We start from the raw sequence: 56,394 nt of genomic DNA on the forward strand, positions 1-56,394 counted from the left end.
GGGGGAGCATGAGCGCGGAGCTGGCGTTTCGGGCGAAGGGGTCAGGCGTCCCAGTCGCCCGGCGGAGACTGGTCGAAGTCCGGCTCGGGGAGTGGCTCGGGATCGGACGGGTCGAAGGCGGACGTCTGATCGAAGTCGAGCTCGGCCTGCGGGGGAGCGCGCGCGGGAGTGAGCGGCGGGGGCCGGTGTGGAAGAGCGAGATGCAGGAGGATGGCCTGGACGGTGGGAGGGCCGGTGATGAACGAGAGAACCCGCATCTCACCCCCGCAGGCGGGACACAGGAGCGGGAGCACCTCGTAGATCCGGGCGAGAAGCCGGGCCCAGGAGATGCGGGCGGAGCCGCTCGTGCCGCACGGCTCGGGCACGGGCGTCGAGGCCGGCTTCGCGGTGGCGCCGCGGAAGCCGAGAGAAGGTATTCCAGGGGCTCCGCCCCGGGAATGGATCGAGGACCGCCTGGACGGGATGCAGGAGCTGCTGGAGCGGCGGACCGAGCAGTCAGCCCTCCTACTCCGAGAGCTCCTCGGCCAGGTCCGGCTCGAGCCCACCCTCGGCGACATCGGGCGACCCTACTACGGGGTGCGCACCACGATCGATTGCCTGGTCCTACTCAAGACGCCGCCCGGGCGAGGCCCGGACGGCGGTTCGAGTATGTTGCAACAGTGGACCCGGACGCAAAGAATTCGAACCGCGGTCGCGCTGCCGTTCGAGGTGGCGCTGGTGGACACCCTCGACCCACCAACCTACCAGCTGATCGCTGCGAAGGCTCTCCATCTCCATGAACTGGGCCTGAGCGACCGTGCGATCGCGAGGCGCCTTGGCGTGACCGACAAAACGGCAGCGAAGGGGATCGGGTGGATCCTGGACACTGAGATCACTACCGGAAGGCACCCTTGACGCGCTCCCCCTCATGATAGACGATGTCTGTCAACATGGCCGACGATTCGAAGGAATGGACCCTGACGGAGGCGGTCCGCCTCCTTGGAGAACCGCAGCACCGGCTCATCTACCTGTGCGAGAAGGGGGTGGTGCGGCCCGACTTTCAGGACGCCAAGGGACGTGGCAGCAGTCGTCGGTTCTCGGAACGGAACCTCGTCGAGTTCGCGGTCGCGCTTCGACTCCGCGACCTGGAAATTGCCGTCTCCTTTGTAGGCGCGATCCTCTATGTACTGCGGGCGTTCGAGGCGAATGTGGCCAAGCGCTTCCAGGGCTTCAGCCTTCCGGGGAGCCTTCGCGATTCACGAGCGCCAGACCTGAGGCTCGTCATCGGCGACGGAGCGCTTCTGTACTTCACTCTTGCTGCCGCTCGGTCGCTGCCGAAGGTATACGGAGGGATTGACCTCCGAGAGGTGGCCTCGACGCAGCTAGGTCCGCGCGATCTGGACCGCGCCCTCGCCCGGGCCAAGGCACCTCAGCATGGAAGGATTCCGTATGGGCTTGGCGGGCCCGAAGGGAGCCGGGCCGTACGTCTCGAGCTGAGCCTGACTGAAATCTCACGCGAGCTGAATCTGGAGGATTGACCTCTCCTTCCCTGCCTGGAACGCGGAGCGCCGCGGGGCCCCTGGGAGAGCTCGCGCCCGGGGCGGAGCACAACGGGCGGCCGTAACTCAGGCAGGGCACGGATCGTCGCTCGAGCAGGTCAGTCGGAAGGGACGCCTCCGATCTCCAGGTCGTCGAACTCCGTCACGGCGTCGGCCTTCGTCCATAACCCTACGAGCCCCTCCCTAAACCTCTCGTCACGATGGTCGATCAGTAAGCGGCCGCCCAGATAGGCCTGAATCCGCGAACCCACTGCGGTTACCCGGAGCGTGTGCCACTCCCCGAGGCGAGGCGCGTCGATCCGAGTACCCGCAATCTGCCGGCGGTCCCCGTCCACGACTGCGTACAGCCGGAAGTTGTCCTCGAGACTGTTGGCACGGACCACGTAGTAGTTCTGCCCGTCATGGGCTCGGAAGACGATCCCCGCGCTGGCGTCGGCTTCGCCGGACACGGGTCTGAAGCGCACTGTGACGTCCACGTCCGAGAAACGCCGCCCCTCGAGGAGTACGACCGGGAAGGCACGATCGGTGGAGGTCTGAGCCAGCCGGTGTTCACCGCCGAGGCTCCGCCGCTCCCAGACCCCATCCACCACGCTCCAGTCCACGAGTCCCGATGTGAAGTCGTTCCGAAGAGTCACGATGGCGGTGCCACGGACCTCGATCCGTTCCGTCGTAGCGGGTGGCGGCGGGCCGTCACATGCAGCGAGAAACGGTAGGACCACGCCCAACGGAAGCGAGACGCAGAGGTCCGTTGGTTTCACGGGTCCATGCCTCCGGCACCGGGAGCCGAGCGAGGATCGCCGTCCGCCTCCCTTTGTGCATCTCCCCCCAACGAGCCGAACGAGTGTGCGCGGCCATTTAGAGCGTTCCAGAGGACATCGAACAATGCGAAACCAAGCTCGAGGCGCCGCTCGTCGGCCACTGCCTCTCGACACACGCCGTCGAGGAGAAGCAGGCGAATCCCCTCGGTCTCGGGACGGGCGAACCGCGATTCCTTCAGGTCGATGTCGTGGACGATTTCGCCGATTGCCGCCACCGCTCGGTCCACTGAAACGAACGTACTCGCCAATACCTCGAAAGTGCAGGCATCTCCCTGATGAGAGAACTCGGCTTCGTACATGTCGAATCGTATCTCGCCGGCGCTGGGAACGTATCCCGTCTCCGAAACGAACTTGAAGGTCGCGTCCGAATCCACGAAGCGTTTGATAAGCCAGGCGCTGCCGATCCGATCGGCCTTCGCGCCCCGGCGAGTCACCCAGACACGCCCACGAAAATCCATCGGGTCGAAGGACCGGGCGCTACCTGGTTTCGGGGCCGATGCCCGCGACTCCGGCTGCGGGGCCGAGCCCGCCGCGGCCAGGAGCGCTTCCGACACCTCATCCGTCAGCCCGGCGACAAAGGTGGCCTGGCAAATCAGCGCTTCCCCGTCTGCTCCCTGGACCTCCTCCGCCAGCCACTGGAAGTCCTCGAGCGATTCGTTTGTCACGGGAAGTCCCCACACAGAGCTCTTCACCTGCACGGCACCGATGCGCTGGAGGCGCCGCCACAGCCTCACGCGCGCATAGCCCGGCTTGGCGGGAAGCTGGTGGATGAAGAGAAGCCAAGGTCCCCCGTGTCGCTCGGTCAGCACCATCTCCAGGGTCTGTTGCCCTCGCGATGATACATGTGTATCATGCAACAAGATGCCATTCTACCGGCCGTTGCGAAAGGGGGGACCGGCATCGGAAGCGCCGTCACGGGCTCCCCCAGCAGCCAACACAAGGAAGAACCGGAGATGATCATACGAGCTTCACCTCTAGTCACCGTGCTTTCGTGCATCGCGCTGGCGCTCCCCGTGGCAGCCTCGAGCCAAAACGTGGACCCTTGGATCGCCGTCGGACGAACCCTCGGGACCGAGAATGTGTCGAGCGCTCCGTACCACCGGTACAACCTGCCCCGTTCCGACCTGACGCTTACGATCGCAGGCGTGGATGCCAGCGCCATCGGACTTGGAGCCTGGGTGGGATTCAGCGGTGAGCCGAACGACGCCACGATGATGGGCGATCTGGTCGTCACCAGCGCGGAGCTGGGCCCCGTGCTCGAGGAGTTGGCACGGCAGCGCATCGCGGTGACCGCGATCCACAACCACTTCGCGGGAGAAACCCCTCAAATCGTCTACATGCATTTCCACGGTCAAGGCGTCGCGACCGACCTGGCCAGCCGCGTGGAGCGCGCGGTGGCGCTGACCGGCACGCCGCGCCCCGCGCCCGCCCCGCGTCCCCAGCCTGTCCAGATCGACACAGCTCTGGTGTTCCGGGTGCTCGGACAATCGGGCTCGGCGAGCGGTCCGGTAGCGCGCCTCTCCTTTCAGCTCGTTGACGGTGCGGTGACCATGGACGGCCGGGTCGTGAATCCCGCGCTCGGATACGGCTCTCCGATCGTGATCCAGCAGGTGAACGCGAACCGCGCCGTGGCCACCGGCGACTTCGCGGTTCGTGGACGGGCTGTCACCCCCCTCCTCCGGGCTCTGGCCGAGGGCGGCACCGTGGCCACCGCAGTGCACAGTCACCTCATCGACAGCGACCCTGACATTACTTACATCCACTTCTGGGGAGACGGGCCGCTCAATGACGTTCTCCGTGGGCTGAGGAGCGCCCTCGATGCAGGTCGCTGACCGTGTTCGGCTGGGGATCCCCGGCGTGGTGCTGGAGCATACGCCGGGGTGCCGCGAGGCACCCAACTGCGGGCCGTGGCCGGCGTGCTCGACAATGCGCACGTGCTGACCGCGGCTCTGCTTGCGATCAACTCGGCCTTGCCGGCGCAGCAGGTGCCGAGCGTGGAGGCCGTGCGCGCCGACGTCTCGCCGGTCGTGGACGGGGTCCTCGACGAGCCCGCCTGGTCCCGAGCCTCCCGACTAACCGAGTTCATCCAGTTTGAGCCCCGGCGGGGAGAGCCGGCCATGCAGCCCACCGAGGCGATGGTCCTCTACGACAGCGTGGCCGTCTACTTCGGATTCCGCCTCCGCGAATCCGGCAGCATCCAGGCGGAGCTGACCCGGCGCGACGCCGACATGATGACGGATGACGCGGTGTTCGTCGTGCTCGATACGTATTCCGACCGGCAGTCCGGCTACGTCTTTGCCGTGAACCCCCTCGGTACGAAATCGGACGGCCGGATCGCGGGCGACGGGCGGGAGGTGGACTTCACCTGGGACGGCGAATGGACGGGAGCGGCTGCGCGAACCGCGGGCGGATGGACCGCCGAGATCGCGATTCCCCTTTCGACGCTCCGATACGCCGCTGGAGAAGGAAGGGTCTGGGGACTCAACGTCGGGCGAAGCCGCCGGAGGGAACTGGAAGTGAGCTTCTGGTCGGGGCCGCTCGAGACCGCGTTCCGCGTATCCGGCGCGGGCCTCCTCGTCGGGCTCGACCTCCCTCCTCCCCTCCGCCGGCGCGAGATCATCGTGTACGGGCTCTCCCGGGCCGAGCAGGGTGTGAAGACGCGATGGGACGCCGGATTGGACGCGCGTTATCGGCTCACTCCCGCCGTGGCCTTGGACGCCACCGTGAACCCGGACTTCGCCACCATCGAGGCCGACCGTGAGCAGGTGAACCTCACCCGATTCGAGCTCTCCCTCCCAGAGAAGCGCCCGTTCTTCCTCGAAGGCGCGGAGCTCTTCCGCCAGCGGATCCGAACGTTCTACAGCCGGCGCATCGCCGACCTCCGGGGCGGAGGGAAGGTACACGGCAAGATCGGCCCATGGACGATCTACTTCCTCGGCGCTGACGAAGCACCGGGTGCTGGGGAGCCGCACTCGGTGTACGGCGTGAGCCGTCTCCAGCGGGACGTCGGGCGATCGAGCCTGGGGCTGACCTGGGCCGGACGCGAGGCCGGCGGCGCGGGCAGCGGCTCGGTCAGCCTCGACGCCACCCTGTTTTTCAGCGAGCGGCTCGGGCTCACAGCGCAGGCGATCGCGAGTTACGGATCCGGGGCTTCCGGCTCTCATGGGTTCTTCCTGCGCCCGTCGTACGACTCCCCGACGGGTCACTTCCACGTCCGCTACACGGAGTTGGGCGAGGGCTTCGGAGACGATGTAAACCCCGTCGGCTTCGTTCAGGACGACGATCGCCGGGAGCTGGACTCAGCCATCGAGAAGGCGCTCTGGCCCGCTTCCGGCCCGGCCGAGCGGATCCAGTATCTATCGAATTACAACGTGTACTGGGGACAGAGCGGTGTGCTTCGGAGCTGGCAGGTGGACCAGAGCGTGAGCGTGGATCTCCGCAACCGATGGTCCGCGTCGGTGAGCTACACCGAGGAGTTCAAGCGCTTCGAAACGGACTTTCGAAACCGCGACGTGGGCACGACCATCGGATACAACACGAGGGCCCTTCAGTCAGCGTCCGTTGGCTACCGGACGGGAAAGAGCTTCGGCTCCGACTTCGACCTCATTACCCTCGCTGCGGCGGTGAAGCCGACGGATTCTTCGGCACTGGAGTACGAGTTGGAACGCCTCGTACTCGATCCCGATCCCGCGGATCAGACGACCTGGATCCACGTGGTTCGCGGGAACGTGTATTTCACGCCGGACCTGTACTTGCAGCTCTTCTATCAGAACAGCACCCGCCTGGACCGGCACAACGTTCAGACCGTCTTCGTCTACCGCTACCGGCCGCCATTCGGCGCGATACAGATCGCGTTCCAACGGGGGACGGCTGCGTTCGGGCAGGCATCCTCGCAGGGTAACACGCTGTTCCTCAAGGTATCGGGCGTCCTGTAGGGCCGCCCCAGGGCTACGCTCGAGACCGAGTCGGGGAGCGCCGTATGACCGTGGACGACCGACGGCTCCTCTACGCCGCTGCGTTCTTCCGTGCCCTGGCAACCGGAATGGTGGGCGTCCTCATCGGAGTGTACCTGGCGAAAGTTGGACTCGACGCCCTCGCCATCGGCAATGTCGTGACCGCAGGTCTCTCCGGCGCCGCCGTAGCGGCCATGCTCGTCACGCTCGCGGGCGACCGACTCGGTCGCCGAAACTCCCTGGTCGCCCTTTCTCTCGCTGGTGCCATCGGCGGGCTCGGCTTCGCGCTCGCGTCCGGGCCCGCCGCCATTGGGGCCGCCGCCTTCCTCGGCATGGTAAACGGGATGGGACGGGACCGCGGCGCGTCCGTCATCATTGACCAGGCGATTCTCCCGGCGATGGCCTCCGAGCCGGAGCGCACGTCGGTCTACGCCTGGTACAACGTGCTTCAGGACGCCGGCCACGCGCTCGGCAGCCTCTTTGCGGCCCTGCCCACGGTGCTTTAGGGGGTCGCCGGGGTCGAGGAGCTGGCTGCGTTCCGCGCAGCGCTCGTCGTTTAAGCTTCGATCCTCCTTCTCACGGCAGTGGCGTATGCGGGACTCTCGGAGGCAGCCGAGAGAGGCCGAGTGACCGAGGCGAAGCCTGTTGTACGCGCATCGCCGGAAACCCGGCGCATTCTCTGGAAGATGTCCTCCCTTTTCGCGGTGGACGGCGTCGCGGGAGGATTTCTGACCACGGCGCTCCTATCCTTCTTCTTCTACGAACGGTTCGGCGCCGGAGAGGCTGCCGTGGGACTTCTCTTCTTCGCTACGCGAGTGTCGAACGCGCCGTCGCACCTCGGGGCAGCGTGGCTCGCAAGGCGGTTCGGGCTGCTCAACACGATGGTCTTTACGCACATTCCGTCGAGCCTCGTGCTCGTGACCGTGCCCTTCGCCCCGACCTTTCCGATGGCCGCCGTGCTCTTTTTGCTCCGAGAGAGCCTTGTGGAGATGGACGTGCCGACCAGGCAGGCTTTTTTGATGGCCGTGATCCGGCCCGAGGAACGCACCTTGGCCGCCGGCGCCACGCACCTCGTGCGGCTCGCGGCATGGGCCGTGGCGCCGGCATTCGCCGGCCTCCTCATGTGAGGGGTCGGGCTCGGAATGTTCCTTTTCGTTGGAGCGGGAATGAAGGTCGGATACGACATCCTTCTCTATACCGCCTTCCGGCGATTGAGGCCTCCCGAAGAGTGGGATGGTCTTTGACGAACCAACCTCTTGCCGAGGGGGGTTCGCCCGGAGTCTCGTTTCTGGAAGCGCTTCGAGTATGGGTGCGCTGCCGCGTCTTTTCGCTTCGGTAGAGCAAGGCTCCATCGGGAGCGCGCGCCGCGCCGCCTAGGCTTTCCCCGGGGGGCCGGCGGCGCCGCGCGCTCCAAGACTTACTGGCTCCACAACGAGGCTCAAATTCCTATGTCTAATATAATAGCCACTGTCTATCATATACCATGGCGACACCAGCCCGCCGAGCAGCTGCCTCTCAACCGCCTCCGGGCCCCGAAGTCTCCTGGACGCCGGACCTGAACCCCGCGATGACGGCCCTTCTCGACCACCTCGCGGAGGAGTTGGCGCTGGAATACGTCCGCCTCATGGCGGCCGCGGCTGAGGTCTCCCTACACGAAGGCGAGCACCAGGAGGATTAGGCATGCGTGCGGCCATCTACGCCAGGTACAGCTCCGAGAACCAACGCCCCGAGAGCATCGAGGACCAGACCGGTGCGTGCCGGCGGCTCGCAGCCCAGCGCGGCTTCTCCGTGTTGGAGGACCACATCTACGCCGACGAGGCGAAATCGGGGGCTCGCCGCGATCGGGTAGGGCTCGTGGCCCTGGTGGCCGCCGCCCAAAACGCGCAGTTCGACGTAGTGCTGGTCGACGACCTCTCTCGGCTCGCCCGCGACAACTACCTCATGCTCTCGGTGATTGCCGAGTTGCATTTCGAGCGAGTGCGGGTGGTGTCGGTGGCCGACGGGCTGGACAGCGATGACGAGGAGGCCACCCTCGGTATCCAGATCCGCGGCATCTTCAACGAGCTCCAGCTCCGGGACCTGAAGAAGAAGACGCTCCGGGGGCAGATCGGCCAGAAGGAGCGAGGCTTCTCCGTCGGCGAGCGGACGTTCGGGTACCGGTCGGTGCCGGTCGGGACGATTCGGATGGATAAGAAAGGCCGCCCACGACCGGACGGCTACAAGATGGAGATGGAGCCACGAGAGGCCGCCGTGGTGCTTCGGGTCTTCCAGACGTACGCCGACGGGCTGCCGGTCTCCCGTATCGTGCGCATGTTGAACGAGGAGGGAGTTCCTGGGCGAATCCACTCCGCCAAGGGGTGGTCACCGGCCACGGTGAGCCGGATCCTGGACAACGAGAAGTACGTGGGCTGGTGGACCTGGAACAAGACGGAGAGCCGCCGGGACCCGCGGACCGGGAAGCGCCGCCGCTTCACCAAACTCGCGAGCGAGTGGATCGTTCAGGATGACGATACGCTCCGGATCGTGCCCCAGGAGATGTGGGAGGCAGTTCGAGCCCGACGGAAGGAGGTTCGGCGGAGCTGGCCCGGCGGGAAGGGCCGGCGAGGGTTCTCGAAGAGCCAGGGAGGCCGGCAGGGCCACTTCCCTACCCACCTGTTGTCGGGAGCCATGGTGTGTGGTACCTGCGGCGCCGCGATCGCCCAGGTGAGCGGGAAAGCCGGAGGGTACTACGGCTGCCTCGGCGCGGCCAAGGGCGCCTGCAACAACCGCGTGCTGGTTCGGCGAACCCTTGCTGAGAACGTGATCGTCGGCGCCGTCCGGGAGCAGCTCTCTCGAACCAGGCAGATCCAGTATCTCATCAGCCGCGTGGAGGAGGAAGTTGGCAAGCTCTCCGTCCACCTTCCCGAAACCGTCCGGGTCAAGGAGGCCGAGCTCGGGGCCGAGGAGCGCCGGCTCGGCAACTTCGTGGACTTCATCGGCGAGGGGCGAGGGAGCCAGGCCCTCGCCAAGGCCCTCCTGGAGACCGAGCGGCGCGTGGAGGCTCTCCGCGACGAGTTGGACGGCCTGCGCCGTAGCCGGGAGAAGGTATTCCACGCTCCGCCCCGGGAATGGATCGAGGACCGCCTGGACGGGATGCAGGAGCTGCTGGAGCGGCGGACCGAGCAGTCAGCCCTCCTACTCCGAGAGCTCCTCGGCCAGGTCCGGCTCGAGCCCACCCTCGGCGACATCGGGCGACCCTACTACGGGGTGCGCACCACGATCGATTGCCTGGTCCTACTCAAGACGCCGCCCGGGCGAGGCCCGGACGGCGGTTCGAGTATGTTGCAACAGTGGAGGCGGCGGGAGTCGAACCCGCGTCCGCGAACAGATCCATCAAAGCATCTACGTGCGTATCGCCCTATTGGGTTCGCGATCGGCCTCGGCCAGGGCGCAGCCGGTCCGCGCTAGCTACCGAGAAATCTCGTCCCCGACGCGGCAGCGCCGCCGAAGGACCAGCCCGAATTTTCGACGTCCACGAGAGTCGCCTCAGGCGGGCTCCTCAAGGAACGGACTGCGGCTAAGGTAGAACCTTACGCAGCCATTGCCAGGTTATCGTTGGCAGTTGTGAAATTTCCCGGAGGATTTTCGAGGTCCCGGGACCTCGGCACGCAGCTCCGACTTCACCGAACACGTCGAAACCGGGACGCCCCCAAACGTGGGTGTCACCCTGAAGGTACGCCGAAACGCGGATTCGGTTCCACGGGAACCTCGACGAGCTCAACCAGGACCCCCCCTGCCGCCGAAGGATGCAGGAAGGCGATGGGGTGGCCCGCCGCGCCGATCCGCGGTTCGCGATCCACGAGCCGGACCCCGGCCGCTTCCAAGCGCGTGAGCTCCGCTGCAATGTCGGGGACCCGAAAGGCCATGTGATGAAGCCCCGGCCCCCGCGAGTCGAAAAATCTGGCCAGGGAAGACTCTGGACCTCGGGGCTCCAGGAGTTCGATCCCACCGAAGAAGGCGACGTTCACCCCCTGCTCCGGTAGCTCCAGCGTGGGTCCACCCGGCGCGCCGGTGACGCGCTCGTAAAGGGGGCGCGCCTCCTCGATCGAAGTCACCGCGATCCCGATGTGGTCGAGAGGCCACTCGGTCACCATTTCCTCGCGATCCTTTCGAGCCCCAACGAGAACCCGATCACGGTCGTCGTAAGCCCTCCGAGCAAGAGAACGATCATGGCGATGTCCCAGGCCGGCCGGGTCCGGTACCAGAAATTGAAGTCCAGGCTGTGGAATCCGCTATAAATCCAACGTTCGATCCGGTCGAGCCGGTGAAGGGCGGCGGCGACGGTGCCGGCCTCGGGATCGAGGTACATCCAGGTCCGGTCCGCGTCGTCGAATCGGACGCGCAAGACAGGGAGCGGCGCACTGCGGTCACGGGAGTAATAATAGGAATCGTAGTCGTGGAGCACCGCCGCATCCGCAATCGGAATTTCCGGGTAAGTCGCTCGAACAATTCCGAGGAGAGTGTCCATGGGAATGGATGTGATCGGACGCAGGCTCAGGGCATCCAAGATGTGTCTCCCGGCACTTCGGGGGGACCCTCGGTCCAGGATGGACACGCCTTGTATGCCTTGGTCTGCCGAGGTTCTCAGGATCAATGTCGGGTGGCCGCGGACCCGGCCAAATGACACCTCCTTCAAACGCTCTTCTCCAAGGAACGCGGCGAGCGCTGCCGGCTGAAGGGAAGGAATCGCCTCCAGCGCCACGGCCTCCCCCGCAAGGGCCCTCCGAATTGGAACGCTCGACAACCCCTCTCCCGACGCCCATCCCCACGGTTCCATGGATAGGAAGCCACTGAATATCCAGGTGAATGTCAGGACGCCGAAGACGGCACCGGTGAGGTAGTGCCATCTCATCCATCCCGCGTACGGAATGTATGAGCGAACATGGGACAGTCGAACAGGACGGGGCACTCGAAATTGAACGACGGCCAGCGTGAGCCCGAGCACGGCGAGGACACTTCCGATCCCGGCGGTCCAGAGGATGAGCTGTCGCCAAAGGCCTTCCCTGAGGCGAAGCGGCGTCAGATAAAGCCAGTGGGGGATTGCGGCAATCCAGGCCAGAGCCCGGCTTCGGCGCGTCGTGATCTGAACGACTTCCGCGTTCCCGGGAGAGACGTAAAGCACCGTACCCCTTCCGTCGTCCACGCGCAGCCGGTGGAGCGGCAACTGGCGGCGCTGGGCGATGGTCCACTGGTCCGCGTGCGAGATGAGCTGGTCGTAGGTGACGGCCTCCACGGGTACGCCGGCGAACAAGCTTGCCACCCACACCGCTTCCCGGGTTCCCGCGGTCTCGACCAGCGTGGTGTCGTCGGCGAAGACGGAGGGACCCTGGCTTCCATTGAATCGGTAGGCAGGTCTACCGAGGACGGAGAGGAGGGTCACGCTCGAGGGCGCGCCATTGAGTCCTGTCCGCGTGTAGGCTTCGGCCGGTCCTTGGCGAACCGCGGTGAGTTCCAGAGAGGGCAATCTCTCGAGGCGAAGGTCGGGTGTGAGGCTCGGCATCCCGCCGGTGTACATCATGCCGATCCCCGAAACGAACCAGAGGGCGACGAGGGGGCCGAGGACGAGTCCGAGGGTTCGATGCAGGACCGCGATGCGTCTCCGAATCCCGCGGGAGGGAATTGGGTTGGGGCCCATTTTTTCCGAAGTCATCGGCTTTCCGACTCCTTGCGCGGGGGCGAGTCCCGGTTCGACCCTGGTAGGTGGAGGGGAAGAGAAGTGCGTCACCGGATCTCAACAAGGGATGCGGCCTTCGACCGCGGCATTCCTGCCCCCCCCTGGGAGGGATTTCCCCGACGAACTCTCGCGCCCCGGTCCGCGTCCCGGGGGCTTCCGGGACCACCTTCGCCATTTTGAGCGGTTGGGCGAGCGAATCGAGGACGGCTTGATTCTTGCGAAACGTCTGGAAACATGTGATATGTGTAAGGAACATGTGTTTGGCTTCGGGACCATGCCCTTCGGCGGTTCCGGGCCCAAGCCGGAGAGGGAGAGATGAAATTTCGAGCGCGCACGGACGACGTGGCCTGGAAAGTTGTGGAAGGGGAAGCGGTCCTCGTACACGCGGAGTCTTCGGCATATTATGGGCTGAACCGTACCGGGACCGCACTTTGGGAGGCCCTTACGTCGGGCCCCTGCTCGCCCGACGAGTTGGTGAGCGGATTGTCACAGCAGCTCGATGCGCCGCCGCAGCAGGCGGGACAAGACGTTGACACTTTTCTCAGGAGCCTGGTCGGGGCCGGGTTGGCCACCGAAGTCCCGGATGCGTCGGAAACCTCGTCAGGGAGTGGGGTACGGCTCGGTCGGGCGGCATCGGGGCCTTACGAACCGCCGCAGGTGTCTCCCTTCGGTGAGCTCGAGCAGCTCATTCTGAGCGGGGAGTGACGACACTTCACTATGATCCCGCCAAAGACGACTGATCGCGCATGGGTGTGAATCTCCTGGCCGCCAAGGAGCTCCAGCTGGAGCTCTCCTCGAAGGGGCGCCGGCTCTACTTTCACGGTGAGAGCATGCGCCCGTTTCTCGTGGAAGGGGACGAGGTCGTCGTCGAGCCAATCGCTTTCGACGACATCCACGTTGGAGATGTCGTCACCTATCGGTTCAGCGACAAGTTCCCGACGAGGCGCGTCGTGCGAAAACACCAACGGGGACTGGACCTCTGGTGCGAGAACTGGCCGGCCCGGCGGTACGTCTGTGCCGCCGAGGACCTGCTCGGAGTCGCGGTGGCACGCGGGCGGGACGGGGAGTGGATCGGCGATCGGAGCCCGGAATGGCGAGCCGCGCGGAGGAAGGCTCTCCGTGCATGGCGGCGCATCGCGGCGCGTGAGTACGTCGTGACCTTCCCCGGCCGCGTCGTCAGAAAGCTCGCGAAGGTCGCTCGCCGCGTTCCCGCCTGATTCTGTCCCGTCGGCGACCAAGGGCGTGAGCGGATGCACGAACGTCACATCCGTTTGGGTAGCCTGACCGCCCGCCTCCTTCTCCCGGATGAGCGTTACGGGCACGATGTCGCCCAAATTTTCGGCACTTCGCTCCAGGCTCCGGATTGGGCACCCGTCGCGGGCATTGGCGCCGAAATCGCATTCGAGGAAAGGCCGGGCGGGCGCGCCGATTCAGGTCCGCAGGTCCCGATGGACGGTATGGTGCTCATGCACGACCCTCTCCGGCCCGAGATCCACACCGAGGCGCTTTCGCTCTATCTGAATCTCGACATTCACCCGGCCCGAATCCGGCTGGATGTCGTGCGCCTCGACCTTCCCCATTTCGACCTGTGCGTTCACCTCGCGGTCGCCTTTCACAAGCTCCTCTTCCTCATGGACCGCGTCGTGCTTCACGGCGCGGCGATCAGCGTGGACGACAAGGTATGTCTCTTCCTGGGGGACAAGGGGGCGGGAAAAAGCACGATCGCGCTCAAGCTGGCGCGCGCGGGAGGGACGGTCCTCGGCGAAGACCACCTCATCCTCCGACGCACCGGAGACGGATTCGTCGTGAGTGGGTGTGACGAACGCTCCCGGCTCACCGCCAAAACTGAGGAATTCTTCTTTGACGACCCGCTCGACATCGTGCCGAAGGACTTTGCCGGAACGATGAAGAAGGAAGTCCCCGCGGGGGAGCTCTTCACGTCGGTCCCCTACACCGACGGCCCGGTGACACACCTCTTTTTCCCGAAGGTGGGGAATCGGCTGCTCCCGGCGCGGCTCTCAAGGAAGGAGTTGCTTCTGGAGCTGATGCGGGCGACGGGCAAGCTCCAGCGATTCGTGGATCTGGCGGATCGGACCCGCTTCCTCGAACTCCTTGCGGCCTTCACGCCTTCGGTCGAGGGGTACCGCCTCGAGCTGAGTGAGGACCTCGCCGATCTGGACGATCTCGTGACCTTTGTCCGCGCGCTTCCGGCGCGGGGCAGCTGAACGGGAGTCCCGATTGTCCTCGCACGAGGGCGAGCGTCCCACCCGCAAGACCGTCGCGTTCCAGGGGCGGCGCATCGGCAAATCCGCCTTCGCTCTGGTGAATTCCCACTGGAGCGCGGGGCTGGAGGGGGACGACCGGTATCGGGTGACCGACTACGACCCGCGCGGGGCGGCTCCGGACTTCGTCATCCATCATGACTTCGAGACACATTTTTCGGCCTTTCGGCCGCCCCGCGGGAGTCAATCCATCGCCGTGCGAACCTGGGACTTCGGGCCACTCCCTACGGCGTGGGTCGAAAAGATCAATCGCGAGTTCGATCAATTCTGGGCCTACAGTCATTGGATCGCCAAGCAGGCGGAGATAGCGGGCGTGGAGCCGGCGCGGATTCGGGTCGTTCCGCTCGGCGTAGATCCCCAAGTCTTTCGCCCGGATGGGGTAAGGTTTCCGCTGATGGACGATCGTTCCTTCCGCTTCCTCTTCGTCGGAGGGGTGAGCGCCCGGAAGGGGACCGACATCCTCCTCGACGCGTACACCCAGGCGTTCACGGCAACGGACGATGTCTCTCTCGTCATCAAAGACCACTCGGGCGACCTCTTCTACAAGGGAGACGCAGTCCGGAGCCGCATCTCCGCTCTCGCGGCAGACCCCACGGCGCCGCGTATCGTGCACCTCGACGAGTTTCTGGGGCTCGAGGAACTCGCCGCGCTTTATCGGGCGTGCGACGTGGGTGTCTTCCCTTACCGGGCCGAGGGCTTCTGCCTTCCGATTCTCGAGGCGATCGCCTGCGGGACGCCGCCCATCGTGCCGAATTTCGGAGCGTGCCTCGACTTCTGCTCCGGGGAGGTGGCCTTCCTGACGCCGGTGCGGCGCATCAACCTTCCCGTGAACAACCGCTTCAAGGTCGCGCTGGGTTTCGAGGAGGACGTGACGGAAGTGGACTTCTGCGAGGTGGAGAGGGCGACGCTCGCGCAACGGATGAGGGGAGTTGCCGGGGGGCTTCGTGGCGAACGAGACCGCATGGCGGCGGCGGGAGTGAAACGGGCGCGGGAGCGCTTTACCTGGAAGGAATCGGTCGCGCGGGTGATCGAGTGCCTGGAGGAGCTGGGCGCCGCGTCATGACGACGCGAGCATCGCCCGGTAGGCCGCGACCGTCCCCTGGGCGGTTCGGGCCCAGGAAAATTCCTTCGCGCGCTCCAGACCCTTCACGGACATCTCTGTCGCCAGGCGGTCGTCCGCGAGGACCTTCCTCAGCGCGGCCGCGAGACCCGCCTCGTCTCGGGGTTCCACCAAGATCGCCGCGGATCCCACGACTTCGGGAATCGAACCGGCCGTGGAGGTCACCACCGCGGTTCCGCAACACATCGCTTCCAATGGGGGGAGTCCGAACCCTTCATAGAGAGAAGGATAAGCGAAGGCGCGAGCACCGGAATAAATCGCGCTGAGCTCTGCGTCAGGGACGTAACCCGTGAGCACGATCCGCTCACGAAGGTCGGGCCGCTCGCCGATCAGCTCGAAAAGCGGTTGTGACTTCCATCCCGTCGGACCCACCAGGGCGAGCAGAAGCCCGTCGTTTCCCGGTTCGCCGGCGATCGCAAAAAAGGCGCGGAGGAGCGCCGGGAGGTTCTTCCGTGGCTCGAGGGTGCAGAGACTGAGGAGGTAGTCCCGCCCGGCGAGCCCGTAACGGGCGAGAATGGCCGTGCGCTCCGGGCCGTCGGAAGAGGGTCGGAAGACGCGGGGGTCGGCGGCGAAGGGGGTCACGAACGCGCGATCATTGGGGAAGCCGAGAATTCGGCAGGCGTCGGCTTTAGTGCATTCGGAGTTACAGATGATCCAATCCGACCCGGGTTCGAGGCTCCGCGTCATCGCCTGGTGTTCGACCACGAATCGCTCTTCAGCGAGCTCCGGAAAGAGGACCGGGACCATGTCATGAATCGTGACGATGCGGAGCGCCCCTGGGACCCGATCCCTCGATCGAAGCGGGTGTTTGAGGGAATGGACGATTTCGAACGCGCCGGGAAGTGCTCGCGGACGCGCGAGTCGGTTAGTGAGGGCTAACTCCGCAACGATCCGCTTTCCTTCCGGGGCGTCGCGGTTGACGGATTCGAGCGAGTCCACCAAACGCACCGACGCGCCCAGGTCCGTTCCCGGTGCGTCCCACGCGGAAACCATGCGGGCGCCGAGCTGGCCGGCTACGGAGCGGTCGTAGCGCGCGAGCTGGACTTCGGCGACGTAGGATTCGAGTGCGGCGAAGCCCAGGTCGAGGTCATTCCGGCGAAGGAGCTCATCCACGAGAAACTCGGTGGCCCGAAAGATGCCTGTGCGGGTTTCCGCAGACCCGTGCGCGAGCCCCAGGTTCGAGACGTCGAGGAGAACTTTCAACCCGTCCCACCCGGGGTGTGGTCCTCGGGGTCTTGGCCCCAAAAGTGTCGGGTACCCGAACCGGCCACGGAAGCTCTCCCGAAGCGCCCGGCGGTCTCGGTCCAGAGCTGGTACGCGGCCATCTTGAGCAGACGTCCCAGCCCCCCGTTAGAGATCTCCTCCCCCTCCTCGGGTGACTCCTTTCCTTCCCAGACCCACTCCAGTGGATCGGCCCTTCTCGCGGCGAGCTCACGCAGTCTGGCGCCCCGCAATGTCCATGACGGAAGGAGCCAGAACCGAAACAAGTCTTGGGCTGCGACCACACCCTGGGACTTCGCAAATAGGAGGTGTTCCACGGGACGCGCGAGCTCGGTGCCGCGGCGGGAGGCCGGTGGGAGGCCGCGGCCGTTCGCGGCCCAGTCGGGAACCGGGGTCGAAAGGAGGAGGTTCGCGAGGCGGAGAGAGACCGCGAGCGCGACGCCCAGGTTTCCCGCTTCGCCCCGGTTTCGGAGGTAGTCCCAGTCCAGCTCTGTGAACGCCGCGATGACCCGGTCCAGATCCACGATTCGGCTGAGTCGCCTGCACCCCTCCTGTTCGATCTGGCTCACGAGGTGGAGGACCATGTCCTCGGGGGAGGGGACAAGCATCGGGGCGCCACCCGACGGGTGGATCTCCGTCGCCCGTTGGAAGAAGCGGACGGGGTCCAACGCGCAGGGCGCCCCGGGGCGGGTCAGCCCCTGATGCGCCTCGACGATGAAGCCGTTGGGGTGGGTGACGACGTGGTGGTAATGATGCTCCTCGATCCCCTCCCTGGCTGCCGCCGAATACTCGCTCGAGTAACCCAGCGTGGAGAGCGTCGAAAGGAGGGGCGTCATGTCCTCCGCGTGGACCAGGAGGTCCAGGTCTCCCATCCATCGCTCCAGCGGGTGGTCGTAGGCCATATGCCGTAGCGCCCCGCCCTTCAGGACGATGGGGTGAGTCCCCGCCGATCGGAGGGCCGTGAGGATCCGGTCCTGCTCCAGCTCCCAGAGCGTGGCCTGCTTCCGGAGGAGTGGGAGCGGCTCGAAGAGGGCGGCCCAACCCGATTCCGCCGCCGGCTCCGTCGAGCGGGCGTCCAGGAGCCTCTTGAGGACGAGACCCCGGACGCCGTGCCGGGCGCACTCCGCGAGAAAGGCCTGGGCGGTCGAGGTCTCGGTCAGGCCTTCAATGTCGAGGAGGGCCAAGTGATCCGGCGCGTCACGGCGACAGAGCCGGGCGATCAATAGCTGAATCGGCCCCGGCGAAGTGGGTTCTGAGCGCAGAATTTCCTCGGGATCAGGGATGAGGAGGGCCAGCGCGGCGGGGGCCACGCGCGTACAATTGAATCGTGGCGTCCTCAGGTAACGAGATAAAAGCTAATCCGGGGACGTTGGACGCCACAACGGCGGCCGAAGCGCCGCGACGCCGGCCCGGGCCTGTCCCTGTAGGAGATTTCCCCACATCCGAATCCGGCGATTCCCGACTGCCGGAGCCCCTCCGCCGGACGCACTTTCAATCTACCGGCCGAGAGCAGTGTGGAGGTCTGTTCCAGGCGGGCCACGCGAACGGAGGGCAATCTGATGAGAATTGCGAGACCGATCACTGGAGGGGCCCTGCTCGCGCTCTTCCTCAGCGCGGGAATCGCCGCTGAAGCGCAGCAGAACCCGCTCGCTCGCCAGCAGCCGAAGGGTCTGGGCGTCAGCCCGACCTTCGAGGGCTGGTTCCCGAATCCTGACGGGACCTTCACCCTCTCCTTCGGCTACCTCAATCGCAACACCGAGGAAATCGTCGAGATCCCAGTGGGGCCGGGCAACTTTGTCGAACCGGGCGAGGTGGATCAGGGGCAGCCCACCTACTTCACCCCCCGCCGCCACTATGGCGTGTTCGCGGTGAAGGTGCCGGCGGACTTCGGGCCCGATGACCGGGTGACCTGGACGCTCGAGGTCCACGGCGAACGGTATTCGATCCCCGGAGGCCTCCTGGGCAGCTATCAGACCGACAACCTTCACGCCTCCGGGACGAATAAGCGCCCACCCGTCGTGGTGCTCGAGGACGAGGGCGTGGAGTCCCGCGGTCCGGCCGGGGCTTGGGTCGGTCCACTTCGGGCCCGGGCCGGGGAGCCTCTTCCCCTCGACGTGACCTCCTGGGATGAAGACGGCAAGGCCGTCACCCTCCGCTGGTTCAAGTACCGGGGACCAGGCGAGGTCACCTTCGCGAACCCGGAGCTGCCGATCGAGGAAGGGAACGAGCAGGCGGCCACGACCGCCGTCTTCAGCGTGGAAGGCGAATATGTCCTCTACGTGCGCGCCGACCACAGCGAGACGCCGGTCTCCGCCGCCGGACTGGAGCAGTGCTGCTGGACCAACGGATATGTCAGAGTCAACGTCACCCGCTAACCGAACCACGCCGTCCAACGAGGAGGAAACGCAACATGGACCGGATGAACCAGAGCGAAGCGGCGAGGCGGTGGGCGCGGTGGCTCGGAGCGGCTGTCGTTGTCGCGATTGCCCTTCCCGCACACGTGCATGCCCTAACGAGCAACGGCCCGGGGGACGATGAAGTTCCGACCTTCAGTCGGGACATCGCGCCGATCCTCCAGGCGAATTGCCAGGAGTGCCACCAGCCCGGCTCGATCGCGCCGATGTCGCTTCTCACCTACGATGAGGTGCGCCCCTGGGCGCCCCTGATTCGGGTGCGGGTTTCCGAGCGAATCATGCCGCCCTGGCATGTGAATCCGTATCTCGGGATCCAGGAATTCAAGAACGATGTGTCGCTCTCGGAGGAGGAGATCGCGACGATCGTGGCATGGGTGGACGGGGGAGCTCCAGAGGGCGACCCGGCCGATCTCCCGGCTCCGGCGACCTTCGACACGGGCGAGGAGTATCGGATGCTCGATGTCTTCGGCCCCCCGGACCTCGTCGTGAAGACGACCCCATTCACGGTCCCCGCGAACGGAAATGACCAGTGGTGGAGGCCGGTGGTGTCCACCGGGCTCACGGAGGACCGGTGGGTTCGGGCCGTCGAGGTCCTCCCCGCGTTCCCTGCGGGCCGCACGGTGACGCACCACGTCCTCGCCACCGCGGTACAGCAGCACAACCTGGGCGGCCTCCTGACCGAGTGGGCAATCGGCAAGGTGGGCGAAGTCTACGCCGAAGGGACCGGGAAGCTGCTCCAGGCCGGCTCCGAGGTCGAGTTCGAGATCCACTATTACCCGTCGGGGACCGAGGTCGTGGACGATCAGGTCTCGCTCGGCATCTGGCTCTATCCCGAAGGCTACGTGCCGGAATACGAGACGACGCTGAGGATCTTCAATGTGGCTCCGCAGAACACGCTCGAGATCCCGCCCCACTCGACGGTGATGTTTCAGAACGAGTTCGTGATGCGGAACCCGGTTCGGATCCAGAGCTTCCAGCCGCACATGCACCTGCGGGGGAAGGGGATGTCCATGGAAGCGATCTATCCGAATGGACGGAAGGAGTTGCTGAGCATCGTGGACAACTTCCAGTTCAACTGGCACAACAACTACATCTACGCGGACGATGCGGCGCCGCTGCTCCCCACGGGGACGGTGCTCAAGTTCACGACCTGGTTCGACAACACCGAGAATCACCCTTCGAACCCGCATCCGGGAGACTTCGTGACCTGGGGTGACCGGGCCGCGGACGAGATGGGACATGCCTGGGTCGGTGTGACGAATCTCACGGAGGAAGAGTTCGAACGGCTGGTGAGGGAGAGAGAGGCAATCCAGAGCGTGGCTGGGTTCTAAGCGGTACGCCCACTCATCCCTCACCTAGTCCTGCCGGAAGGTGCGGGGGGGGCCCCGGCCCCCCCGGGCACCTTTCTTCTTGCAGAACCCCGCCCCGCGTCCGTAGATTTCCCGCAAGTGTGTAAGTAGGCCCCCTCAGTATGGACCCCCAGGTCCACGCCCTTCGGGAGGGTGCGACATGCCAGCGACGAATTTCGCGGAAACCCCAGTTCTCCGGCGCACGATGGCGGCCCTCCTCCTTGCCGTGGCGGCGAGCCCCAGCGTCGGAGCTCAACAGCAGGTGGCTTCGGCCACGCGCGCCGCGGGAGAATCCAGGGCGGCCCCGACCTTCTACGCCGACGTCCTTCCGATCCTCCAGGAGAACTGCCAGGCGTGCCATCAGCCCGAGGGGCTCAACATGGGTGGGATGGTCGCGCCGATGTCGCTGGTCACCTATGAAGAGGCGCGGCCCTGGGCTCCCATGATCGCGCGTGCCGTGGCCGAGGGGCGCATGCCACCCTGGTCCGCGGCGGAGATGCATCGTGGGACCTTCACCGAGGAGCGGATTCTCACGGACGAGGAAAAGGCGACGATCCTCGCCTGGGCGGAAAGTGGCGCCCCGGCCGGGAATGCCGCGGATGCGCCTCCTCCGCCCGAGTTTCTGACGCGCGCGCAAGCGGGGGCGGGCGGATGGTTCCTCGGGGAGCCCGACCTGATCCTCGAGTTCGCCGAGCCGTATTGCCTGAGCGACGAGGATCAGGACATCTACGTGAACCTCCCGGTGCAGATCACGGCGGAGATGCTTCCGGAGGACCGCTGGCTCCATTCCGTGGAGTACAGGAATGGCCCGGCCGTGCACCACATCATCTCGTCGGTCGGCGGCCTGGTTCCCGGGATGTCGCCGCATATCTGGGAGAACGGGCGAGGACGGCTCTTCAGGGCGGGGCCCCGCCAGGTCATGTTCAACATGCATTTCAACAAGACGCCGGGACCCGGGACCGCCCTCTGCACGAACATCCAGGCAGGGATCACCTTCAAGGAGCCCGGCGAGGTCATCACCTACGTCACCTCGGGTGCGGACCTGATGATGCGGGGAATCAACATTCCGGCCGGTGCGGAGAGCTACTCCTCCTCGATGGTCCACGAGTTCGAAGAGGATGTCGAGATTCTGAGCTTTATGCCGCACATGCACCTGCGCGGGAAAGCGGCTCTTTATGAGCTCGTCTACCCGGATGGGAGGATGGAGACGCTCCTGCACGTCCCGAAGTACGACTTCAACTGGCAGCACACCTACGAGTTCCGGGAACCGGTGCTCGCACCTGCGGGCTCGCGGCTGCGCTTCACCCTCTGGTGGGACAATTCGGAGACCAATCCCTACAACCCCGATCCCACGGCCAACGTGAGATGGGGACTGCCGACCTCGGCGGAAATGTCACAGGGGTACATGAGCTACCGGAACCTCGACGAGCTGCACATCGTCGTCGGCGAGCCGATCCCGAACAACTTCCGCGAGGAGCCGGATCCCGCGGACGGAGCGGATACGAACGGCGCCGCGAACGATTAGTCGGCGCACCTACTGGTGAGAGGGGCTCGCCGGACGATCTTGCCCGGCGGCCCCACTGCGCGGAACGGGCCTCGGGCTTCCCAGGTTGAGTGGATGCCCGGGGCCCGTACGTGTTTCGCCGTGACCCGTTCGTGTCAGGCTCCCCGCGTGCATCGGGGGTAACCGGTGGTCCCGCTACGTTCGCTCCAGGGCGACCAGTCCGTCCAAGATTTTTCCTTTCTCTCGTAGTCACCCGCCCATCTTGTGCAGGTCTTCGGGTCCGAGCCCCGAGACTGCAGCTCCTCGAGTCGCGTGGCGGACCACCGGTGTTCGGGTGGCGAGGGTCCCTTCCCGCGATGTTGGCGCCATGACCCGAGGTGTTTGTCGTTCCTGTAAGCGGGAAAGGCGGCAAGGTAGGGCCGGTCAGACGCATTCGCAGCAGCGTAGTCGGTGGACCCGAAGTCCGATACGGAAGCAGAGGGAGCGGGGGCGAGTGCGGGATCGGGGAAAAAACGGTCGAGGGCCTCCAGGAATGGGAGGGTCCTCGGCGGCCGTCCCAGGCGCGAGCAATTCCCCCTTGGAACGAGCATCGGGCCCGCCACGTCGGAGTTCTCGGCGCGATCGGTTTCCTCGAGCACCCCAGCGGCACGGGGGTTGCCTCTTTTCGATGTCGCAAGCCGGATATCATGGGTAGCGGATCACTTCATTTCGCAACAAGGAGGAATCCATGCCCGGCTGGGCATTGACATTTTTTATTCTCGCGATCGTGGCTGCGATCTTGGGTTTTTCCGGCATCGCCGGGGCCGCCGCGGGAATAGCGCAGCTCCTGTTCTACATATTTCTCATTCTCCTCGTCGTTTCCTTCGTCGCTCGGGCCTTGAAGGGACGGTCGCCAGTGTAACCGGGAAGATCGGACTTCCCGCGAAAAGGCGAGAGGGCGGGGGATGACCTGACTTGGGCCCAGCGCTGCCGTGTTCGGCCAGGGCAGGTCCCTGCATCGCGCGCGCCCCAATCAAAGGAGCACGAGGGCCATGCGAAAGGTCACGACGGACGAATTGGCGGACATGCTCCAGAAGTCCGAAACCTGGGTGTTCAACGTACTCGCGCCGAAAGAGTTCGAGCGGGGGCACATTCCGGGAACCGAGAACATCCCGATCGGCGGATCAGACTTCCTGGCGCAGGCGAGAGCTGTCGTTCCCGATGAGGATACGCCGGTCGTCGTTTATTGCGCTGGGCCGGAGTGCAAGGCATCCGCGCGCGCGGCCAACGCACTGGCCGAGGCGGGATACATGGAGGTGTACGCATACGAAGGTGGCATGAAGGAGTGGATCGCCGCCGGAAACGAAGTCGAGACGGGAGAACGCACTGTCGCTCGACGATCGCACCGCGAGGGAGCTCCGTAACATCGCCGGCGATCTGGTGAGCGGCGGTCGAAGTCGGATGAAGAAGGGCGAGCTCGAGGGGGCTCTCCACTACCTCCGGTACCAGGACTCCCGAAGGAATCGGCCGTGAATAAGCCCTGCGATCTTGGCTCGGCCCGGTCCAGACGGATGCACGCCGTCCTCGATGTAGTCCTCTTCGTCGTAGCAGAGCCCGGATGCATTAGATCCACCCGAAACGCACGAAGGAGCCCAGAGATAGGGTCCCCAGCCGTACCACACCCCTTCCACCTGAGGATTGCCGGCCAGCCAGCGGTTCAGGGCGTGGCCCTCTTCGTAGCTCAGAGGCTCGCCCCGCCCCGGATTCCCCGCGAATCCTCCAAAGCTTCGGGAGGCCGTATACACTGCGACGACGCTGGGAAACCAGTCTGGCACGCGCTCGGAGAAGTCGCTCAGATGCTCGTGAAAGGCGTTGAAGTCGCTTCCGGCATCGGGATAGGTCGGGAGGGGCACCCCGCCCGGTCCGGTCGTAAACTGGTTCGCCGCTTTGTGATAGAGGACCCTCACCTGGTCGGGTCGCACGCCCGCCGCGGGAAGCCGCACCTCGAGGCACGCTTCCCAAAGGACTTCGTCGAAGTCCGGATCTATCCAGCGCTCGATCGCGTGCCCCCCGCGCGCGCAGTCCACGACCCGCACGGCGGGGTTCACCTCGTCGGCCCAGTCCGTATCGAGAAGGGCCTTGTACGCCTGACACTCCTGGGTCGCGTTGCTCATGCCGATGCATACCACGCCGATGATGCCGTCCACGGGGGTGACAGAGGGCTCATCACGTGTGACGAGCCGAAGGGGAAGGCCCTTGTAACTTCCGGGAGTGTGTGCGCCGTCGTCGCCTCGATCGAGGGGGAAGGGTTCGGAGACGTCAGGTCCGGGAGGGAATGGGGAGCTATTTTCGGCCGAGGTGGACGATTCGCAGCCGATCAGCAATACGCCGACCGCGAAGATAAGCCCGAGCGATACGAATCCCGGGGCATCGCCGAATCTGTGGTGCTCCTTGGGCCCGGCGTCCATCGGCGTCCTCCCAGTGGCTGCCTTCATAACCGGTTAGACCGATCCGGGTCCGGAGCCGTTGCCCGAGCATGACAGAGGAGGCCGACGTTTTCCGCGCGCGCCGATGTCCCCGCCGCGCGTCTCAGAGCGTCCGCGCGTGCGCCACCAACTGGTCGAGCGCAGTCCCCCATCCTTCGTGGAAGCCTATCTCCTCGTGTTTCTTGCGGCTTTCGGCGTTCCCGTGAATGGCTCGTGCGGCATAGCGGGTGCCGGAGCCCTCGGGTTCGAAAGTCACGATCGCCGTGAAGAAGGGATTGGCCGCGGGGCGGAATCCGGACTCCAGGGCGTCGGTGAAAGCGAGGCGGCGATTCTCCACGACGTCGAGGAAACAACCGACGTTCGGGAAGGCCTCTCCCTCCGGGGAGCGCGTCACCGTATTGAAGTCATCTGAATCATGGGTCGAGCTCCTGCTCCTTGAGGTGGTGGAGGTATTCGTCGAGTTGGTCGAGTCGTCCTTCCCACTTCGCGCGTTGTTTGCCGATCCAACCTTCGGCGGTGCGGAGAGGGGAGGGCGTGAGGCGGTACGTACGAATTCGCCCCGCCTTTTCACTTCCCACGAGCCCGCACGCCTCGAGTACCTCCAGGTGCTGGAGAAAGGAGGGGAGGGCCATGTCGAAGGGGCGGGCGAGTTCGCTGACTGCGGCCGGTCCGGCGCTCAGGCGCTGGACGACGGCGCGGCGCGTGGGATTCGAGAGCGCCTGAAAGACGCGGTCGAGGGAGGCGGAGTGTTTAGGCATACACCTAAGTATGCCGCCGCCCGATACATAGGTCAAGGACTAAGTATCAGGGCGTCGGCGGTCACGACTCATCGTGCGGCTTCGTCGGCGCAACCGGTGTTCCGACGCGTGTCGGTGATGCCGAGCACCAGCCAGCCCTCCTCGGAGCGGAGGAGCTCGAAGGCGTTCACTCCGCAGTGACCGAAGGTCTCATCGGCGTAAAACGAATAGTCCATCCAGGCGGTGGCGAGCGGCCCATCCACGCGCATCTCCAGATTGGAGATTCGCTCGTCCCAAAGCTGGGTGCGCGGGGCGCCCACCTGGTCCGTAAATCGCGCCACTTCTGCGTGATTCACGCGGGCCTGGCCTTCCACCACGGATACCGACTTCATCGTCGCGTCGGGGTGGAAGAGAGATGCCAGGCCATCGCCGTCGCCCGCACGCATTGCGTCGAAGAAACGAGTCACCGTCTCACGGACTTGCCCGGCCTCCGGCATCTGCGCGCGGGCCTGGCCCACGGACATAGGAAGGGCAAAAAACAGGACGGCGAAGGAAGGAAAGCCGTTGGCGCATGGGTTGATCCTGGGAAGTGGGAGAGCTGGAGCACGGAAGTGCCCGCCCGCTTACTCGTTCGCCGCCGCCCCAACACCGCGAGACTAAAGACCGATGGTCGAATCCACGGCGGCCCGCCGCGCCGCCTCCGCCTCGGGTGGGAGGAGGTAGCCGTCCCGCTCGAGGGCGTCGACGGCCGCGATGTACGGAGTGAGAAAGGCTTCGCGGTTCGGGTACATCTCCCGAAGCGTGTCGGCACTGAATGCCTCTGTCGCCCCAAAGAGAAAGCAGAAGTTCTGGCCCGGGGGGGCGGGAGGCGCCACCGAGTTCCGGCGACCGTCGAGGGTCGCCGTCGGCGCTTCGAGGTGGGGAAGACGGATGCCGCCGAGAGCATTGCCGTATTCGTCGCGGACGATCGGATCTTCGGCGTTCGGATCCCCGAGCTCGATTTCCGGCGACTGGGCCGGGACCTGGCCCGCGGTTACCCACCGCGAGAAGGCGCGAAGGCCGGCTTTCACGATCGCGTCGTGTGGAGCGGCGTTGACCGGAAGCGCGCACCCCGGACCGGTCGAAAGTGGAGGCGGCTCCTCGATGATCCATCGGGGGACTTCGGCGTGCGCCGCTCCCGCGATCTCCCAGCGGCGGTATTGGTCTCCGGGCGGCTGGCGAGTGAGGTGCGACCGGAGGGCGACCATATCCCCCTCGGTCTGAAGGTCGAAGACGGGAACGTCGAGGTCGGTCCGGATGCGTGCGCCCGGAGGAATCGGCCTCTCCGCGTCAGCGCCCATTCCCTCTGCGGTCAGCCCCGAGGCGTTCGCCCCTCGGCTGTGAATGAAGTACCCGTCGAAGAGGCCCTCCCGCGGATGGATCGCGTTCACGTAGGTGACCAGCCGAAAAGCCGATTGCGACCGGCCCGTGGCGACGAGATGGCCCACCCTGAGTCCGGCGAGGGGATGACCGCTTTCCGGCGTGACGCGGAGTGCGCGGGCCGCCAGCGAAAAGATGTCGTATGAAAAGCGGTCTCCGGGGTGGGAGAGCGCCCCATACCGCTCGGGATCCCACGCCTTCAGTCCGGTTCCCGCGGCGTTCACGCCGACCGACTGCGCGCCCACACCGACCCAGGCATACCCCTCGCGAACCAGCTCTTCGGCCATCTGCGAGTAGTCGGCCGCACCCTCGGACTGGGCCGTGACGTTCAACCACTCGACGACGACCACGCCGTTGAAGGCCGACGCTTCGATGGGGCGCCGAATCAGAAGTCGAATCGCGAAGGGCTCGGTCCCGGCGGGAACGGCGTCCCAGCGGCCGTCGAGTCCCCAGGTCCCGACTTTTTCATAAGACGATGCGATTCCGGAGAGGAACCACTCGGACTCGGCGTATCCTGCCGGGAGCGCCGCGCCGCCAAGCGCGCCGAAGGCCGTGCCTCGCTGGCCCCCAGTGATGGGTCCGCTGAGCTCGGCGCGGCCGGGCTCTTGCCCTTCGACACAGGTCGCGAAGACGCTCAGGGCGACAAGAGTCGAGGCGGCAAGGGGAATTCGGCGTTCGGGTCGGTGGCGGGGCATGGGGCGACTCTACTTCACCGCGAGTGCCATCGCAACTACTTGCTGGAGGTTCCGCAGCTACTTCAGTCTTGCTTCTTGGAGAGTGGGCGATCTACAGTCCCTCGATCGCATTCCCTCGCTCCGCCGCTTTTTGCCCGCACCCGAAGGAGCTCGAGCATGAAAAGCCACCGTGGACTCGCCCTTGTTTTGGCTCTGATTGGTCTCGCGATTCTCCCTTCCAAGGGTGCCGCGCGTCAGGCCACGCCGCTCCCGACGATCGCGGAAAAGACGGAGGGGATGGAGCGGATGGACGGCTTCCTTCCTCTTTACTGGGATCCGACCCTCGGACAGCTCTGGATGGAGATCGACCGGTTCGACACGGAGCTCCTCCACATCAATGGAATCGGCGCCGGGCTCGGCTCCAACGACATCGGCCTCGACCGTGGAGCGCTGGAGGGCTCCCGCATCGTCGAGTTCGAGCGCCAGGGGCGTAGGATCCTCATGGTTCAGCCGAATTATGCCTTTCGCGCGAGCTCGACGAACCCCTCGGAGGTGGCCGCGGTGCGGGACGCCTTCGCGCGCTCGGTGCTCTGGAGCTTCACCGCTGCCGCCGAAAGCGACGGGCGAGTCCTCGTGGACCTCACGGACTTCCTTCTTCGCGACGCCGTGGACTTCGGTTCGTCCCTCACCCCCGGCACCTACCGGCTCGATGTCGGCCGGAGCTCCGTCTATCGCCCCATGACCATGAATTTTCCGGAGAACACCGAGCTCGAAGTCGAGCTGACTTTCGTCCGGCAGCCGGGTGGTGGAGGCGGGGGAGGGGGAGGAATCGAAGGCGTCGGAAGTGTGTCCGCGTCCGCGGAGGCGGCGAGCCTCAGGCTTCATCACTCGTTCGTGCAGCTCCCCGGCGAAGGTTATGAGCCGCGCGCCTTCGATCCCCGTTCGGGTTACGGGGCGATGAGCTACCGGGACTATTCGACGCCGATCGAGGAGCCGATCGTGCAGCGCTTCATTCGTAGGCATCGCCTTGAAAAGCGAAATCCCAACGAGGCGATGGGGGAGGCCGTCGAGCCGATCGTGTATTACCTGGATCCGGGCGTGCCGGAGCCGATCCGGTCCGCCCTTCTGGACGGCGCCAGATGGTGGAATCAGGCCTTCGAAGCGGCCGGGTACGAAAACGCATTCCAGGTGGAGCTTCGTCCTGACAGCATCAGCTCGCACGACATTCGGTACAACGTCATTAACTGGGTTCACCGCTCGACGCGTGGCTGGAGCACCGGGGCGTCGGTTTCCGATCCTCGCACGGGAGAGATCCTGAAGGGGGTCGTGACCCTCGGATCGCTCCGGGTCCGTCAGGACTACATGATCGCGGAGGGGCTGCTGGCGCCCTACGAAAACGGGGACGAGACACCGACGGAGCTCTCGGAGTGGGCGCTCGCCCGGATTCGGCAACTCTCCGCCCACGAGATCGGCCACACCCTGGGCCTGGGGCACAACTATTACGACAGCGAAGCGGGACGGATCTCGGTGTTGGATTACCCGCACCCCTGGGTCACCCTCGATGAGGGGGGTGAGCTCGACTATTCGGAAGTCTACGACGACGGCATTGGCGAGTGGGACCGTGTGGCGATCGAATACGGATACCGGGACTTCCCCGAAGGGGCCGACGAGGCGCGAGAGCTTCAGCGCATTCTCGATGAAGCCTGGGAGGAAGACGTCCGGTATATGACGAACCAGGACATCGCCACACACCCGCGGGCGGATCAGTGGTCGAACGGCACGGATGCGGCAGCCGAGCTGGATCGGATGATGGAGGTCCGGCGGGTCGCGCTGTCCCGCTTTGGTGAGACGGCGATCCGGGTAGGGATGCCGATGGCGACGATGGAAGAAGTTCTCGTTCCCCTCTACCTGCATCACCGCTACCAGGTCGAAGCGACCGCTTCCGTCCTGGGCGGGGTGGACTACATCTACGCCATCCGAGGCGACGGGCGGGAGCCGTTCCGACGTCCGACGGGCGACGCCCAGCGAAGGGCGCTTCGATCGCTGGCCGCGGCGCTCGCGCCTTCGGCCCTGGCGCTGCCGGACGCCGTCGTCCGATCCCTTCCTCCTCGCCCCGCCGGATACGGATCGACCCGCGAGCTCTTCCCCCGGTATACCGGTGGAATGTTCGACCTCGTGACGCCGGCGGTCGTGGCGGCCGATCACGTCGTGGCGAACGTCCTCGATGCGAGCCGCGCGGCTCGCCTGGTCCAACAGCACGCGGTGGACCCCTCCCTCCCGAACCTTCTCGAGGTGATCGACGAGTTGATCGAGGCCACCTTCGGGGCGAGGCCCGCGAATCCCTATGAAGCGGAGATCAAGCGCGCTGTCGAGCGGGTTGTGATGGGGCGGCTGATGCGCCTCGCGGACGGGGCCTCGATGCCGCAGGTCCGTGCCGAGGCGCTCCTCCGCCTCGAGGAACGGTCGGAGGCACTCGTCCTCATGGCGGACGCGGCCGCGGACGCCGATCGGGCACACTATGGGCTTCTCGTCCATGACATCGGTCGGTTCCTTTCCGGCGAGGCTCCGGTGAGCGACCTCGTCGCAGTTCCCGCGGCGCCGCCCGGAGCACCGATCGGCGAGCCGGCGATGGATTGGCTCGGGCTCCTGGAGCCGTGGTGCATCCAGGAGGAGGTCTGGTGACCGTGTGGCGCGGGCCGGTCCCGTCGCTTGCGCGCGCCCTCGCGGTGTCAGCGGCGCTCGTGCTGGCAGGGTTCGGCCCGGCCCCGCTTTCCGCCCAGGAGGTTCCGGTGTCGCTTCTCACGGCTCCCGAGCGGACCGACCACCGGGAGACCACGCGGTACGAGGAGGTGGTCGCCTTCATGCGAGCGGTCACCGACGCGTCTCCTCTCATCCACCTGACCTCCTTCGGTTACTCCCTCGAGGGGCGGTCCCTCCCGCTGGCCGTGGTCGGCCGCGTCGCGGACGCCTCCCCGGAGTCCGTGCGTTCAGCCGGGAAAACGGTCGTCTACCTCCAGGGGAACATCCATGCGGGCGAAGTCGAGGGGAAGGAGATCCTCCTGATCCTTCTGCGCGAGATCTCCGAAGGGCGACACGGCGCCCTCCTCGATTCACTCGTGCTCCTCGTGGCGCCGATCCTGAACGCCGACGGGAACGAACGGATCAATCTGACGAATCGCGGTGCCCAACACGGTCCGATCGGAGGGACGGGGACCCGTGCGAACGCGCAGGGGCTCAACATCAACCGCGATCACATGAAGCTGGATTCCCCCGAGGGTCGGTCGTTCGCCCGGCTCCTGACGGAATACGACCCGCATGTCGCAGCCGATCTCCACACGACGAACGGGACCGAGCACGGCTACCATCTCACATTCTCGCCACCTCTCCATCCGAACACCCATCCGGAGATCGTGGCGATCGCGCGGGAACGAATCTTTCCCGAGATGACGGCCCGGGTGAGGGAGGAAACCGGGTGGCACTTCTACTATTACGGCAACCTTCAGGGCCAGGGTGAGGATCGCGGATGGGCGACCTTCGATCACCGGCCGCGCTTCAACAACAACTACCTCGGGCTTCGCAACCGGATCGGGCTTCTCAGCGAAGCGTACTCGTACGCGACCTTCGAGGACAGAATGACGGCGACCCGCCACTTCGTCGCCGAGACCCTCCGCTTCGCCTCCGAACATGCCACGGAGATCCGTGAGCTCACGGCACGGATGGATGCGCAGTCCGTCGTGGGGGAACGCCTCGCGGTCCGGGCCGCAGTGGAGCGATCGGAAGCGCCTGTGGAGATTCTACTCGGGAGTGTGACCGAGGAAGTGAATCCCTATTCGGGCGCGAGGATGCTCCGACGGACCGACGAGGTCCGTTCCGAACGCATGTGGGAATTCGGGACCTTTCAGGCGACCGCGACGGAGGTGGTTCCGGGAGCATATTACATTCCCGCGGAAATGACCGAGGTCCTTCGCACGTTGGAGGCCCATGGGGTACGCATGAGTCCCGTCGCATCCGGTGCTCTCGGTATGCCGGGCTCCCTCGAGCGATTCCGGCTCGAAGCCGTGGCCTCTGCTGCGGGCACCTTCGAGGGGCGGGTCGAGCAGACGCTGAGCGGTGCCTGGGAGCCTGCCGGGGCAGAGGTTACGATGGAGGTCGTCGAGGTCCTCGTCGCACAACCGCTGGGGCGGCTGATCTTTTCCCTCCTCGAACCCCGCTCCGACGATGGACTCGCGAACTGGGGCTTTTTCGCGTCCGCGCTAGAGGGCGCGTCATTTTATCCAGTCTTGCGGGGGCCATAGGGGCCCTCACTACGGACGCACTCCCAATCCCATCACCAGCACGCTGTGTGTGGGACGGATGCGCAGCATCGTGGATGGCGAGGACCCGTGAGCCGCTTCGATGGCCGGGACTGCGTAGCCTCGCACCGCAAGATCGAAGAACCATGTACCTTCCAGGGGCCACTCGAGGCCGATCTCCCCCACGATCCCGACCCCGGTGGCGCTGGCCGTTTCGGCGGAGCGCGCCGACGTGTTCGCCAGCCGCATGAGAGCGGGGCCGCCCCCCACGCGAAAAGAGCGCAGCGGTTTCCAGAATGCCGAGACCCATCCCGTTCTGGCGATCCAGTAACCGCTGGTATGTTCTGGAGACTCGCCTCCCCGGTAGCCGTGAGCACCCCCAAGCGAGGTCCGCCCATAACCCGCGCCCAACGCAAACGGCCTTGCGACGGAGAACCGACCCGAAATTTCAAGAGTTGGCCCGCCACTCTCCTCCCACGGGTGAAGCGTCGGACCAGGGCACCCCAAGACGAAGCCGAGGAATTCGATGCAACCTCCTGGTGTCGAGTCACCAAATCCAGCGCGATCCATCTCCTCGGCCAGTCCGGCCGCCAGGCCGCTAGAGGCCCAACCCAGACTCGCGCTCAGCGAGAATCGCTTCGGGGATTGTCCGGTTTCCTCCAGCGGAGTCTGTCCGACAAGGAGACCGGGCATGAGAAGCGTTAGTAACAGAATGCGTGCATCGGACGGGTTTGGACGTCGCGTGTTGGAGACCCTCACTTCTTGGACGCACCAGCCAACTGCTCTCTCGGGTCCAATTCTGGGGCTTGTCATCTTTCTCCCTCGCTGTATCACGGGGCGTCCGACTTCTTCGCGGTAGCTCTCGTCAGGGATTCGGCGAGTCTGAAACTCCTCCGCGTTGTGGTCCCATCAAGATGGCTCTCCGTCGAGCGCGGGAGCGTACGCCACTTGACTTAGCGGTGACCCCACAGTGACGTAGTCGCACGCCGGATTCCGGGCGGGAGTGGGCGCAGGCGATCCGGCGATGTCCGTTACCTTGAGAAAACTCGGGTGACTGGAAGAGCGGCTGGGGACACCCCAGCGGGGAGATCCGAATGACCGGAATGCGGGGTGTCGCGGGGGTGACGGTAGCGATCGCGTCATTCGGGCTCCACCCTTCGCCGGGTGATGCCTAGGGCGCACCATCGGCATTCTCAGAATGCGCGTCGCCCGGCCAATGGGTCCAGGAAGAGGGGCTCGTGGCCGTGGGCGGGATCGCGCAGTGGGTCACCATCCACGGGGACGACGGCACGGTTGCGGCGCTCGAGGCCATCGGACCCCCACCCTGGGAGGCGCCCCCCAACTTCGGCATCCTTCGTGGTCTTCCAAGGGCTTGCGAGGCGGGCGTGGCGAACTGTCGGGCTGTGTACGACGATCTCGTGTGACCGGAGCTTCGATCCACATTGGACGACCGTCCGCTCAGTTCTTAGAATTTGGACATCAGCTCCAGAGTCATCGCCGCGCCCCATGGAGGAGCCCCGGCGACGGGCCTGACGGCCAGCCCTGAGAACCGGTCCCGGCGGACACCCAACGAATCCTATCCCGGAAGGGAGGCACCCTTGAATCGAATCGAAGTCCAGACCGAAAAGATCCGGACCGAACGCGGGTTCATCGCGGCGTTGGATCAGAGCGGGGGGAGCACGCCGAAGGCCCTCCGGAGTTATGGGATCGAGGAGGGTGCCTGGTCGAACGACAAGGAAATGTTCGACCTGGTACATGCAATGCGGGCTCGGATCATTACGAGCCCGGCCTTCTCGGGAGAACGCCTGATCGGCGCGATTCTCTTCGAGGACACGATGGATCGGGACATCGAAGGCCGGCCGACCGGGGACTACCTCTGGGAAGTGAAGGGAGTCGTCCCTTTTCTCAAAGTAGACAAGGGACTCGCCGAGGAAAAAGATGGAGTGCAGCTCATGAAGGACATCCCAGGCCTCGACGCGCTACTCGGGCGGGCGAAGTCGAAGAATGTGTTCGGCACGAAGATGCGCTCTGTGATCAAGCTGGCAAATCCGACGGGGATTGCGGCCATCGTCCGCCAGCAGCTTGAAGTTGGCGCGCAAATTCTCGCCGCCGGTCTCGTTCCGATCCTGGAGCCCGAGGTGGAGATCAAGAGCCCTGAAAAAGCCAAGGCCGAAGCCCTGCTGAAGGCGGAGATTTTGAAGGGGCTTGAATCGCTTGGCGGGAGCGAGCACGTGATGCTGAAGCTCACGCTCCCCGAGGAGGACAACCTCTACCGCGAGTGCATCGAGCACTCGAACGTGTTGAAGGTCGTGGCGCTGTCTGGGGGTTACTCGCGCGCGGAGGCCAACGAACGGCTGAGCCGGAACCGAGGAATGGTGGCGAGTTTTTCCCGGGCGCTCGTCGAGGGCCTCTCCGCCGGTCAGAGCGACGACGAGTTCAACGCGACCCTCGACGCCGCTATCGAGAGCATCTACCAGGCATCGCGCAGCTGATCCCGGGATCTGCGGGCTTGAATGGCGATTCCAGGGAAATGCCCAACCCTCGCCTCAGCCCTGCGGGAGCGCGTCCACAAGCTCCACCATGCGGCGCAGGTGTTCCTGGGTAGGAAGCCGCCCTCTGCCTCCACCCAAATTGTCCACCATGTGCTCGGGGTCCCCGGTTCCGGGCACCGCCACGGTGACGGCCGGGTGGGCCACCACGAACTTCAACATGAACTGCGCCCAGGTCGTGGCATCGAACTCGGCGGCCCACTCCGGGAGCGGTCTGTCACCGATTCGCGCCCACATCCGACTTCTCCCGAAAGGGAGGTACACCATGACCGCGATCCCTTCGTCCTGCGCCAGAGGGAAGATCGTCTCCTCTGCGACTCGGTTGTCGATCGCGTAGTCGATGCCGATACAATCAATCGGGTAGTCTCGCATGACCTGAGCGAGCGCCGGGTATTGATTCTCGCTGGTGGTTGTCATGCCGATATGGCTGATCCGGCCGGCCGCCTTGTATTCCTGCAGGATGCCGAGCTGCGTGGGCGGATCGCCCATGTTGTGGACCTGGTTGAGGTCGATCACAGGCACCCGCAGGCGAGCGAATGACCGCTCGATCTGATCCCGGACCGCGGCGGGATCGGCCGATCCCCCCTGGTCGACGTTGACCTTCGTCGCCCAGAAGATATTGTCCGCGAATCCGTCTTGGCTTGCCCACTCTCCCGCGTATTCTTCGGACCCGCCCCCTCCATATCCCGCCGCCGTATCGAATACCCTGCCGGCCCCCTCGGCCCCGTTTGCCAGGGCGTGCAGAACCGCGCGGTGGCCGGCCAGCTCCTCCGAGCTCGCGTTGGCCGAGATCCACCGGCCTCCGAGGCCGATCACGGGGATCTGCACGCCGCTGGAGGGGATCGGCTTCAGGATCATCCCCTGTGACCCGATCTGTGCGGCCAGCGCTTCGCGCAGGCCGGAACCGTATCGTCCAAGGGTGAGCGCCGCACCGGCCCCGGCCGTGATTCGGAGCCATTCGCGTCTAGAGATCATGGATTCCTCGCGGATTCAGTCGTCGTCGGATTTGATCGTCGGGTGTCCCGATGTGGCGCCCGACGATGCCTCTCACCCTCAGTTCCCGGACGTTTCGGGAAGTCGGCTCTGCCTCACTTTTTCGGAGTATTTCTCGTATAGCTGCCGGTGGATATCGTTCAGGTCGATCCGCCCTCCCCGAATGTAGGCGTCCTCCACGCGGGATCGCGTGTCGAGCGGGTGTCCGGTCGTGACGATCAGCGTTGCGTCCTTCCCGATTTCGATGGATCCCACCAGATCGTCGATCCCGAAGATCTGAGCCGGGTACAGCGTGACCGCGCGGACCGCTTCCTCCTCAGGAAGTCCGAACGCGACGGCGACCCCCGCCTCGTACGGCAGGCGGTTTGCGTAGGGGGCACTCGGTCCTCCGGTGATCGCGAATCGCACTCCCAGATCCGCCAGTCGGCCGGCGAGCGCGTATGCGTGGTCGTACGGCTCCCACGCGCGGCCCGGTGCGGCCATAGTTGACGTGAGGAGCACTGGAATTCCCTTCGCCACCAAATGGTCGGCGACATAGGGGGCGTCCGTTCCGCCGCGGAGAACGAGGCGGATCCCCTCCTCCTCGGCCCAGGTGATCGCGTCCTGAATCTGACGGAGCTCGCTCGCCGATACGACCACGGGGACGTCCCCCGCCAGCGCCGGAAGCATGGCCTCCCACCGCAGATCGAGCGGGAGGGAGCCGCCGCCACTCCGCACGTCCCGATACTCGCGCGCGGTCTGGAAGAGGCGCCGGAGCTCCCGAATCTGGGCGGCGTATGCGTCCGCGTCGTTCGGATTCGGCCAGTTGACGTTCAGCGCCAGCCGGCTCCGCATCGTCATCGCCTCCCAGCTCCAACCGTCCAGGGCGAGCGCGGCCGAAAGTCCGGAGACGAGTCCCCCGCCCGGAGTCGTGATGGAGACGAGGACGCCGTTCGAGCGCGTGGTTCCGATATGCCGGCTCTCCGGGTTCACGGCCACTTCGACGCGGGCATTGGGATTGAAGGCGCCGAACTCGTTCGTGTCGATCGTGAGGTCTATGGATCCGATCTCGTAGAGGCCGACCTGGCTAAATCCGTCTATCAACCCCGGATAGACGTGCCTGCCGGTGACGTCCACCCGCTCCGCGTCGGGCGGGATCGAAACGTTCGTCCCGACGGCGGTGATGACGCCGTCCACGAAGAGGACGGTTCCGTTCGAGATATCGGGGCCGCTCACCGGGTGCACCGTTCCGCCCGTGAGCGCGACGGCGCGGCTCTGCGGTGCGGCGGGGACCTGGGCGTCCGCCTGAGGAACCATTAGGAACGAGGCCACGGCCATAACGGGGAGGACCGATCGAACGAGCGTGCCCCCGACCCATGCGAATGCGTATCTCATCGAAAATCTCCTGGCGGTCGGTGGCTCAGTCGTTGTCGAGGGCAAGCTGGATGAGCTGCGCGCGCTCCCACTCGACCTGACGGCGAAGCTCCCGGTCCTCGGTGAGATCGAAGTAGCGCCGCCCATCCACCCACGTTTGTTCGGCCCGTGTGAACTGAGAGAGCGGATTCCCGCTCCAGATCACGAAGTCCGCGTCCTTCCCGACTTCGAGTGAGCCTACCCGGTCGTCAATGCGGAGGATGCGCGCAGGGTTGATCGTGACCAGCGCGAGGGCATCCTCCTCGGTCATCCCGGCTCGGACCATCTTTCCGGCTTCCCAGTTCATACGGCTCGAGACCTGGGAGTCGTCCGAATGCAGGGAAGTGAGCACCCCGGCCTCGGTCAGCAGGCGAGCGTTGTAGGTCATCCCGTCGTACGCCTCGATCTTGAACGACGACCAGTCGCTCCACACGATGGCCGCCACCCCCGCCTCAGCCAGCTCGGGCGCGATCTTGTAGGCCTCCACGCCATGTTGGAGCGTCAGGACGTTGAAGTCGAACTCCTGGGCCAGGCGCACGAGCATCAGGAATTCGTCTTGGCGGTAACCGTGCGCGGAGATGAGCAGCCGCTCCTCGAGAATGTCCACCAGCGCATCCATCCGGAGGTCCCGGCGCGGGGGAATGCCCTCGCCGTTTCCGGCCTCCCACTCCCGCCAGATTTCGCGATACTCGCGGGCGGCATTGAAGTTGTCTCGGATGATCTCTTCCACGCCCATTCGGGTGCCGGGATACCGCGTTTCAGATACGGGGTTTTCGCCCAACGCGAACTTCACCGTGCGGGGCGCGCCGACGAACCGCAGCTCATCGGGAAGGGCGCCCCACCGCATCTTCACGATGACGTTCTCTCCGCCGATGGGATTGGCCGAGCCGTGTTTCAGGTGCGCCAGTGTGAGTCCACCCGCGAGTTGCCGGTACATCCAGATGTTGTTGTGGGTGAGCACGTCTCCGACGCGGACCTCCGGAACGATGTTCGACCCGGACTCATTCACCGACGAGATCCCGGAATGGAGGTGGGGATCGATGAGCCCGGGGGTGACGTGCCGCCCCGCGGCGTCAATGACCACCGCACCGGTCGGGGCCTGGAGGCCCTGACCTACCTGCGAGATGCGTCCGCTCGTAACGAGGAGATCCGCGTTCTCCATGAGTCCGCTCGGGCCCATGGTCCAGATCGTCGCGTTCCGGACGAGCACGCTCTGGGGCTGCTCGGGAAGGGTCTCCCGCCCGAACTCCATTGCTGGACGGATGTCGGCGAGGCGGAGAAGGGCCTGCGCCGGGGGCGCCGCGCTCCCGTCATCGGCTTCATCGTCACTCGCCGCCTCGTCCGCCGCTCCTCCACCGGGCCCGGAGGGACTGGAGGCCGTCGCAACGGACGGTGCCCCGGCGTCCGGACCGGGCCCCGCGACCCGCTCGGCGCGCCAGCCCGGCGCCGTGCCATCGGGAAACTCGCTCCAGCCATAAACGACGTCGCCTTCGATGGATCCGGAGAAGCGAACGAGCCCGTCCACCGCGAGGATCTCGCCCGGTACGCTGAAGCGGAGCCGCCCTTCCTCGTCCTGTATGCTGGCCGACTCAAGGTCTTCTTCCTCCCCGTTCACGGTGAAACTCCCCGTGAGTCGCTCGAGGGACCCCTCGAGGCTCAAACGTCCATTAGGAACGCCGCCGCCGTTCCAGGCGACCAGCCACTCTCCCCGAGGATCCACACGCGGGGGCGTGGAGATCTCGTATCGGCGGCCGTCAACCCACACGTCCCGGATCTCGGCTTCGTCGTCGAACAGGTCGCCGTCCACGGCCACGATGTTCGCCACTTTTCCCACGTCGAGGGTCCCGTGTGTCCGTTCGATGCCGAGCATGCGGGCCGGGTTTACCGTGAGCGCCGCGACGGCGATATCCGTCGGGAGTCCGCGTTCGACGGCTCGGCGGAGGTTCGGCAAGAAGTCGGCCGCATCGTCCAGGCCGGCCAACGTGAGTGCGAACTCGATCCCCGCCGCGGCCAGGCGTCCTGGATTCTCGGGGGCGAGGTGCCAGTGGCGAAGGGTCGAGAGCGTCACATCGAGCGCGTCCTCCGGGCTCTCGACCTCGGGCGTGTCCGGAAAGTTCAGCGGGAGGATCAGCGGGAGACCGGCATCGAGGACATCCAGGATTCGATATTCCTGTCCGCTTCCGCGGATCCAGGGTCGGATCTGAGGGAACTCGCGAAAGAGGGCCTGGGTCCGCAGGTATTCCTCCTCGGACCGGACTTCGAAGAGGAGCGGTTGCTCGCCCCGGACGGCGGTGCCCAGTGATGCCAGGGCCGGATTCGTCTCCGGGCGGCGGAGCCCCACCGGATTCCGCTCGTAGATCGTCTGGGCCTCGCCGTACCAGGCAGCGTCCAGGAGTGTCTGTCGAATCAGGGCGATGGCGCCCATGGAGGAATTGGGATAGCTGGCGGCGATGTCGGTGTCCCGCGCGAAGGAGACCGACTGACTGATGCCCGACCGGAGGATCCGGTCCCGGTACGGGTCCTCCCCGAGGCTCACGAGCGCTGACTGCCCGCGGAAGATGCCGAGCGGAGGCACCGCGTGAACCACGGTGACGCCCTGGCCCCGGAATTCCGCCGTCCGATCCTCGCTGACGAGGAACTCCTCGGCCGCGTCAATGAAGGGGCGCACCTGCGGATTCCAGTGCACCGGACCCCGAGCCGTATCCACCCGGATTTCCTCGAGTCCCAGGTCTGAGTGCGCGTCAATGAACCCCGGATAGAGAGTGAGCCCCGCCTGGTCGCGCACGTGAGCGTCCGGCGGGAGCGTCACGTCGGCCCCGATGGCTTCGAGCACGCCGTCTCGGATCACGAGGGTGGCATCCTCCAAGATCCGCCCTGGGCCCATGACCACTCGGGCATTGGTGAGCGCGTAAACACCGGGAAGTTGCTCGCGTATGCCTTCGAGCCGTTCGGTCTGGCGAGGCTCCTGGGCCAGAAGGGTCATCGGAGCGATCGCGAGGAGCAGGAGGAGTGCGGGGCGGTTCATGACGACTTCTCCTTTGGACGTGGAAAAGCGTGTGGGGGGGCCTTCGAGAATCCGGCACGTTTGTCCGGCCCCCACCAGAGGCATTCTACGGTCGTCGGAGCGATTGCGCCTCGATTTCGGGTCCGGCCCACGAAATGCAACGGTTGCGATCACGGAGCGGGCGCCCCGGTCGAACCTCTCGCGGTGGCCCGGACGCTGGGAGGCTCAGCCCCTCGGGATCGAGAGGACGCGTTCGGCCTCGTTCGCCTGGGGGTCGAAGGGGGCCCACCGATCCGGTTGCCCGAAGGCCGTAATGTCTCGGGTCACGATCTCTCCCCGGCGGTACCGGCGCGTCTTGTACCCGGCCTCACTGGAGAAGGGGGTCGCGAGGAAGCTTTTCACATAGTTGTGAAGCTTCCGCACCCCCCGGGCCCTCAACTCGAACGGATTCTTGCGGTGGACTGGAGCTACGGTGTCCGCCGAGCTGCGGGGAAAGAAGCAGAGATGGACGCACCGCATGTCGCACGCCTCCCACGGGGCCTCCGCGAAGAGGTCGAAGACGTCCTTCTTCGAGTGGCCCGGCCGGAACTTCATCGAGTGTCCGTGGAGCCGCTCCCGGTCCGGCTGCACCCAGGACTCGAGGAGGCCGAAGTTGTAGAGCTTCGTTCCCCGGGGCGTGTGGGGACTGATGTATCCGGAGGCCTGGCCGGCCTCGAGGTCCATGCGCACCGCATGGAGCATATATCCGGCCAGGCACCAGTGGGCATCGAACTCACCGGACAGGATGCGAAGACGCAGCCGGGCCAGCCCTTCGGGATCGTAAATCTCGTCTCCGTCGACCCCGAAGATCCAGACGTCCTCCCCCGCGTAGTCTTGGATGTACCGGTGACTCGTATTCGGGTCCTCGGACTTGTGGATCGTGATCCGGGGGTGGAGGGCTCGGAGCGCCTCCAGCTTCTCTCCCGTCCGGTCGTCCGACTGATTGTCCACCACCAGGAACTCGTCGCAGAAGTCCACCGCGTTCGCAATGGACCAGAACGCGAAGTACTCCTCATTTCTCAGAAGCGAGATCCCGACGATTTTTCGCTCTGTGCTCAACTCCTCCTCCTGATCATTCATCCTGTTTCGGCATGCGGTCGGCCGGATTCGTGCGACGATCGCGAGTGATTTGAGCGAGCGCCCCCGGTGGGCCACCGGAGCTCCTCCAGGATGGCCGGGATCATGAAGGAGGGCTAGGGATTTCAAAGGCCCTCGGAGCGCGAACAGCAAGGTAGGGGGCGGGTTTTGAGGGAGCAAGGAATTCTTGAATGGAGGCCCTGATGGCCGGCCGAGCGAGGGGAGAGCGGCGCACGGAGCCGGGAGAAGGGCTCCGGAATCCCTATGTGGGGATGGGCCGGGAGGATGGCGGGAGGGGCGGGGGAGGAGGAGCGCGGAGCGGACGTTGCGGGCGAAGGAATCAGGCGTCCCAGTGGCCCGGCGGGGACTGCTCGAGGTCCGGCTCGGGGAGGGGCTCTCCCTGGCCGAGGTACGGCCGAAGTGTGACGTGTACGCTACGACGCCTGGTAGATCCCGAACGCGATCAGCCCGGCGAAGCCGAGCCCGACGATCCACAATAGGGCGCGCCCCCATCTGAACTGCCGCAGGTAACCGCCGAGAAACCCGCCCACGAGGAACCCGAGGGTGCCCCCGAAGAACCAGTCCCAATTCAGGGGTGGGTTCAAGCCGCCGAACAGCGCGCCGATCGCACCGAAGTACCACACGACGAGGGGCGCACCTCCGCGCTGCTGCGAATCCCCCTTCTTGTCCTCTCTCTGCCGTCGATCATAGTGATCGTCCTGCTGCTTCATGTAGTCTTCGTGCTGCCGCTGCTGCTGATCGCGCGGGCTCTTTTCGCGCTGCTGCCGTTCCTGATCGCGGCGCTGGCGCTGCTCGTTCTGGTGATACTCGTCCCAGCTCATCGTTTTGCTCCCCCGGGGCTGGTGATGAACTGCAGCGCCCGGCGCTGTGGCAAAGCGCGTACTCATGGCCCGCGCCGCGCCGGGATGGGGGCGGGAGCGGAGGCGTCACCGAAAATGGGGAGGGCCAGGCATCATAGGGGCCCTACGACAGCGCCAGGAAAGAGGCGTCCTCCTCGGCCTCGAACTCCAGAATCTCTGCTCTTCGCGACCACAGCGGTGCCTCGATCGCCTTGGTGGAGCAATTTCCCCTGCGAATCCAAACGACCTTGGGCGGCGGGCCGCGCAGGAAGCTCACCTGGTGGAAGTCCGAGTCCTTGGAGACGATGGTGAGGTCGTGATCCCGGGCGTAATCCCAGAGCGCGGCGTCGGCTGCTCGCGCGAGTCCGACGTCCCGTACGTGGACCGATCCTGGAAACATGTCCGATAGGCTTCCGACGAGACGCGGAGAGAGGTTCTCATCGAAGAGAAGCTTCACTCGGGGGGGATCGAAACGAGCCATCGCTCACGCTAGGCGGCGAAGGCGAGGGCCGCCCGAATGTCTTCGGGCTCCAGATCCGGGAAATCGGCCAGGATCTGATCCTCGGTCATCCCGGAAGCGAGGTACTCCAGGATATCGTACAGGCGCGACGGCCGAGGAGACCCAACGGCGGGCGGTCGGCGAAGGAGGTGGGGCGCGGACGGCCATCCCCAACCCACCGGGAGTGCCCTGTGCCCTGCCATGGCTGGAGGGGCCCTGCGCACCTCTTCCGGCTGGAGCGTGTCGAAAGATCGTCTCCCGGAGGGGGCCTCCTGAGGCGGCGATGGCGGCTTCGGTCAGATGGAGGTGGCCGCCAACTCTTCCGCCATTTCACGCAAACCGATCGTCTCGACTCCTCCACCTTTCGGATACCGCTCGTCACCGGAGTGGACCAAGAACGCGCGATCGGGCTTCAGATCGTCGAGGGCGTTGCGGAACCCCCGTTCCACCCGCGGCGCCGAGCCACGCTTGATCTCCACGGCCCACCGGCGATGGCCGGGCAGGTCCAACACCAGGTCGATCTCGGCGCCGGCCGAGGTACGATAGAAGCTCGGGAGGGTCCGTTGAGGCGCCAGGCGAAGGAGCGTTTCGACGACATGGCCCTCCCAGCTTCCCCCCACGATCGGATGACCGAGGAGATCGTCGAGGGAATCGAGCCTGAGAAGGGCATGCACCATGCCGCTGTCACGGACGTACGTCTTCGGAGACTTGACGAGCCGCTTTCCAACGTTGGCATGTAGCGGCTCCAGCCGCCGCACGAGCAGGAGGTCCACCAGGAGATCGAGGTAACGCGCTACGGTTTTCCCGTCGACCGCCAAGCCCCGCGCGAGCTCGGCCGCGTTCAGCGGCGCTCCCTGACGATGAGCGAGCATGGTCCAGAAGCGGCGAAGCGTCTCCGCCGGTATCCGCGGACCGAGCTGCGGGATATCGCGCTCCAGATAGGTCGCGATGAAGCTCCCCCTCCACGCCACGCTGGCCTCGTCCGAGCTCGCCAGAAAGCTGGGGGGGAAGCCACCCCTGACCCAGAGCTCAGCCTCCCGGCCAGGGTCGACCTCCAGGACGTCGAACGGTCCGAGCTCAAGGTACGCGATGCGTCCGGCGAGGCTCTCGCCGGATTGTTTGAGCAGATCGATCGACGCCGAACCCAGCAGTAGAAAGTGCCCGCTGGATCTCCCGGAGAGTCTCCGCTCGTCGATGACCCCCCGGAGCGTGCGAAACAGCCCCGGCGCCCGTTGAACCTCATCGAGGATGACCAGCCGGTCCGCGCGAGACTCCAGATACCCGGCGGCGTCCTCCAGCTTGGCGAGATCCGCAGGCCTCTCGAGGTCGAGGTAATCCGGCACCGCCGCGTCACCGAGCTCGAGGCTCAGCGAGCGGGCGAGGGTGGTCTTCCCCACCTGGCGGGGACCGAGGATCGCCACGGCGGGGAACTCCGAGAGACGGCGTCGCACCGGGGCAGAGAGTCGGCGGCTGATCATCCTAGCAAATATGGTATGACATACCATTAATGCAAGGGTGCGAGCCCTGCCGGACGCTCCCGATGTCCCCGGAATATCGACGGGGCCCGGAATTCGGGGTTCTGGAGCCGCACCCTGTTCGGGGCGCCTGTGCAGGAATGGGCGCAGCCGCTTGGGGAGCGAGAGCACCCACTGCCGGACCGGAAGGTGCGGAAGCAGTTGGTCCGTCAGGTGGGCCGCGACCTCGGCCATCCGCCGGCCGTTGCACGACGGGCACACCCCACGCCCTTGCAGGAGAACGCAAGAAGCCGTTCCTGGCCGCAGTCGCCGCACCGCACGCGGGCGAACCCGTGGGCCAGAACCCCGCACGTGAGGTAGCGACGGAAATCCTCCTCGACCCAGGCGGGCACGCCCCACCCCATCGGATCCGCCTCCGCGGCGAACGCGAGGAATGTTTCCAGGTGATACTGGACCACGGGGTAGAGCGGCGTAGCGGTCGGGCGTCTCGGGCGGTAGACGCCTCCGACGGGTTGATACTCCGGCGTGACGGAGGAGGGAGCCCACCGGCGGGTGGTCGGCGAAGGAGGTGGGACGTGGGCGACCATCTCCCAACCCACTGGGACAGCCGTGTGCCCTGCCATGGCTGGAACGGCCGTCACACGGGCAACACGGTCACCCCCCTCCCGGGGGGCAGTGAAACACCAGGACTCCAGACTACTTGTCAGATTTCATCGCAACTAGTGCAGCTCAGGATGACACGGCTATAGATTCCCGTTCTCCGTTCACCGATTTCAGTGTCGGCGTCACAGGCATGCTCACCTCCTCCCCTACCCCCCCAATCCCATCGCTTTGACCACTGCCGTAAAGCGCGGCTGGCCACGCAGCGGGGCGTAGATGAACGACCCGCGGATCGCGTAGGCCGGGCCGCAACGCTCGGCCACCGCCCGCTCGAGCAGGTCGAGTGCCGCATCCGCCTCACCAAGCCCTTGGTACGGGTGTACGAGATGGCAAGGTGAGACACCCGGCGTCGCTTCGAGGTCAGCAATCAACGCACGCGCGTCGGTCCACCGCCCCATCATGCCGAGCATCTGGCCCAGTTCGCCGCGCCAGCGGAGGTGACCATCCGATCGCGCGAACGCCTCTGCCATGGTCCGTGCGCCCGCATCGTACTGCCGACAGAGGAAGAGGGCCCAGGCAAGCGCAGCGTGGGTGCGTGGAGCATACGGATCCACCTCACTCGCGAGCCGCGCTTCCGCCAACGCGTCGCCGTAGCGGTTCGCACTGAGCAACAGCGTGACGAGATCCACCCCATGCGGCGTCGCGCCAAGTGTCTGCGCGCGGCGCGCCACGGGGAACGCCTCGTCGTAGCGTCCCATCGCCCAGAGCAGGCGGGCGAGGATGTCATGCACCAATGGGTGGTCCGGCGCGCGCTCGAGGGCCCGACGCAAGCCGGCCTCCGCACCAGACCAATCGAAGTCCGCCATCATCCGCACCGCCGCATCGACGGCGAGTGCCTCAGGGTGTCGTGCGTCGAGTGCCAACGCATGATCGGCCGCCTCGCGCGCTTCCGCGAAGCGCGTGACGAAATCCGGGTCGCCCTCGGTCGCGAGTTCAAGGCAGGCAAACGCCCGCTGCACCTGCGCCTCGAGATACCTTGGTGCGTGCGACACCGCACGGGTAAAGGCCTCGCGCGCGCGTGACAAGGCAGCGACGGTGTTGCCGGCGAGGTGTTGCCTTCCCTGCAGCACCAGACGATGCGCCAGCGAGTCCGGTGCTGGAACGTCTCCCGATGCGTGGGCCCCCGTCACCACCTCGGCGTGCACCGCCTCCGCGAGCCGGAGCGCCACGTCGGACTGGAGTGCGAGGACGTCTGCATGCACTCGCTCGTACGTTTCTGCCCAGACTGGTCGCTCCGTCTCGGCATCGATCAGCGTCGCGACCACACGCACCCGTCCGGACGCGATGCGCAAGGAGCCATCCAGGACGTAGCGCACCGACAACACGCGACCCACCTCGCGCGGCGCCGCCTCGCGCGCGCGGAGTGCTGCCACCGTGCCGCGCGCGATGACACGGAGATCACGTCGCTTGGCGAGCAACGCGATGACCTCTTCGGTGATGCCGTCGCCGAGCGCATGCGCATCAGGCTCGGCGCCGACGGTGCGCAGGGGCAGCACCGCGATGGACGGGGGCTCGACCGCGGCGGCGACGCCCTCGCGGAGTTCGTCGGCGAGTGCCGCCACGGCGGGGTCGGGGCCGATTTCGAGATCCGCGCGGCGACGCTGCGTGTGCTCGACCGCCTGACGGATCGCGGAGGTTCGGTCGCCGGCCTGCTCGAGCGCGCGCATCAACCGGCGCGCGTCGTCACCCGAGTAGGGATCAAGCGCCACGAGCTGCCGACACGCGGCCACGGCGCCGTGAAGATCGCCCGCGCGCTCAGAACGTTCGAGTTGTGCCAGGACTGCACGCCGATGCAGCCGTTGTAGGTCGCGGCGCGTGTCGTCAAGCCAGTGGCCGAAGTCCACCGCGTCCGGCAGCGAAAAGCCGTCGAGCAACGGGGCCGCGTGCAACCGGGCGACGCGATCGAGGTCGTCGCCTGCGACGGCGGCGCGGAGATCGAGCACGTCGCAGGAGAGCTCCTCGGTACCCAGGAGGAGGCCATCGCCGAGAGAGACGATGGCCTGCTTGCCGAGAGCGCGGCGGAGGACGTGGATGCTGAGGTTGAGGAGGCGGCGGGCGGCGGTCTCGTCCTTCTCGGGCCAGAGGAGGGCCAGCACTCGCGCGCGCGCGAGGGGCAGCGGCCAGGCCCCGGCGAGGAGGGCGAGGAGAGCGATGCGGTGCCGTTGGGCAGGCGGGCCGGTCAGGACAGTGGTGCCGTCGCGCAGGCAGGCGCCGCCGAGGAGCTGGATGCGAACCATACGCTCAAGTTAACGAACAGTTAATTCTCGGGGAGGTGAGGCGCTAACCGTTCCGCGTCATCTTGCGGGCGTTGGTTCTCGCACTTCCTTCGGTTCCCATTTCCAAGGAGTTTCCGATGCGTCTCCCCATCCTGCTGTCTGCCCTGCTCACCCTCGCAGCGTGCGCCGCCGACCCCATCGCTCCCGAGCCGCTCCATCTGCAGGCCGCCAAGGTCGGCCCTGACCTGCAGGCGGTGCGCGCCGCGACCGCTCGCTTCAGCAGCTTCGAACAGGCGGAGAAGGGTGCGTATACCTTCCTCTTCGGCGGTAGTTGCTTCTCGGACCCGACCGAGGGGGCGATGGGTTACCACTACGTCAACACCTCGCTGCTCGACGCCGTGGTTGACCCGCTCCAGCCCGAGGCGGTGATGTACGAGCCGCAGGCGAACGGGAGCCTCAAGTTGGTCGGTCTGGAATACGTGGTGCCGGGTACCGCGTGGACCAACAGCGAGCCGCCGCGCCTCTTCGGGCAGGATTACAGCTTTGGTAATGGGCTGTACACGTTGCATGTCTGGCTCTGGCAGACCAACCCGAACGGGATGTTCACGCCCTGGAACCCTACCGTGAGCTGCGCCAACGCCGCAGCCGCCCTTTCTGCGGAGCACGACCACTGATGCCACGCTACCTGATCGAGCGGGAAATTCCGAACGCCGGCGCCCTGAGCCGGGAGGAACTACAGGCGATTGCCCAGAAGTCGAAGAGCGTGCTCGAGGAACTCGGGCCAACCATCCAGTGGGTGCAGAGCTACGTGACGGACGACAAGATCACCTGCGTCTACATCGCGCCCAATGCGGACCTGATTCGCGAGCACGCCCGCCGCGGGTGCTTCCCGGCAGATCGGGTCCTGGAAGTGGCGGCGATCATCGATCCGACGACCGCCGAGTAGTAGGCGAACGGCGAACGGCGACAACAAGAATGTCATCCCGACCGAGCGCCGCAGGCGCTCGGTCGGGATGACATGGCTATACATTTCGGTTAGCCAATCGCCAATCGCCCTCTCAGGCCTCCTCATGCTCTCATCGCTCCTGCTCTTCGCCGCCCTTCAGCTCCCCACCCCCGACTACCCGTCGCGCGTGGAGATCCGTCGCACCGCCCACGGGGTGCCGCACATCCTCGCCGAAGACATGGCGGCGATGGGCTACGGCCTCGCGTGGGCCCAGCTCGAGGATCACGGGGCGATGGTGGTGCTCAATCTGGTCCGCGGGCGAGGTGAACTTTCCAAGATTTTCGGGGCCGACTCACTCGAAAGCGACTTCACCCACAAGGAGACCCACGCACTCGCGGTGGCTCGGGCGGTGTCATTCGCCAGGAGCACATCGCGATTGGTGCGCCGCACGCGCCGGATGCTCCGACGATCATCCCACTGAGCGCGGTGGAGAAGGAGCACGTGAGACGTGCGCTCGAGGCCACGCGTGGCCATAAGGCGCGCGCGGCGGAGTTGCTCGGCGTGTCCCGTCCGCGGCTCAATCGCCTCATCGACAAGTACGGGCTCGAATGAGCGAGCGCCCCCGCCGCAGGGGACTTCCGTCCTCCTTTCGTGCCCGCTTCCTGCTGGTGGTGTTCCTCGCGGCGGTCGCGCCGCTGGCCCTGCTCGGGTTATGGCTCACTCGCTCGGTGATGGGGGCGGGCGAAGAGCTCTTGCGTTCGGAGCTCGCGCGATCGCTCGAGGCGCTGTCCGAGGGCGTCCAGGAGCGCTGGAGCTACCGGCTGGGCGACCTCATGCTTCTCGCGCGCAACGAGCCGATCACGCGGGTACTGTCGAAGGGTTAGGGTGCGGAGCTCGCGCCGCAGGATGCCGACTACTTCGGGCAGCTGGCGGCCGGACTTTCGCGCACCATTCCGTCCTTCACTTATCTCGACGCGGAAGGTCGGGCGCTTTGGTCCTCCCCGGTACCTGGCGGAGACACCGTGGATGCTCGAGGGCAAGACCCTCCTCCCAGAGCAACCGAGGCCACGGGACCGACCTTGAACGTTCGAATACCGATCCATTCCGCATCGGGTCCGGTCCCCATCGGTGAAGTCTTGGCGGAGGTGAGCGTGCCATCCCTGGTTCAGGTCGACACGACGCTGAGGCGGCCGGATGGCGCCGACCTGCAGATCGTCCAGCGCGAAACGGATCGATCGATCCTCCCCTCCGGCGTCCCCGGGTCGGTCGGCCCCGGTCGATTCACTTTGGGCGGCGCGGACTGGCTCGCCGTCCGGCGCGACCTCGCCGATCCCGAGATCGCGCTCATCCTCGCGGCGCCGCTGGCCGGGTACGTGCAGCCCTTCGAGCGAACCGCCCGCGTGGGTCTCGTCGCCCTCCTCCTCGTCGCGCTGTTCGCGCTCACGCTGAGCGCGGTTCTGACCACGCGATTGACGGCCTCCCTCGAGCGACTCGCGGTGGCCGCGGACGCGGTGGCGCGGGGTGAGCTCGATCATCGAGTCGACGACCGCGGGTCCACGGAAGTCGCGCGCGTCGCGGGTGCCTTCAACACCATGACGGAGAGCCTTCGGAAGACTCTCGGCGAACTGTCCCAGCGTCAGGCGCTGGCGGCTGTCGGAGAATACGCCGCCGCGCTCTCCCACGAAGTCCGGAACGGCCTCACCGCCATTCGCGTCGATCTCCAGCGCGCGGAAGAAGCCGTGCCCGATGGACCGAAGGGCGGGACCCTCGTGGCCCGCGCGCTAGCAAATGTACGACGCCTGGACGGAATCATTTCGCGGTCGCTGCGCAGATCACCGGGCGGGGATGACCCACCACGGCGGGTGGATCTACGGCAAGTGGTGAGGAGCGCTGGACGAGCGGCGGAGAGCGTATTCAGTGAACGGGACGCCGTCCTCGACATCGGGGAGGAGTCCCGAGACCCCATCTGGACACGGGGAGATCCCCTCGCTCTCGAGCAGCTCTTCCTCAATCTGGTCGTGAACGCGGGGCAGACGCTTTCTCCCGGTGGCCGGGCGATCGTCTCGGTCGGGACCGAAGGACGGGAGGCGCAAGTCATCGTGACCAACGCGGGCACGATCCCGCCCGAACAGCTCGCCCATGTACTCGACCCGTTCTTTTCGACCAAGGCAGAGGGGACCGGTATGGGACTCCCGATTGCCCGTTCCATTGCGGCTTCCCACGGCGGCTCTCTCCGCATCGAGAGCACGCCGGCCAAAGGAACACGGGTCGAGGTGCGATTGCCGCTGTCCGCGAGCGACTGATGCCGTGTGCTTTCACGTGGATCTTTACCGAGACCGCGCTCCGCGGTTCTTGCCATGAGTGATTGTCGCGTAAACCATGCGACTTCGTCAGATGGTCTCCACACTGCCGCGTGGAGAGTTTGCTCTCCGCACGCCCTCCGAGCCCGTCGCGGGTTGACGCACTCCCAGGACGTTCGTCCGACGTCGTCGCTGTTCGTGCCGATTCATCATCGCGGGTGCACAGCCACAATGTTCTGGAGGTGTTCATGTCACGCATCGCCCTTGCGGGTGTCGCGGCTCTGCTCTGTGTGAGCTGTCACGAAGCTTTAATTCCCACGAATCCCGGGGAACCGATCTCCTCCGTCGGTCCGTTGCTCGGCCCACCAGGACCACCGGACGATCCAGGACCGCCCGACAATCCGGGTCCACCGGACAATCCGGGTCCACCCGACGACCCGGGTCCACCGGATGATCCCGGTCCACCGGACGTCCAGGACTCGGACGACGACGGGGTGCCGAACCCCGCGGACAACTGTCCGAGCGCTTACAATCCCGGCCAGGAGGACGTGGATGGAAACGGTGTCGGTGACGCATGTGTGTGCGGCCCGATACCTCCCCAGTTCGTGAGTTGGTGGCCTGGCGACGGGAATGCAGTGGACTTGGGCAGTGACAATGACGGGCACCTGGTGGGCGACCTGACATTCGGCCCGGGCTTCGTCGCGTCGGGGAACGGCGAAGCGTTTCACTTCGATGGCGACAACGACCTCGTATACGTCGGCGATGCAGCGGACTTGGCTCTTTCGCACTTCACGATCGACGCTTGGATCCAGACCGCCAGCAGTTCGGTCCAAACCGTTGTTCACCGGGGGCCCGCTGGCGTTCCTACTCAGACCAACTACCACCTGTTCATCGAGCAAGGCGTCGGATTCTTCCAGATCAGCGACGGAAAAATCGTTGACCAGATCAGAGGTGTTTCCGTCATCGGAGACGATCTCTTTCACCACATCGCCGGAACCTTCGATCAGAGCACCAGAGAGCTTCGCCTGTACGTAGACGGAGTCCTGGAGTTCTCCAAGACCAGCACGGTTGTGGCAGCGTTCTCGGGCGGACTGACCTCACAACTCACGATAGGCGCCATGGATGGGAGCGACCCGCCTGGCATAGATCCAGTGAATGACTATGCGGGCATCATTGACGAGGTCAGAGTCTTCAGTCGGCCGTTGTCTGCGGACGAAATCCGACAAGTCTTTGGCGACGGCAGCGGGGGCCAATGCAAGATCTAAAGTACAGGTGAAGTGGTCCACGCGAATTCGGGGGTGCGATCGGTACACCACCGCGAGTCAGCAGTCATGAGTAAACGGCATTTCTCCCGAAGGAGGCACTCCATGCACGGATTACCGGTCGTTATCGCGATGCTCGTCGTCGGAACGCTCGCAAACACCCACAACGAAGCGGCGGCGTCAAGATCATCTCTCGAAGTCACGGCTGCGCCAGTGCTCGCGAGCGCACCGACTTCGACCGACGGTGGAGTGCCGGGAACATGGCTGTGCCATTGGGGCGGAGACGGAATCCCCCAGCTCATATTCGTGCCTACTCCGACGATCGAACGTGAGGGTGGAGTCACCTTGATCCTGCTGTTTGCGGTCAGGAGCCACCTCGCCCATGGCGACTATTCCGCGTACCTGACTTCGACCGGTCCGAGTTGCGAGTAATGGAGCATGCAGCGTCGGTGGCAGTCCCTCGCTGCCGACTTGAACCTCTCTGTAGAGGAGGACTACCATGAGCGTGGAGAAGAGGTGTCTTTCGCTGAGCCTGGGCCTGTTGACTGCGGCCTGCCTTTCCTTTCTGGCGCCAAGCGCCGTTTCGGCGCGGCCTCCGCTAACTGCCGGCGATCTCGAACTCTTTCAAAGTGACGATGGGATGTGGCTCGTCGGCTGCGTTCGGGACGATCTGGCTGAGCGGCTCGTGGCGCACGCCGGGTTCGTGGTGGGTCCTCAGCCTGAGGTCCCGGCCCGCCTCTGCATTCAGGGCGAGACATACATCACTCGGCGGTTGCGGTAAGCGGCTGCGATTCCCAAGGTGAGACCGCGGAGCTTTATCCGTCTCGCACTGACGCCGGACGGTTAGCCAGTGACTCGCTGATACACGAACCGGGAATTCAACCACGCTCCTGGGTGTCGAGCCGACATTCATGTCGGCGCAGCGGGGGCGCATGATGGGGTGATGGAGATGCGCCGCGCGATGATGGGCGCCATGGAGCGATGAACCAGGGATGGCGGGAGCGAGTGTGCGGGCGTTCGCATGCAGCTCGTCGTGAAGGCGGCCCCCGCTCTCGTCGCCGTCTCTCGACTGGCTTCGCACCCGCCCGAACGCTCACCGGGAGCGCCGCGAGCCGAACGTCGTACCCTTCCGCAGGCGCATGGAAGAGAGGTAGAATGACCAGAGACGACATCTCCGCCGGGGTGGCGAAACTGGTAACCGCAGGGGACTCAAAAAACCAGCGGAGAGGGTCGCTTGAGGGGTGCTGGGCGAACCAAGCAAGGGTTCTCGGGATCCTGACGTCCCTCGGGAGTCCCCGGTGACCGCCGAGTTTGTCACCAGGTTGTCACCCAGATCGTGGGTCCTTGCCCCGAGACGGAACGACCTGCGCGGAGAGGCTTCCCGGGGGCCTCTCCCGCGCAGGTCGTCGCGCTCGAGCCCTACGCCGCGATTCCCTCGAGCGTGAGGTGGCGGACGTCCGTACGCTTGCTGGCGTGCTCGAGCGTGATCGCCAGCACGTTGCCCTCAGCGTCCACATCGAGGGTCGTGTTCTCGTCGACATCTCTCGTCTCGTCGATCTCGCGGTCCCGAAGCTCGATGTAGAGAGTGTCCGTGTCTTTGAAGTATCGAATCTTCATGGCTTGAACCTACGGTCGAGGAGTGCGCTGTGCTCGGCTCTCGACGGGAGGAAGAACTACCCTAGTCCCCGAGGCGGAAGGCCGCAGCAGGGCGTGGGGGTAGAGGTCAGAGTTCCACGACGTACCGGGGGTTAAACGGTCGGTTCGTAAGGGTGGCCGTACCGATCTCTGCGACTTTGAAAGCCTTCAGGCCTCCGCCGGGTCCGCCGCCTCGCTGCACCTCGAAGACGTATAGGAGTAGGTTGCCCGTGCCCGGGATGCGTATCGAGTACGGCTCGACCAACCGAGACACACCGTGATAGGCGACCTGAACCAATAGGCGGTTGCGCGCAGCATAACGCACTCGATCCATCGTGCCCCCGAAGACGCCTTCGGGCCACCGCTGTGGCGACCGCGCCCGAAGCGCTGCTCGGGCAGGCTGCGGGATCGCGAAGCGGATCGGCGGAACTGCCACCTCCCCAGCTCGCTCCGGGACCGCGGCGAGTCCGGGAGCGCGCTTTCCTGTGAGGAGCCAACGCAGCACATCGCCCAATGCCGAAAGGAACTCGGCAACAGGAGGAAGGATGGGCAGCTGGTGACGAAGAGCGTTGTCCCAATCCACCGCGAGGATTTCGGGATCGACGCGCGAGAGGATCAGCTCCGGCGAGGGTTCCTCGATCTCCTTGAACTCGAACTTCGTCTTGGCTAGCGCCGCTATCTGGGCCGGCGAAAGTTCCTCTCGAAGGTTTCGCCCAACGTTGACGACATCGTAGACGTCCCGTGCCCGCCCCGAACGCTCGTACAGCGCTCTGACCTTCTCGGCCAAAATCTCACTGAGGCTGTAGCAGCGAACCCTTGGGCGGGGTTCGATGGCGTCCGTGTATCCGTGGAAGAGTTCGCGGTCTTCGGGTTCAGCCGCGAGGACTTCGTCACGGGTGAGATCGAAGCGAATCCGCTGGCGGGAAGCGCGGGGGAGTTGAAGGGGCCCTCGAAAGGTCATGCGCGCTTCGAACGTCCGGTGTCCTCGCTTGTTGATCGACTCCTTCACATCGAGGTCGTCGGCCGGGAACTCGAGTCCGGTGCGATCTCGAACCCAGTCCGCGACCGCCAGCAGGCCTGTGCGGATCTCATCGTCCCCGTACGGCGCCCCGTCGGGGACAGTGAAGTCGAGGTCCTCGGAAAACCGGTAGGTGTCGAAGAAGCACTTCTTCAGGCACGTGCCGCCCTTGAAGTACCAGCGACTCAGCTCTGGATGGCTGGCGATGCCGAACAAGACCCACCCGAGGGCGTAGTCCTTCTCGACCGTCGTGGGGAGGAGGCCCGCCTCCTCGGCAACCGCAAGGATCTCGGCCTTGGGGATCACGTTAGGTCGTCCGAGGGAACGTTCACGCGGAGGCGCCACGCCGACACGATCGGTCCGCGCTTGGGCCCTTGGGGATCCCAAAGCGTGAGGCCGGCAGACATTCTACTTCGGCACGCGTCGAGCCAGGAGCGCTTGGGGTTGCCGAACTGCTCGGCCGTGAATGCCAGCCGCTTGAAGACGCTGCCGCGTCCGAGGCGGGTCGCGAGGGCTAGGAGCACGTCGGCGTCAGCATCGTCGCGGCCCCAGTAGCTCCGAGCGATGTCGAGGGTCTGCCGTCCGCCACCCCCCATCTCGGGAACGTCAAGCACATCGATCAAGGTGCGATGGAGGTCTGCCACCTCGACCGGGGTGGTTCCGGACCAGATCCTGGTCGTTCCGAAGATGGCCGCTTCCGGGATGCGTCGAACGCGGTAGTGCACCCCTCCCAGAGTCTGCTCCGACTTTCGTTGAGGCTTCGCGCTGTAGACGACGACCGTGTTGGAGATCTGCTCCGTGAGGTCCCAGTGCTCGGCCGCCGTCCACCCCGAGATGTAGCATGGTGCAAAGAGCTCCATGGCCGCCGCGAGCGGTTGTTCGATGACGTGGCTGCCGGAGCGGGAGGAGAGTGGAATTACCGCATAGGCCCCACGTCGCAGTCGCCGCAGCCACCCCTTTGCGGCCAGGCGAGACAGGATGAGGTTGACCGCCTTTCTCCCCATCTGCGTTCGCGCGAGCACGTCGTCAGCGCCGACCACGGGCCGCTCAAGAGAGGCGAGGAGGGCAAGGACCGACCGCTCCTGCTCCCCAAGGCCCCTGGGACTGGTTGGTGAATGGTCTTGGGGCATTGGCGGGCGTTGGATCGAGGGCAAGCGGGCACTCTACGTATTTAGTGTAGTAAATATCCCAAGATGATGTCAACAACACTAATGATGTATGATGCGGCCCCGGGGAAGAAACGACTTGCGGGCGTTAGGGAATCACGCGACGCCCTTGACCGATTGCCATTTGTTCTACAAGATAAAACTTATGACCAAGATCAGGTTGGGCAGCCTCGAGCTGACGGTGTTGAAGTCCGTGGCCCGACTGGGGAAGGAGGCCTACGGCCTCGGCGTGCGCCGCGACGTGAGCGAGCTGCGCGGGCATGACTACTCCGTCGGAGCCATCTACACGACGCTCGCTCGACTCGAGGAACAGGGCCTCTTGAACTCCTCGACCACGGCGCCGCTGCCTGTGCGCGGGGGCCGGTCGCGTCGGCAGTACCAGGTGAGTCCGGCGGGGCGCGATGCGTTGCGCGACGCCGAGCGAATCGCCCTCCGGATGTGGGACCTCGACACGGCGAGGGATAGGAATTTCAAAGGCCCTCGGAGCGCGAACAGCAAGGTAGGGCAGGGGTTTTGAGGGAGCAAGGAATTCCGGGATGGGGTCCTCATGGCCGGACGGGCGAGGGAGAGCGGCGCACGGAGCCGGGAGAAGGACTCCGCAGTCCCCATGTCCGGAGGGGCCGGGAGAATGGCGGGAGGGGCGGGGGAGTACGAGCGCGGAGCGGACGTTGCGGGAGAAGGGATCAGGCATCCCAGTGGCCCGGCGGAGACTGGTTGAAGTCCGGGTCGGGGAGGGGCTCGGGATCGGACGGGTCGAACCCGTGCGGGCCGAGGTCTTCTTGGCAGGCGATCTCGTGTCCCGCCGGCTCACCGGAGCGAAGCGAAGGTAACGCGGACGTCTGATCGAAGTCGAGCTCGGCCTGCGGGGGAGCGCGCGCGGGGGTGAGGGGCGGGGGTCGGTGGGGAAGGGCGAGATGGTGGAGGATGGTCTGGACGGTGGGAGGGTCGGTGATGAACGAGAGGATCCGCATCTCCCCCCCGCAGGCGGGGCACAGGAGCGGGAGCACCTCGTAGATCCGGGCGAGAAGCCGGGCCCAGGAGATGCGGGCGGAGCCGCTCGTGCCGCACGGCTCGGGCACGGGCGTCGAGGCCGCGTTCACGGTGGTGCCTCCGGGGCCGTTGGCGGACCGGGTGAGCCCGGGCTCTTCCAGCATGGGCCTTCCGAGCGCGATGACAACGGATCTCAGCCTCGCATGGGGCGCGAGAACGCCGTGGTAACGGTGGCGGTGGATGCGAGGAGGAGGGACGAGGCGGGCGAGGCGTTCGAGAAGCTCGATCGGCGTGAGCCAGAGCTCGGTGCGGCCGCTCGGGTCCGGGCCAGGGAGACGGTAGACGAGCCGGGCGTCTGGTGAGGCGAGAGCGGCGATTCCCCCGGGTGCATACAGGCGCTCGAGAGCGAGAGGCCCCCTTGCGCAGTAGCGCACGAGGCGCTCGAGGCCGGCCCGATCGTCTGCCTCGATTCGCACCGAGGCGTCCACGCTGAACCCGCCGGTCCCCTGCCAGGCGAGCATGTCGGCCGCGGCGTCGTCGGCTAGAAGCCCTCGACTTCGGAACGCGCGAAGCACCCGGTGCTGCACGAGCCGCGCCAGCTCCTCCGAGTGCTCCGGCCCGAACCAAGCGGCCTCATAAAACTGGACGTCGGCGGGACCGTCGGTCGCGGCGTTCGCCGCGGTCGGTGGAGCTTCGCTGAGCACCCCATCCACGGCGAGGACGTGGAAGTGGTAGTGCGGGTTCAGCGAGTTCCCGAATCGCTGCGGGAAGGAGACGGCCCCGATCTCCGAGTCCACGGGCGCCGTCGGGCTGG

General features: G+C 65.8%; 57 protein-coding genes, 1 other RNA gene and 1 pseudogene (1 of these 59 only partly in view). 29 read left to right on the forward strand and 30 right to left on the reverse strand.

What is annotated here, in order from left to right:
• Positions 1 to 41: 41 nt before the first annotated feature.
• Positions 42 to 365, reverse strand: coding sequence for a hypothetical protein (locus tag WEG36_14210; GenBank protein MEX1258765.1), 324 nt, complete (start codon positions 363 to 365; stop codon positions 42 to 44).
• Between WEG36_14210 and WEG36_14215 the strand changes: the two genes are divergently transcribed.
• Both WEG36_14215 and WEG36_14220 read left to right on the forward strand, forming a co-directional pair.
• Positions 346 to 894 carry a hypothetical protein gene (locus tag WEG36_14215; GenBank protein ID MEX1258766.1) on the forward strand — a complete coding sequence of 183 codons (549 nt, stop codon included), beginning with the start codon at positions 346 to 348 and terminating at the stop codon, positions 892 to 894. The two genes, WEG36_14210 and WEG36_14215, sit on opposite strands and share 20 nt — an antisense overlap.
• A 35-nt stretch (positions 895 to 929) precedes the next feature.
• Complete coding sequence (locus WEG36_14220) at positions 930 to 1,517, forward strand: hypothetical protein (protein MEX1258767.1); 588 nt, start codon at positions 930 to 932, stop codon at positions 1,515 to 1,517.
• Positions 1,518 to 1,636: 119 nt separating this feature from the next.
• Here WEG36_14220 and WEG36_14225 read toward each other — a convergent pair whose 3' ends face one another.
• Complete coding sequence (locus WEG36_14225) at positions 1,637 to 2,296, reverse strand: family 16 glycoside hydrolase (protein ID MEX1258768.1); 660 nt, start codon at positions 2,294 to 2,296, stop codon at positions 1,637 to 1,639.
• Positions 2,293 to 3,168 (reverse strand): chromate resistance protein ChrB domain-containing protein, encoded by an 876-nt coding sequence (locus tag WEG36_14230; protein ID MEX1258769.1) that lies wholly within the window; start codon positions 3,166 to 3,168, stop codon positions 2,293 to 2,295. Before WEG36_14230 ends, WEG36_14225 begins: the two co-directional genes overlap by 4 nt.
• A 39-nt stretch (positions 3,169 to 3,207) precedes the next feature.
• Between WEG36_14230 and WEG36_14235 the strand changes: the two genes are divergently transcribed.
• The 4 genes from WEG36_14235 (at position 3,208) to WEG36_14250 (ending at position 7,436) form a co-directional block, all read left to right on the forward strand.
• Positions 3,208 to 4,188 carry a DUF1259 domain-containing protein gene (locus WEG36_14235; GenBank protein MEX1258770.1) on the forward strand — a complete coding sequence of 327 codons (981 nt, stop codon included), beginning with the start codon at positions 3,208 to 3,210 and terminating at the stop codon, positions 4,186 to 4,188.
• A 48-nt stretch (positions 4,189 to 4,236) separates the two neighbouring features.
• Positions 4,237 to 6,291: a DUF5916 domain-containing protein gene (locus tag WEG36_14240; protein ID MEX1258771.1), complete on the forward strand. Its 2,055-nt coding sequence runs from the start codon at positions 4,237 to 4,239 to the stop codon at positions 6,289 to 6,291.
• 44 nt (positions 6,292 to 6,335) lie between these two features.
• Entirely contained in the window at positions 6,336 to 6,815 is a 480-nt protein-coding gene (locus WEG36_14245; GenBank protein MEX1258772.1) for an MFS transporter, read from the forward strand.
• Positions 6,816 to 6,935: 120 nt separating this feature from the next.
• Positions 6,936 to 7,436, forward strand: coding sequence for a hypothetical protein (locus tag WEG36_14250; protein ID MEX1258773.1), 501 nt, complete (start codon positions 6,936 to 6,938; stop codon positions 7,434 to 7,436).
• Between the two features lie 547 nt (positions 7,437 to 7,983).
• Here WEG36_14250 and WEG36_14255 read toward each other — a convergent pair.
• The 5 genes from WEG36_14255 to WEG36_14275 form a co-directional block, all read right to left on the reverse strand.
• Positions 7,984 to 8,655 carry a hypothetical protein gene (locus tag WEG36_14255; GenBank protein MEX1258774.1) on the reverse strand — a complete coding sequence of 224 codons (672 nt, stop codon included), beginning with the start codon at positions 8,653 to 8,655 and terminating at the stop codon, positions 7,984 to 7,986.
• Positions 8,656 to 8,670: 15 nt separating this feature from the next.
• Positions 8,671 to 9,402 (reverse strand): hypothetical protein, encoded by a 732-nt coding sequence (locus WEG36_14260; GenBank protein ID MEX1258775.1) that lies wholly within the window; start codon positions 9,400 to 9,402, stop codon positions 8,671 to 8,673.
• A gap of 234 nt (positions 9,403 to 9,636) precedes the next feature.
• Positions 9,637 to 9,999, reverse strand: a transfer-messenger RNA (tmRNA) gene (gene ssrA, locus WEG36_14265).
• Between the two features lie 11 nt (positions 10,000 to 10,010).
• Positions 10,011 to 10,442 carry a methylmalonyl-CoA epimerase gene (gene mce / locus WEG36_14270; protein ID MEX1258776.1) on the reverse strand — a complete coding sequence of 144 codons (432 nt, stop codon included), beginning with the start codon at positions 10,440 to 10,442 and terminating at the stop codon, positions 10,011 to 10,013.
• Positions 10,436 to 11,998, reverse strand: coding sequence for a PepSY domain-containing protein (locus WEG36_14275; GenBank protein ID MEX1258777.1), 1,563 nt, complete (start codon positions 11,996 to 11,998; stop codon positions 10,436 to 10,438). Before WEG36_14275 ends, mce begins: the two co-directional genes overlap by 7 nt.
• A gap of 339 nt (positions 11,999 to 12,337) precedes the next feature.
• Between WEG36_14275 and WEG36_14280 the strand changes: the two genes are divergently transcribed.
• From WEG36_14280 to WEG36_14295, 4 genes are read left to right on the forward strand one after another with little or no spacing between them, the layout of a single operon-like run.
• Positions 12,338 to 12,727, forward strand: coding sequence for a PqqD family protein (locus WEG36_14280; GenBank protein ID MEX1258778.1), 390 nt, complete (start codon positions 12,338 to 12,340; stop codon positions 12,725 to 12,727).
• A 41-nt stretch (positions 12,728 to 12,768) separates the two neighbouring features.
• Positions 12,769 to 13,239 carry a S24/S26 family peptidase gene (locus tag WEG36_14285; GenBank protein ID MEX1258779.1) on the forward strand — a complete coding sequence of 157 codons (471 nt, stop codon included), beginning with the start codon at positions 12,769 to 12,771 and terminating at the stop codon, positions 13,237 to 13,239.
• A 33-nt stretch (positions 13,240 to 13,272) separates the two neighbouring features.
• On the forward strand, positions 13,273 to 14,247 hold the full coding sequence (locus WEG36_14290) for a hypothetical protein (protein MEX1258780.1): 975 nt from the start codon (positions 13,273 to 13,275) through the stop codon (positions 14,245 to 14,247).
• Between the two features lie 13 nt (positions 14,248 to 14,260).
• On the forward strand, positions 14,261 to 15,367 hold the full coding sequence (locus WEG36_14295) for a glycosyltransferase family 4 protein (protein ID MEX1258781.1): 1,107 nt from the start codon (positions 14,261 to 14,263) through the stop codon (positions 15,365 to 15,367).
• Here the strand turns inward: WEG36_14295 and WEG36_14300 are convergent.
• Both WEG36_14300 and WEG36_14305 read right to left on the reverse strand, forming a co-directional pair.
• Positions 15,362 to 16,627 (reverse strand): glycosyltransferase family 1 protein, encoded by a 1,266-nt coding sequence (locus WEG36_14300; GenBank protein ID MEX1258782.1) that lies wholly within the window; start codon positions 16,625 to 16,627, stop codon positions 15,362 to 15,364. The genes WEG36_14295 and WEG36_14300 overlap by 6 nt on opposite strands.
• A complete protein-coding gene (locus WEG36_14305; GenBank protein ID MEX1258783.1) occupies positions 16,624 to 17,955 on the reverse strand; it encodes a nucleotidyltransferase family protein in 1,332 nt (443 codons plus the stop codon). Before WEG36_14305 ends, WEG36_14300 begins: the two co-directional genes overlap by 4 nt.
• 249 nt (positions 17,956 to 18,204) lie before the next feature.
• On the opposite strand from WEG36_14305, the gene WEG36_14310 reads away from it, so the two are divergent.
• From WEG36_14310 to WEG36_14330, 5 genes are all read left to right on the forward strand, one after another.
• Positions 18,205 to 19,020 (forward strand): hypothetical protein, encoded by an 816-nt coding sequence (locus WEG36_14310; protein ID MEX1258784.1) that lies wholly within the window; start codon positions 18,205 to 18,207, stop codon positions 19,018 to 19,020.
• Positions 19,021 to 19,055: 35 nt separating this feature from the next.
• Positions 19,056 to 20,390, forward strand: a complete 1,335-nt coding sequence (locus WEG36_14315; protein ID MEX1258785.1) for a cytochrome c — start codon at positions 19,056 to 19,058, stop codon at positions 20,388 to 20,390.
• 178 nt (positions 20,391 to 20,568) lie between these two features.
• Positions 20,569 to 21,933 carry a hypothetical protein gene (locus WEG36_14320; protein MEX1258786.1) on the forward strand — a complete coding sequence of 455 codons (1,365 nt, stop codon included), beginning with the start codon at positions 20,569 to 20,571 and terminating at the stop codon, positions 21,931 to 21,933.
• Between the two features lie 706 nt (positions 21,934 to 22,639).
• A complete protein-coding gene (locus tag WEG36_14325) occupies positions 22,640 to 22,813 on the forward strand; it encodes a DUF1328 family protein (GenBank protein MEX1258787.1) in 174 nt (57 codons plus the stop codon).
• Between the two features lie 130 nt (positions 22,814 to 22,943).
• Entirely contained in the window at positions 22,944 to 23,315 is a 372-nt protein-coding gene (locus WEG36_14330; protein ID MEX1258788.1) for a rhodanese-like domain-containing protein, read from the forward strand.
• Between the two features lie 69 nt (positions 23,316 to 23,384).
• Here the strand turns inward: WEG36_14330 and WEG36_14335 are convergent, their stop codons facing one another.
• The 5 genes and pseudogenes from WEG36_14335 to WEG36_14355 all read right to left on the reverse strand — a co-directional run bounded on the left by WEG36_14335 (position 23,385) and on the right by WEG36_14355 (position 27,228).
• Complete coding sequence (locus WEG36_14335) at positions 23,385 to 24,359, reverse strand: hypothetical protein (protein ID MEX1258789.1); 975 nt, start codon at positions 24,357 to 24,359, stop codon at positions 23,385 to 23,387.
• A gap of 121 nt (positions 24,360 to 24,480) precedes the next feature.
• Positions 24,481 to 24,780: pseudogene (locus tag WEG36_14340) on the reverse strand (SRPBCC domain-containing protein).
• Positions 24,781 to 24,790: 10 nt separating this feature from the next.
• A complete protein-coding gene (locus WEG36_14345; protein MEX1258790.1) occupies positions 24,791 to 25,135 on the reverse strand; it encodes a metalloregulator ArsR/SmtB family transcription factor in 345 nt (114 codons plus the stop codon).
• A gap of 68 nt (positions 25,136 to 25,203) precedes the next feature.
• Complete coding sequence (locus WEG36_14350; GenBank protein ID MEX1258791.1) at positions 25,204 to 25,638, reverse strand: nuclear transport factor 2 family protein; 435 nt, start codon at positions 25,636 to 25,638, stop codon at positions 25,204 to 25,206.
• A gap of 132 nt (positions 25,639 to 25,770) precedes the next feature.
• The gene (locus WEG36_14355; GenBank protein MEX1258792.1) at positions 25,771 to 27,228 is read right to left on the reverse strand and encodes an alpha/beta hydrolase domain-containing protein; all 1,458 of its coding nucleotides are present in this window, start codon (positions 27,226 to 27,228) and stop codon (positions 25,771 to 25,773) included.
• 156 nt (positions 27,229 to 27,384) lie between these two features.
• On the opposite strand from WEG36_14355, the gene WEG36_14360 reads away from it, so the two are divergent.
• Together WEG36_14360 and WEG36_14365 are read left to right on the forward strand one after the other, a co-directional pair.
• Positions 27,385 to 29,889, forward strand: a complete 2,505-nt coding sequence (locus tag WEG36_14360; protein ID MEX1258793.1) for a zinc-dependent metalloprotease — start codon at positions 27,385 to 27,387, stop codon at positions 29,887 to 29,889.
• Complete coding sequence (locus tag WEG36_14365) at positions 29,886 to 31,502, forward strand: M14 family metallopeptidase (protein MEX1258794.1); 1,617 nt, start codon at positions 29,886 to 29,888, stop codon at positions 31,500 to 31,502. Before WEG36_14360 ends, WEG36_14365 begins: the two co-directional genes overlap by 4 nt.
• Positions 31,503 to 31,511: 9 nt before the next feature.
• Here WEG36_14365 and WEG36_14370 read toward each other — a convergent pair whose 3' ends face one another.
• Positions 31,512 to 31,748 carry a hypothetical protein gene (locus WEG36_14370; GenBank protein ID MEX1258795.1) on the reverse strand — a complete coding sequence of 79 codons (237 nt, stop codon included), beginning with the start codon at positions 31,746 to 31,748 and terminating at the stop codon, positions 31,512 to 31,514.
• Between the two features lie 989 nt (positions 31,749 to 32,737).
• Between WEG36_14370 and WEG36_14375 the strand changes: the two genes are divergently transcribed.
• Both WEG36_14375 and WEG36_14380 read left to right on the forward strand, forming a co-directional pair.
• Entirely contained in the window at positions 32,738 to 32,923 is a 186-nt protein-coding gene (locus tag WEG36_14375; protein ID MEX1258796.1) for a hypothetical protein, read from the forward strand.
• 174 nt (positions 32,924 to 33,097) lie between these two features.
• Positions 33,098 to 33,991 (forward strand): fructose bisphosphate aldolase, encoded by an 894-nt coding sequence (locus tag WEG36_14380; GenBank protein MEX1258797.1) that lies wholly within the window; start codon positions 33,098 to 33,100, stop codon positions 33,989 to 33,991.
• A 54-nt stretch (positions 33,992 to 34,045) separates the two neighbouring features.
• Here the strand turns inward: WEG36_14380 and WEG36_14385 are convergent, their stop codons facing one another.
• From WEG36_14385 to WEG36_14430, 10 genes are all read right to left on the reverse strand, one after another.
• Complete coding sequence (locus WEG36_14385) at positions 34,046 to 35,023, reverse strand: aldo/keto reductase (GenBank protein ID MEX1258798.1); 978 nt, start codon at positions 35,021 to 35,023, stop codon at positions 34,046 to 34,048.
• 78 nt (positions 35,024 to 35,101) lie between these two features.
• Complete coding sequence (locus WEG36_14390; protein ID MEX1258799.1) at positions 35,102 to 36,415, reverse strand: amidohydrolase family protein; 1,314 nt, start codon at positions 36,413 to 36,415, stop codon at positions 35,102 to 35,104.
• A 25-nt stretch (positions 36,416 to 36,440) separates the two neighbouring features.
• Complete coding sequence (locus tag WEG36_14395; protein ID MEX1258800.1) at positions 36,441 to 39,458, reverse strand: amidohydrolase family protein; 3,018 nt, start codon at positions 39,456 to 39,458, stop codon at positions 36,441 to 36,443.
• 204 nt (positions 39,459 to 39,662) lie between these two features.
• On the reverse strand, positions 39,663 to 40,535 hold the full coding sequence (locus WEG36_14400; GenBank protein ID MEX1258801.1) for a glycosyltransferase family A protein: 873 nt from the start codon (positions 40,533 to 40,535) through the stop codon (positions 39,663 to 39,665).
• A gap of 452 nt (positions 40,536 to 40,987) precedes the next feature.
• Positions 40,988 to 41,395 carry a hypothetical protein gene (locus tag WEG36_14405; GenBank protein ID MEX1258802.1) on the reverse strand — a complete coding sequence of 136 codons (408 nt, stop codon included), beginning with the start codon at positions 41,393 to 41,395 and terminating at the stop codon, positions 40,988 to 40,990.
• A 142-nt stretch (positions 41,396 to 41,537) separates the two neighbouring features.
• Positions 41,538 to 41,870, reverse strand: a complete 333-nt coding sequence (locus WEG36_14410) for a DUF5615 family PIN-like protein (protein MEX1258803.1) — start codon at positions 41,868 to 41,870, stop codon at positions 41,538 to 41,540.
• Between the two features lie 32 nt (positions 41,871 to 41,902).
• Positions 41,903 to 42,115 (reverse strand): DUF433 domain-containing protein, encoded by a 213-nt coding sequence (locus tag WEG36_14415; protein MEX1258804.1) that lies wholly within the window; start codon positions 42,113 to 42,115, stop codon positions 41,903 to 41,905.
• A 93-nt stretch (positions 42,116 to 42,208) separates the two neighbouring features.
• Entirely contained in the window at positions 42,209 to 43,390 is a 1,182-nt protein-coding gene (locus WEG36_14420; GenBank protein MEX1258805.1) for an ATP-binding protein, read from the reverse strand.
• A 206-nt stretch (positions 43,391 to 43,596) separates the two neighbouring features.
• Complete coding sequence (locus WEG36_14425; GenBank protein ID MEX1258806.1) at positions 43,597 to 44,010, reverse strand: transposase zinc-binding domain-containing protein; 414 nt, start codon at positions 44,008 to 44,010, stop codon at positions 43,597 to 43,599.
• A gap of 186 nt (positions 44,011 to 44,196) precedes the next feature.
• Complete coding sequence (locus WEG36_14430) at positions 44,197 to 46,284, reverse strand: BTAD domain-containing putative transcriptional regulator (GenBank protein MEX1258807.1); 2,088 nt, start codon at positions 46,282 to 46,284, stop codon at positions 44,197 to 44,199.
• A gap of 116 nt (positions 46,285 to 46,400) precedes the next feature.
• Between WEG36_14430 and WEG36_14435 the strand changes: the two genes are divergently transcribed.
• From WEG36_14435 to WEG36_14475, 9 genes are all read left to right on the forward strand, one after another.
• On the forward strand, positions 46,401 to 46,937 hold the full coding sequence (locus tag WEG36_14435) for a hypothetical protein (protein ID MEX1258808.1): 537 nt from the start codon (positions 46,401 to 46,403) through the stop codon (positions 46,935 to 46,937).
• Positions 46,937 to 47,209, forward strand: coding sequence for a DUF4242 domain-containing protein (locus WEG36_14440; protein MEX1258809.1), 273 nt, complete (start codon positions 46,937 to 46,939; stop codon positions 47,207 to 47,209). The genes WEG36_14435 and WEG36_14440 overlap by 1 nt, the downstream gene beginning before the upstream one ends.
• 124 nt (positions 47,210 to 47,333) lie before the next feature.
• Positions 47,334 to 47,690, forward strand: coding sequence for a penicillin acylase family protein (locus tag WEG36_14445; protein ID MEX1258810.1), 357 nt, complete (start codon positions 47,334 to 47,336; stop codon positions 47,688 to 47,690).
• Between the two features lie 20 nt (positions 47,691 to 47,710).
• Positions 47,711 to 47,821 (forward strand): helix-turn-helix domain-containing protein, encoded by a 111-nt coding sequence (locus WEG36_14450; protein MEX1258811.1) that lies wholly within the window; start codon positions 47,711 to 47,713, stop codon positions 47,819 to 47,821.
• Entirely contained in the window at positions 47,818 to 48,093 is a 276-nt protein-coding gene (locus tag WEG36_14455; GenBank protein ID MEX1258812.1) for a hypothetical protein, read from the forward strand. The genes WEG36_14450 and WEG36_14455 overlap by 4 nt, the downstream gene beginning before the upstream one ends.
• 267 nt (positions 48,094 to 48,360) lie before the next feature.
• On the forward strand, positions 48,361 to 49,512 hold the full coding sequence (locus WEG36_14460; protein MEX1258813.1) for a HAMP domain-containing sensor histidine kinase: 1,152 nt from the start codon (positions 48,361 to 48,363) through the stop codon (positions 49,510 to 49,512).
• Positions 49,513 to 50,150: 638 nt separating this feature from the next.
• On the forward strand, positions 50,151 to 50,774 hold the full coding sequence (locus tag WEG36_14465; protein ID MEX1258814.1) for a LamG domain-containing protein: 624 nt from the start codon (positions 50,151 to 50,153) through the stop codon (positions 50,772 to 50,774).
• Between the two features lie 102 nt (positions 50,775 to 50,876).
• Positions 50,877 to 51,203, forward strand: coding sequence for a hypothetical protein (locus WEG36_14470; GenBank protein ID MEX1258815.1), 327 nt, complete (start codon positions 50,877 to 50,879; stop codon positions 51,201 to 51,203).
• A 67-nt stretch (positions 51,204 to 51,270) separates the two neighbouring features.
• Positions 51,271 to 51,552, forward strand: a complete 282-nt coding sequence (locus WEG36_14475) for a hypothetical protein (GenBank protein MEX1258816.1) — start codon at positions 51,271 to 51,273, stop codon at positions 51,550 to 51,552.
• Positions 51,553 to 52,190: 638 nt separating this feature from the next.
• Here the strand turns inward: WEG36_14475 and WEG36_14480 are convergent.
• The 3 genes from WEG36_14480 to WEG36_14490 form a co-directional block, all read right to left on the reverse strand.
• Positions 52,191 to 52,388, reverse strand: coding sequence for a DUF2283 domain-containing protein (locus tag WEG36_14480; GenBank protein ID MEX1258817.1), 198 nt, complete (start codon positions 52,386 to 52,388; stop codon positions 52,191 to 52,193).
• Between the two features lie 106 nt (positions 52,389 to 52,494).
• Positions 52,495 to 53,730, reverse strand: a complete 1,236-nt coding sequence (locus WEG36_14485; protein ID MEX1258818.1) for a nucleotidyl transferase AbiEii/AbiGii toxin family protein — start codon at positions 53,728 to 53,730, stop codon at positions 52,495 to 52,497.
• Complete coding sequence (locus tag WEG36_14490; protein MEX1258819.1) at positions 53,727 to 54,554, reverse strand: type IV toxin-antitoxin system AbiEi family antitoxin domain-containing protein; 828 nt, start codon at positions 54,552 to 54,554, stop codon at positions 53,727 to 53,729. Before WEG36_14490 ends, WEG36_14485 begins: the two co-directional genes overlap by 4 nt.
• A gap of 181 nt (positions 54,555 to 54,735) precedes the next feature.
• Here WEG36_14490 and WEG36_14495 point away from each other — a divergent pair, with 181 nt between their 5' ends.
• A complete protein-coding gene (locus WEG36_14495) occupies positions 54,736 to 55,107 on the forward strand; it encodes a PadR family transcriptional regulator (protein MEX1258820.1) in 372 nt (123 codons plus the stop codon).
• A gap of 166 nt (positions 55,108 to 55,273) precedes the next feature.
• Here the strand turns inward: WEG36_14495 and WEG36_14500 are convergent, their stop codons facing one another.
• A protein-coding gene (locus WEG36_14500) for a transposase (protein ID MEX1258821.1) crosses the window boundary here: on the reverse strand, positions 55,274 to 56,394 show its 3' portion. 526 nt of this gene lie beyond the right edge of the window; 1,121 of the gene's 1,647 nt are visible here — the last part of the coding sequence; its start codon lies off the right edge, out of view — the gene reads right to left on this strand; it ends in the stop codon at positions 55,274 to 55,276.

Source organism: Gemmatimonadota bacterium (assembly GCA_040882465.1).
GTDB lineage: Bacteria > Gemmatimonadota > Gemmatimonadetes > Longimicrobiales > Gaopeijiaceae > JBBEBG01.

Bases quoted from the DNA above. Each gene is read 5' to 3' on its own strand.
- WEG36_14405 (MEX1258802.1), bottom strand. From the start codon at position 41,395: ATGAGCTGGGACGAGTATCACCAGAACGAGCAGCGCCAGCGCCGCGAT.
- WEG36_14420 (MEX1258805.1), bottom strand. From the start codon at position 43,390: ATGATCAGCCGCCGACTCTCTGCCCCGGTGCGACGCCGTCTCTCGGAG.
- WEG36_14415 (MEX1258804.1), bottom strand. From the start codon at position 42,115: ATGGCAGGGCACAGGGCACTCCCGGTGGGTTGGGGATGGCCGTCCGCG.
- WEG36_14440 (MEX1258809.1), top strand. From the start codon at position 46,937: ATGCCACGCTACCTGATCGAGCGGGAAATTCCGAACGCCGGCGCCCTG.
- WEG36_14330 (MEX1258788.1), top strand. From the start codon at position 22,944: ATGCGAAAGGTCACGACGGACGAATTGGCGGACATGCTCCAGAAGTCC.
- WEG36_14385 (MEX1258798.1), bottom strand. From the start codon at position 35,023: ATGATCTCTAGACGCGAATGGCTCCGAATCACGGCCGGGGCCGGTGCG.
- WEG36_14280 (MEX1258778.1), top strand. From the start codon at position 12,338: ATGAAATTTCGAGCGCGCACGGACGACGTGGCCTGGAAAGTTGTGGAA.
- WEG36_14285 (MEX1258779.1), top strand. From the start codon at position 12,769: ATGGGTGTGAATCTCCTGGCCGCCAAGGAGCTCCAGCTGGAGCTCTCC.
- WEG36_14470 (MEX1258815.1), top strand. From the start codon at position 50,877: ATGCACGGATTACCGGTCGTTATCGCGATGCTCGTCGTCGGAACGCTC.
- WEG36_14315 (MEX1258785.1), top strand. From the start codon at position 19,056: ATGGACCGGATGAACCAGAGCGAAGCGGCGAGGCGGTGGGCGCGGTGG.
- WEG36_14445 (MEX1258810.1), top strand. From the start codon at position 47,334: ATGCTCTCATCGCTCCTGCTCTTCGCCGCCCTTCAGCTCCCCACCCCC.
- mce (MEX1258776.1), bottom strand. From the start codon at position 10,442: ATGGTGACCGAGTGGCCTCTCGACCACATCGGGATCGCGGTGACTTCG.
- WEG36_14480 (MEX1258817.1), bottom strand. From the start codon at position 52,388: ATGAAGATTCGATACTTCAAAGACACGGACACTCTCTACATCGAGCTT.
- WEG36_14395 (MEX1258800.1), bottom strand. From the start codon at position 39,458: ATGAACCGCCCCGCACTCCTCCTGCTCCTCGCGATCGCTCCGATGACC.
- WEG36_14235 (MEX1258770.1), top strand. From the start codon at position 3,208: ATGCAACAAGATGCCATTCTACCGGCCGTTGCGAAAGGGGGGACCGGC.
- WEG36_14370 (MEX1258795.1), bottom strand. From the start codon at position 31,748: ATGCGGCTGGCGAACACGTCGGCGCGCTCCGCCGAAACGGCCAGCGCC.
- WEG36_14350 (MEX1258791.1), bottom strand. From the start codon at position 25,638: ATGTCCGTGGGCCAGGCCCGCGCGCAGATGCCGGAGGCCGGGCAAGTC.
- WEG36_14390 (MEX1258799.1), bottom strand. From the start codon at position 36,415: ATGAGATACGCATTCGCATGGGTCGGGGGCACGCTCGTTCGATCGGTC.
- WEG36_14220 (MEX1258767.1), top strand. From the start codon at position 930: ATGGCCGACGATTCGAAGGAATGGACCCTGACGGAGGCGGTCCGCCTC.
- WEG36_14325 (MEX1258787.1), top strand. From the start codon at position 22,640: ATGCCCGGCTGGGCATTGACATTTTTTATTCTCGCGATCGTGGCTGCG.
- WEG36_14230 (MEX1258769.1), bottom strand. From the start codon at position 3,168: ATGGTGCTGACCGAGCGACACGGGGGACCTTGGCTTCTCTTCATCCAC.
- WEG36_14475 (MEX1258816.1), top strand. From the start codon at position 51,271: ATGAGCGTGGAGAAGAGGTGTCTTTCGCTGAGCCTGGGCCTGTTGACT.
- WEG36_14435 (MEX1258808.1), top strand. From the start codon at position 46,401: ATGCGTCTCCCCATCCTGCTGTCTGCCCTGCTCACCCTCGCAGCGTGC.
- WEG36_14320 (MEX1258786.1), top strand. From the start codon at position 20,569: ATGCCAGCGACGAATTTCGCGGAAACCCCAGTTCTCCGGCGCACGATG.
- WEG36_14490 (MEX1258819.1), bottom strand. From the start codon at position 54,554: ATGCCCCAAGACCATTCACCAACCAGTCCCAGGGGCCTTGGGGAGCAG.
- WEG36_14290 (MEX1258780.1), top strand. From the start codon at position 13,273: ATGCACGAACGTCACATCCGTTTGGGTAGCCTGACCGCCCGCCTCCTT.
- WEG36_14310 (MEX1258784.1), top strand. From the start codon at position 18,205: ATGAGAATTGCGAGACCGATCACTGGAGGGGCCCTGCTCGCGCTCTTC.
- WEG36_14355 (MEX1258792.1), bottom strand. From the start codon at position 27,228: ATGCCCCGCCACCGACCCGAACGCCGAATTCCCCTTGCCGCCTCGACT.
- WEG36_14245 (MEX1258772.1), top strand. From the start codon at position 6,336: ATGACCGTGGACGACCGACGGCTCCTCTACGCCGCTGCGTTCTTCCGT.
- WEG36_14425 (MEX1258806.1), bottom strand. From the start codon at position 44,010: ATGGCAGGGCACACGGCTGTCCCAGTGGGTTGGGAGATGGTCGCCCAC.
- WEG36_14455 (MEX1258812.1), top strand. From the start codon at position 47,818: ATGAGCGAGCGCCCCCGCCGCAGGGGACTTCCGTCCTCCTTTCGTGCC.
- WEG36_14335 (MEX1258789.1), bottom strand. From the start codon at position 24,359: ATGGACGCCGGGCCCAAGGAGCACCACAGATTCGGCGATGCCCCGGGA.
- WEG36_14430 (MEX1258807.1), bottom strand. From the start codon at position 46,284: ATGGTTCGCATCCAGCTCCTCGGCGGCGCCTGCCTGCGCGACGGCACC.
- WEG36_14495 (MEX1258820.1), top strand. From the start codon at position 54,736: ATGACCAAGATCAGGTTGGGCAGCCTCGAGCTGACGGTGTTGAAGTCC.
- WEG36_14360 (MEX1258793.1), top strand. From the start codon at position 27,385: ATGAAAAGCCACCGTGGACTCGCCCTTGTTTTGGCTCTGATTGGTCTC.
- WEG36_14345 (MEX1258790.1), bottom strand. From the start codon at position 25,135: ATGCCTAAACACTCCGCCTCCCTCGACCGCGTCTTTCAGGCGCTCTCG.
- WEG36_14275 (MEX1258777.1), bottom strand. From the start codon at position 11,998: ATGACTTCGGAAAAAATGGGCCCCAACCCAATTCCCTCCCGCGGGATT.